Origin of the sequence: Microcoleus sp. K5-D4, assembly GCF_036704575.1 — a bacterium.
Taxonomy (GTDB): Bacteria; Cyanobacteriota; Cyanobacteriia; order Cyanobacteriales; family Microcoleaceae; genus Microcoleus.
Map to the genome: position 1 here is coordinate 1 of NZ_JAUBSD010000064.1, position 42,074 is coordinate 42,074.

Sequence of the window (42,074 nt, forward strand, 5' to 3'; positions counted from 1 at the left end):
AGCACCAGCACCAGCACCGGAACCAGCACCAGCACCAGCACCGGAACCAGCACCAGCACCAGCACCGGAACCAGCACAAACATTAACGCCGACGCCAGCGCAGGTCTCAAATTTGCCACCAGCACCAACAATTACTCAAAATCCAGCGCAGGTCTCAAATTTGCCACCAGCACCAACAATTACTCAAAATCCAGCGCCAGTCCCAAATTTGCCACCAGCACCAACAATTACTCAAAATCCAGCGCCAGTCCCAAATTTGCCACCAGCACCAACAATTACTCAAAATCCAGCGCCAGTCCCAAATTTGCCACCAGCACCAACAATTACTCAAAATCCAGCGCCAGTCCCAAATTTGCCACCAGCACCAACAATTACTCAAAATCCAGCGCCAGTCCCAAATTTGCCACCAGCACCAACAATTACTCAAAATCCAGCGCCGGTCTCAAATTTGCCACCAGCACCAACAATTACTCAAAATCCAGCGCCAGTCCCAAATTTGCCACCAGCACCGACCATTACTCAAAACCCAGCGCCAGTCTCAAATTTGCCACCAGCACCGACCATTACTCAAAATCCAGTGGTTGCGCCTGCTGCTGCGCCCATAAATCTCGCACCGATACCGAGACCGGAGATCGCAGCCAACCAGCCACCCAGCACAAATCGTTTATTTTCTCGCAGCTTGCAAGAGCAAAACCAGATATCTAATTCCTTGCAACAGCGCATTTCACCTCCCGCGTCTGCGAATCTTGACGCTTCCAATTTGCCAACTAACGTCGATGCCGTTATTTTTCCCGTGGAGGAGAGATTTACCAGGGAGTTTGCCGATTACCTAAATTTGCCATCAACAAATGCGATCGCCACCCTAGAAGATGCCCAAAATACCCTTCGCAGTGTCCAACAAGCCACAGGCATCAAACCAGCTCTCATTTATATCAGCTTTGTACCCAGGGGTTCTACAGTCGATCGGCCCTACAGCAGTTCGTCCATCTTGCGTGTAGAACAGCAAATTCAAGCCTCTGACGAACTGGAAATGATGGTGATTACCCCGGAAGGTGTGCCCGTTCGCCAGCGCATCCCTGGAACCTCTCGCGCCCAGGTAATGGAAGCTGTTCGGAAATTTCGCGATGAACTGACTAATCCGGTAAAGCGCAACACTAAAAGTTATTTGCCCTTGGCTCAGCAACTCTACCAGTGGATGGTAGCGCCGCTCGAAGCAGAACTGCAAGCCAAAGGCATTGAGAATTTATCTTTTATCTCAGATATAGGGTTGCGATCGATACCTATGGGCGCCCTGCACGACGGCAAAGGCTTTCTGGTAGAGCGTTACAGTCTTGGAGCGATGCCGAGTCTGAGTTTGACAGATACCAGCGCGGCCAATTTCAAAAATACCCAAGTTCTGGCAATGGGGGCGTCGCAATTTCCAGAGATGAGTCCTTTGCCTGCGGTCGAAATAGAAGTATCGACAATCACGCCGCAGCAGTGGCCGGGTAAGTCTTTCTTGAATGAAGCTTTCACCCTGGCCAATTTGAAATCGCAGCGCCAGCAGCAGCCTTTTGGGATGATTCACTTGGCTACTCACGCGGAATTTCGATCGGGAGACCCTAGCCAATCCTTTATTCAGTTGTGGGATACTAAATTGCGTTTGGATCAGTTACGACAAATGGGATGGCACAGCCCGCAAGTTGAAATGTTAGTTTTGAGTGCTTGCAGGACTGCTGTGGGCGATCGAGAAGCCGAGTTGGGCTTTGGCGGGTTAGCCGTGCAAGCCGGGGTTAAATCGGCTATGGCGACTCTCTGGTATGTCAGCGACGAGGGCAGTTTGGGATTGATGTCGGAGTTTTACGCGCAGTTAAAAACTGCTCCGATTAAAGCAGAAGCACTGCGGCAAGCGCAATTAGCGATGTTGCGCCAAGAGGTGCGAATTGAAGGGGGGATGCTGCACACTTCTGGTGGCAATCTGCAGCTACCTCCGGAATTGGCAAACGTGGGGAGTCAGAATTTCTCTCATCCTTATTATTGGTCTGCTTTTAGAATGATTGGCAATCCTTGGTAACTCGATCGCCCGCCCGCATCTCAACAACCGCCAATCACTCATAATTGCCACAAAAATTCAAAATCCCAAACCCAAAACTGCCCAACCCCAGTACGATCGATCTAGTTAGCAAAAATAAGTAAAAACACTACCGGAGTAATTTTTATGGATCTGGTCGTACTCCAGAACTGGCTGGACAACATCTCCTTTGCCATTTTGTTCTCAACAATGCTCATTTACTGGGTTGGCGCAGCATTCCCCGGCATTCCCTACCTGTCAGCGCTAGGAACCGCAGGAATGGCCGTCGCCAACCTATCCATCGCCGCTTTACTCGGTTCTCGATGGATAGAAGCCGGCTACTTCCCCTTAAGCAACCTCTACGAATCCCTATTTTTCCTAGTTTGGGGAATCACCGCCATCCACCTAGTCGCGGAAAAAATGAGTCGTTCCCGCTTAGTAGGAGTAGCCACATCCCCCGTAGCAATGGCAATATCCGCCTTTGCAGCCCTGACTCTGCCCGCCACCATGCAATCTGCAGAGCCCCTAGTACCCGCCCTCAAATCCAACTGGCTGATGATGCACGTTAGCGTCATGATGCTCAGTTACTCAACTTTAATGGTAGGAGCGCTACTGGCGATCGCCTTTTTAATCGTCACCCGCGGCCAAAAAATCGAACTCACCGGTAGTTCCTTCGGCACCAACAGCAATCGCAACAGCAACTACCGCCTCCAACGCCCTCAAAACCCCGAACCTCAAAATGCAGAAACCAGCGCCGACAGCGCATTAGCTTTCAGCGAACCCTCTTTCAACTCCAACAATAACGGTTTGGGAACCACCGCAGTGCTCGAATTAGCCACCGTTCAAACCGCATCAACCTCCCCAACTCAAACCGCAGAACTTCTCTCGCCCCAGCGATTGAATCTAGCAGAAACTCTTGATAACATTAGCTATCGAATCATCGGTTTAGGATTCCCCTTACTGACAGTTGGCATTATTGCCGGTGCGGTTTGGGCTAACGAAGCTTGGGGATCTTACTGGAGTTGGGACCCGAAAGAAACTTGGGCGCTAATTACTTGGTTGGTATTTGCTGCCTACCTGCACGCCCGCATTACTCGTGGCTGGCAGGGAAGACGCCCAGCAATTTTAGCAGCCACAGGTTTTGTGGTAGTTTGGATTTGCTATCTAGGCGTTAATCTGTTAGGCAAAGGTTTACATTCCTACGGTTGGTTTTTCTAATTCCTGATCCACCAATGGGCCAAAGAAGAACAGGATAAGTCAAAAAATCGGGATTAATATCATCTCCGGTTGTAGGGTGGGCAATTCCCACCTTACTCAACCAGCGAGATTCTAATAATTAACTCCCTCTTCCTTCTTCCCTTTTTTTTACCCGCTCAGCTTCGCCGAAGACCTTTCTTTCTTCCTTCTTATAGCTTCGGTCTTCCTCACATCCGTTACATCCGTTACATCCGTTACAAAATCCGTTGCCGAACTTCCTTCATTAAAATAAGGACAATTAATATGGACGAATCGCCAATATTTCCCCAAGAAGACGATGTTGTGTCTGCCCCTACCAGCGCTTTGATGTATCAATGTACATTCAAAGTCAGCGAATTTATGGCAATTATGCAGGCGAAATTGGTAGACGAAAAATTATTTTCAGACGGCCTGGATTGCGAGCTATTAAGTGCTGGCAAAGACTGGACAAAAGGAAAACTTAGAATGCGTCTGGAGTTCATTCCGCTCGAACCTGCAATCAAAGAACAAAAAGCCCTTCCTGCCGCTGCTGAAAGATCAGACACCGTGCAAAACTACGCCGTAGATAGCTCAAATCAAACCGATATAGATGAGCCATTAAATCAATGTGACTCAACAGAAATAAGTAATCATTTTCCTATTTCTAGGTATCCAGACCGCGACCCCCAAAGTATAGGAATGTGGAGCTAGGAAGGCAAAGACTGAGAGATTGGGAGAGGGGGATGCTTCCCCTTCTTTGCTCAAAATCCATCGGTTAAATTCCGTACACTGATCCTTGTCTAACTTCCTTATTTTTGCTTAATTAAAAACTGCTCTCATGGCTGAATCTTCCAATTGGACGCACCTGCACGCTCAAGTTCACAGGACGCTGCTGTACCGACAAATATTGCCATCAAATCAGCGCTTGCTAGTAGCAGTATCCGGCGGACAAGATTCTCTGTGTTTAATTAAATTACTGCTAGATTTGCAGCCAAAATGGGGGTGGGATCTAGCGATTGTTCACTGCGATCATCGTTGGCGTTCTGACTCGCAAGCCTCGGCCAATCATGTAGAACAATTAGCTAGAAACTGGGGAATATCCTATTATTTGGAAACAGCCTCGGACATCCCCAAAACAGAAGCAGCCGCCAGAAAGTGGCGATATCAAGCTTTAACCGAAATTGCGATCGCCCACAACTACCCCTACATTGTTACAGGCCACACAGCCAGCGATCGCGCCGAAACACTTCTCTACAACCTGATTCGCGGCAGTGGCGCCGACGGACTTTCTGCCCTCACCTGGACACGGCCCCTGCTCGATTTTCGATTGCCGATTTTAGATTTTGGATTAAGGGATGCCGGCGAAAATCCCAACTCCCAAATATCTGCCGATTTTAGATTGGAAAATCAGGATGAAAATTCCGAATCGAAAATCCAAAATCTAAAATCTAAAATCTATTTAGTTCGTCCATTGCTCGAAATAACTCGATCGCAAACAGGTCAATTTTGTCAAGAGCAAAAACTACCAATTTGGGAAGATTCCACAAATCAAGACTTGCAATATAGTCGCAACCGCATTCGATCAGAATTATTGCCTTATTTGGAAACTCATTTCAACCCAAAAGCCCAACAAGCGCTAGCTCAAACAGCCGAACTCCTCCGCGCCGACGTAGAATATCTCGAACTTGCAGCCAGCGACTTGCTACAGCGAGCAATGTCTCCAATTTCAGACACCCCGCAGGTGAATTTTCAACTTCCCGTCAAGATAAATCGCCCGGTTTTGCGGGAAGCACCCCTGGCCTTGCAGCGACGGGCAATGCGACAACTACTGCAACAAATATTGCCCTCGGCGCCCAGTTTTGAAAGCGTAGAAAAACTAACCAGCTTAATCGTAGCGCCCAACCGATCGCAAACCGATCCATTTCCTGGAGGAGCGATCGGTCGAGTCGAACACCCTTCGATAATTTTAGATATTAAATTTTAAGCTGTTATCAAACCCGAAAGGACTTGCCGCAACTCGGAAACTACCCGATCTTGCTCGTCTCCCGTCTCCTGCACGCGATCAAGTTCCCCCGCCACCGCTTCCAGCTTTTGGCGTAGCGCATTCAAATTGTCCTGCACCGGCTGCAACATTTCTTGATAAACATTCAGCCTGCCCCAGAGTTGCGCCACTGCACCTTTCTGGTTGAACAAATTCTGCTCTAACTGCTTGAGTTCGTAGCGTTTCGCCTCACTTTCCCCATTTTGGCGGTTGACATTTGCCTCAATTTGGGATATGCCTTCCCGCACCTGCTGAATTTCGTTTTCCAATCTTTGCAATTCTTGGCTTTGCTGCTGGCGCTGAGTATTGAGCTGTGCGACAATCGGTCCCAAATCAATATCTCCTCGCTCTTGTTTTGGAGCATTAGCAGTACCCAGCCGCCGCCACAGCACCGCCTGATGCTGCTTTAAAACATCTTCCCGTTCCTGCAACCGGAGGCGCTGTCCCACCAGAGTTTCGTTTAACATCTGATAACTTTCGAGTTCATCTGCCATTTCATTTTCCAAAGCCATGCGATCGTACTCGCTAGCAGCTTGAATTTTCCCTTGCAGTTCCTCGATTGTCTCCCGCTGCAGAGTCAACTCTTCCTCTTGATCGTTAACAAACCGGAACACCTTTTCCAAATCCTGTTGCAGGTGTTGCACCAGCCCCTGTAACTCATCAACAGGCATCTTCTCCAAAGCTGACACATCTACTTTCTGCTCCGTACCTGCAGCACCCGAAGCAGATGCGAGCCTGGAAACTTGCTGGTAAAGCTCCTCAACAGCCCGCACCTGCAAAGACACGGACTGAGCCTGGTCCTGCTTAGCGCTGAGGGTACTTTGCTGCCCTTTAAGCTCCGCCCGAGCCCCGGCCAAAGCATCTTGAGATTGGTACCACTCTTGCCAGCGGTTTTGGAGGCTCTGATTTTGTTGATCGACCTCTTCTTGTTGCTGTTGAGCTATGCTTTGTTTTTGCTCCAACTGCTGCCAGTGCTGATCCAGAATTGCCTGTTGGGCGCCCACGGCACTAAAAGACTGATTGAGTTGTTCCCGCACCCCTTGGGCAGAAGCAATTGCCCCTCCCAGCTTCTGCATCAACTCCTGAATCCTCTGGGTCTGCTGCTCATCAACTACTGCCCCCTGCGGAACCTCAGACTGCTGCTGGGCCACCCGTTGCTGCTCGCCCCGCAACTGTTCCCAAGCCGTCTCAATTTCCACACGACTGCGATCGACTTCTTCTCGCAGTCGGTTAGCTTCATCTCGAGTATTTTCAATTTCTGAGCGCTGAGCCTCCAGTCGCTCCAACTCCTCTTCCATTTGAGCCAACTGCTCTTCGCGGGCTTGCATTTCCATTTCCCGGCGATTGAGTTCCTGACTCGAAAACGTCAGAGAAGCCTTCCACTGTTCAATTTCCTCTTCCTTATCCTTAAACTTATCCTGCAATCGCGAGAAATTTTGCAGAATGCTCACCAACTGGCGGGCCGCCTCCTGAATCCGCTGCACTTGCTTGCTAGCGCTCAACTCAACCAGCACCAGCGTGCCGTCGTTAAACTTATTAGCTTCCTCAACTGGGATCGCGTCATCGCCTGGTACGGCGCTCCAGTTATGTTCGCCTCGCTGACAAGCTAGCAGTTTCAGCTCAGCCTTACCGCCACCGAGACCAAAGCCGCTTCTCTGTTTTTGTACTTCCGCTAGATACAGCACACTAATAGTCCTCTGCTTCGTAAAACCTATCCCAACTTACTTTAAGTTACTTAAAGGCCTAAAAGATAAGTGGTGTTTACTTCCTACGCTGTTGGGTAGACGGCTAATTCCAACATAAGTAGGCTATCCCCCTTAAGCCAAAGGTTCTTGACTAAAGATAACACTGCGTGTGATTTTTAGTCAACTTACCTAAAGTAAACAAGTATAGGCAAGTAAGGATAACTTTTTGCCACTTAAGTCTTACTTTTTGGTATCGTTTGCCCAATCGGGGGATAGCATTTTTTTCTAACTTTAGCAGCACTCACGCATAGCACGTTCTCACGGGAGAATTTCCATAAAGTACGGCCGCCGCCAGTTGTCTGGAGGAATGAGACAGCAGTACCCATGCCGCTTGATTAAAGACTAGCTCTCACTGCGGAGACTGCCATAGGCCAAACCTGAAAAAGGTCAGTCCTTGAACCTCCCCACATCTAAAGCCGGGGATTCTTGCCCACCTTTAAGACGACAACGGGACATTCAAATATCCCTCTACTGACTCAAAGAACTTTACTTATCCCGGAGCGCATACTTGCTGAGTCCTTCATATTTTTAAGGTTGAACGTGACCTATGCTGCAATTATTTGCCCTTTAACTATTCCGAATTAATCGGATTAGTGCGTTACCGGGGTTGCTCGCCCTCTAGGATATTTCAATGGCTTGAAAATTATTCTTACTCTGGCGAATTGCTCTGTGCCGATTATACCACTCTGGTTTTAGCAACACAATCGTTTCACGAGACTTAAAAGTCCCTACCAACTAAGCCCCAGGCCTAAATCCCCATGTCCTTAGCCCTGGGCTGGCCTCTGGCGTTTCGATAAAAAACTTTCTATTGATTTCACAACTTAGTTAGGGGTCGATCGCCACAAAAGCCCTCGCTGCCCCCAAGCCGGCGCCCTCCTCCGGCGGACTAGGGATTTGAGCCGCGCTGCCTTAGAATAGGGTAATGACGCGAGCCTATGACGCTCGCTGCAGGCGAGCAAAAAGGTCGATCGGCACTGAGGGTTTTCCTGACAATTGCCAACAAAGGTTCATTTTGACTGCACCTGATTTTAGGGCTGTGGCAAACCCAAAAAAAACCTTGATCGCAACTCATCCAACCCAACAGACTAGCCTCAAGTTGCCATCGGGCCTCGCTCGGCACTTGCTGCTGGTAGCAGCGGTAAAACCAGAGAATCCTCGCTATTTTGAAGTTGACCTACGCCAAGATGTGTTGGATAAACTGACGGCATACTCAGCCAAAAACTTCAAAACTTTAGCCATCGAAGACTTGAACCAGTCGGGAATGCCAGCGTTGCACACTCGAAGAACCCGTGCAATCGTGCGGTGTGGATTCTACGAGTTTAGGCAACGCCGTGGGAATACAAGGTGAAACTCTACACTTAGAGAATGCCGCGAGTTTCGCGGTTTCAGCTTGTGGACTGGTAGCCCGGCCGAGGAGCGACAGCAAGTATCGCCCTTTCGTCAATTCCCAATTGTGAGATCGGCATCAGCGCGTAAATTATTGACGGAAACAAAAGTCAATCTTTTCGCCAGCACACAGTCTTTCCGAGCTCAGACGCCAACGGTTTTAAGGAGGATACTTTAGCTGCATGCAGGGAAATTTGAGTGAAATAGACATCCGCAGCATCCTGCAATTGATTGAGTTAGGTCAGCGAACCGGAGAACTGTTCGTAGAGGCCTACACCTCCACCGGCAGCAGCACGGGTACTCAACCTACCCTGCGCTCCCTTGCAGGACAATCCTGGTATGTCTTCTGCTTCAACGGTCAGATTATTTACGCTACCCAGAGTGCGGGCAGTTTGTTTCGCTTGCGCGACTACCTGCGCCGCTACAAAGCAGATACCGCCCTCGACAAAATCCAAGTTCCCTATATGGCATCTACCAATGCCCCAGAATACGGCTACCTATGGGCCCTGCTAGAAAACCACATTCTCACCCCAGCTCAAGGGCGCAACATCATCCAGAGCATGATCCACGAAACCCTATTTGACTTACTCAGTCTCCACCAGGGTTCCTTCACTTTTGAAATGGGCCCAGCTTTGGCTCCTCAATTGACCAGCTTAGAAATTAGCTCGCTACTGGCCAAGATTGTCAAACAGGTGCAGCAGTGGAAGCAGTTTCACCCTCACATTCAGTCGCCCAACCAATGCCCGGTGATTTCCGACCCCTCCGAGCTGCGAGTCGCGCTGCCTGTCAATACCTTTAATACTCTCAGACGCTGGGCCGACGGGCACACTTCGATCCGCCAAATGGCGCGCTACCTCAACCGAGACGTGCTCACTGTCGCTAAGGCGATTTACCCCTTTGTGCAGCAGGGATTGGTGCAAGTATTTTACGAACCCTCTGTTGCCCCTACCAACAACAAAAAAGAATGGTCGTCCCCAGAAACTAAGGTTCCTAGAGTTGTCTGTATTGACGACGACAATACTATTCGCAAAACAGTCGAGTCAATTTTAAATGAACACGGTTACGAAGCTACTACGATCGGCAATCCCCTCCAAGCCCTGAGTTTGGTGTTTCCACTCAAACCCGATTTAATTCTGTGTGACATCGCCATGCCGGAACTCGACGGCTACGAAATTTGCGCTATGCTGCGTAGTTCTAGCGCTTTCCGGCAGACGCCGATCGTGATGCTGACGGGCATCGACGGATTTATCGATCGCGTTAAAGCCCGCATGGCTGGAGCTACAGACTTTTACACGAAACCTTTTGGTGAAAGCGAGTTATTGATGCTGGTAGAAAAATATGTGGGCCCGGGCTACCCTCGGCTCAATCTCTCGGAAAGATTATTAGACCGCTCGCTAGAAGACCAATTAGAAGAAAAATAAATTTTGCACCCATGCCTTGATGGGAGCTTTTTTGTACCTGCGGTTAAATCAAATCTCGGCCGCCACAAAGAGAAAGCTGGGGGTACTATTGGCGATCGCACCATAAACTAGAATGTATGAATCCGCGCGCTGGCATAAGGGCGTCGGTAAAACTCTGTTCAATTTCTAGACCCAAGTGGGTCTAACACGCTCAAAGTGCAAATATAATATACTTGTTCTCCAGTTGCAGCCGCTCCGAAAAACTGATGCACAGAGCTACTTATTGCTAGGTATTTCTGTACAAAGTCAGAGAGTCCAATTCTGAGTCTTAAGTGACTCCGTTCATGATTGTCGCGACACCAGCCATGCCAACAACTCCTCGCTAATCCGAGTATCGGTTTAGCATTCATCGCATAAATTAACCAGAGTTTTACCAATTGAGACGGCGGTGGGAGTACAAATTGAAGGTTTAGGGGTTTCAAATTAATGTTCGTAGTCGATTTGAGCTACTTTGTCAGCAAAGGTCGCGCGAATTTATTGATGGCAGTCAATTATTGACGGAGCAAATTTATTGCCAAGCACCTCCGGCAGTCGCGCCATTCACCCCTTGGCTGTGTCAAGCTTGGCTGTGTCAAGTTTCGACCATCGAAGTTCGATCGGGTTCTGCTTGGCGGGAAACCTCAACAATTTGCTAGAAATGCAGGTGTCAGAATTATGATTAGCGGTAGCCCAGACTTTATATTACCAGGACTAGGCGTAGATCCGGCTCCGGAATTCCAAGAACTAGAAACTCCCGAAGGCGAGCTGCACCTGCGGTTCTACGTTCCTTCGGGGAACGAGTTCGCACTGCCGGCGACAGGGATTAGAGAGGTACTATCCCCTTCCCCAGACCGCATGACACCGATCCCCAACGTTTCCTCTTTGCTTTTAGGTACGCTAAATATGAGAGGACGAGTGATTTGGGTGGCAGACCTCGGTCAATTTCTGGGAGACCAAACACCTCTGAACACGGATAGACCCGAAATCCCGATCGTGGCTGTGGAAGACCAAGACACGATTTTGGGGCTGGCAGTCGATCGAATTGTGGGGATGGACTGGCTCGACGTAGAGCAACTGCACTCTCAGAACAATGCACCAGACGGCATGATTCCATTTCTGAGGGGAGAATGGATGTTAGGTGCACCAGCTCAGAAAGTGCTCCGACTGCTAGATCAAGTGAAAATTCTGCGCTCGGCGCGGTGGGCAGCGTGAAATCGATTTTAGATTTGCGATTTGCGATTTTCGATTGGGGTCTAACCATCAACAGTCACACGACTTGAGGCGCGCATCTAAACATTCAATTCAAGATAAAAATCAAAAATCTCAAATCTAAAATCTAAAATCCAAAGAGGGCGGCAAATGGCAACAAGTACCAACTTTCAGCAGGACTACCAACGGGCAGAAGCGGCCTACATGGATGGCAATTATTCAGAAGCCGCAGCCCTAGTTTATCAATTAGTAGAAGATTTTCCCGAAGACCCCAGCGCTCGCCTGCTGTGCGGACACATTTACTGCTACGGACTGCAACAGTATGAGGTGGCGCGGGAACAGTACACGGTTGTGCTAGGCCTGAGTGACGACCAGAGTTTGGTGGAACACGCTCACAGCGGAATTACCTACACAGACCAATTTTTATCTGGAGAACTACAAACGGAAAATTTCGAGGCTTTGTCTGCTGAAACTGAATTAGAATTCTATCCAGATTTATCTCTCGATGAAGGGTTAGAAGACCCGGATTTGGGACTTTTCCAAGGCAATTCCCCATCCCTTTCCTATAGAAGTCAATCCTCAGACGACCTGGAAAACGAGGACTTGGCAGACTTGGGCATGAGTGGCTTGGGGTGGGAAGCAGAAGACGACGATGGCGCCGGCTCAGTCCCAGATTTAGCCTCACATTCTAACCCGTTTGGTGGCGACAGCGGCGGAATGGCAGCTTATGCTGAGACCTCCGACTCGCTAGACGACATAGACGAGTTTGCCGACTCGGACTTTGGAGACCCTTTTGCCTTAGATGATGGAGGGTTTGATGCTGCTGACGTGTCTAGCAGCAAAGTGTCTGGGAAAAGCGCACCTTACTCAGGAGATTCGTTTTCAGAAGCTCCGACTCAGATGCTCAACGGTCAAAGTTTTGCCTCTTCAGAAACCGGGAATTCCTTCGACTCGAACCAACTAGACTCCCCCATCGGGCCCTCGGACAATTTTGGCGAACCTTTTGCTGGGCTCGATTTGCCAGACGAATTCGACGAGAACTCCGACTACGATTTCCAAGCCCCGCCCCAGAGCGGCCAAAATTACGGTAATAACGCACCTCTGGCCGAAGAGGAAGACCCGTTTGCCGAGGCGATGCCCTCGTCGGGTTTCGGGTCTTCTCGGCCTCAAAACAAGCAGCCGAATAACGGGTCGGACTACTCATCAAACTATTCGCTGGCGGAAGACGAAACGCTGTTGATGGGAGGTGCTGTCCCTAACTCTCAAAGTCAAAGGTCGAGCCGGGGACAATTTAATTCAGTTGATCGATCTTCCGCCAACAGCAACGGTTACAGCGACTCGGAACCCCCAGCATTTAGCTCTAGAGACAACTTCGAGTTAGATGCTTTTGAAGACGACGCTTTTAGCGATTCTTTCTCTTTCGACGAAAACGAACAAGCGACAGCTTTCGGGGCGTCCGACAAGAACGACAGCGCCTGGTCGTCAAAAACTGGGAACGCTCAAGAACACAGCGACTTTTTAGACGAATTTGACGAATTTGACGATTTGGGGAATTTGCCGGACTTTGATATCTCAGAAGATGCCACCAGTTCGATCTTGACTAGAGGTAACACCAATTTCGGCAACTCGACCAGCGGCATGATGGGAACGACCGGCAGCAGCCTGGACTTTGACAACAGCGATGGCTCAGCAATTCGGGATGACGAAATATTTAGCATAAGCGGCCCGGCTGATGCGTCTGTGTCGAATTTTTCTCCCACCGAAACAGAAGCGGTCGATACTTCGGTAACAGTAGAACAGGGGGGACTGGCTTTCTTGGAAAATGCCCCTTTGTTTACAAAACAGTTGTACACGGCTATCGGGGCGGGACTGGTTTCTCTGGTAGCTGTGGCTTTCGTCACCAACATTGCCTCCTATCAAGCTCTGCGGCAAGACAAACCCGAGGCGATCGTTTACCTGCGCCAAACAGGCTGGGTAATGACCGCAGCCGCAGGCTTTACCAGCTTTTTAACTTCTTGGGGCATCGGCCAGTTGATCGCCAAGCAGGTACGCAAGTCGTCGGACAATTTGCAAGCTCAGTTCGATGCGGTATCTCAAGGAACTTTGGACGCTCGCGCTACGGTTTACTCGGAAGATGAATTTGGCAAAATGGCTGCTAAATTCAACCACATGGCGAAGGTTATCCAAACCACGATTAGCGATACCAGGCGCAAGTCTGACGAGCAGGAACAGGCAAAAGAAGACTTGCAGCGCCAAGTGATTCGCTTGCTAGACGACGTGGAAGGAGCGGCCCGGGGTGACTTGACGGTGACTGCGGAAGTGACCGCAGACGTTTTGGGTGCTGTTGCTGACTCGTTTAACTTGACTATTCAAAATCTGCGCGAAATTGTCCATCAGGTGAAACAGGCGGCTCGGGAGGTCAGCAAAGGCGCTACGGATAGTGCTAAGTTTGCGGGCGATTTGTCTTCCGACGCGCTGCGGCAAGCCGAGGAACTGGCGGCAACGCTGAATTCGGTGCAAGTCCTCACCGATGCGATTCAGCGGGTCGCAGAGAGCGCTAGAGAGGCGGAAGAAGTGGCCCGGGGCGCGGCGGCAACGGCTCTGAAAGGAGGCGAGGCTGTGGAGCGGACGGTGGCCGGGATTTTGGAAATTCGAGAAACGGTAGCAGAAACCACGAGAAAAGTCAAGAGGTTGGCGGAAGCTTCTCAAGAAATTTCTAAGATTGTGGCTTTAATTGCGACGATCGCCTCCCGGACGAATTTGTTGGCCCTCAACGCCAGTATTGAGGCGGCGAGAGCTGGAGAAGCGGGCAGGGGTTTCGCGATCGTGGCAGACGAGGTGCGACAATTGGCAGACCGATCGGCTAAGTCTTTGAAAGAAATCGAACAGATCGTGATGCAAATTCAAAGCGAAACCGGCGCGGTAATGACGGCCATGGAAGAAGGGACGCAGCAGGTTATTGAGGGGACAAGATTGGCAGAACAGGCGAAGCGATCGCTTGAAGATATCATTCAAGTAACTAACCGAATTGACGTGTTAGTGCGATCGATTACTGCCGACACTGTAGAGCAAAACGAAACAGCTCGCGCGGTAGCTTCTGTTATGCAAGCAGTAGAGCTAACTGCTCAGGAAACCTCCCAAGAAGCGCAGCGAGTTTCGGGTGCTTTGCAAAACTTGGTGGGCGTTGCTCGCGACCTTTTGACATCGGTGGAAAGATTCCGAGTAGAAACAGCAGAAAGACAATAATTAAGTGTCTAATGCTTGTTTTGCTGGCTGATTTACAAGCAAGTTGGTCGGGCAAGGATGGCAGACAAAAAGCAACCTCGCAGTCTTGAAACCGCTGCGGGGATGCTAATTCAACACCTAAACAAAGTAGGAGTTGCACAGATGGAGGATAACATAGTAGAGGTAATTTACGGCATATTTGGCGAGATTCAGCCGATGAGCTGTATTATCTCTAGTCTAGCAAAAAATAGCTGGGGCTATGCCAATAAAAGGCTTCGCATTAACGGTGGATGGAAAACGTTTACTGTCCATCGTTTAGTATTAGAACATTCATTAGATCTGCAAATCAGACCCGAAGACTTTGCTTGCCATACTTGCGATATCCGCACCTGCATTAATCCTAACCATTTGTGGGAAGTTTATCGGCGGGAAAATTCTCAATATCGGTTTAAAAAAGAACATATTAAAGATGTCCGAAGTACATCTGCGCCGAAACATCAAAAACAACTGCCAGACCAAGAAATAATTCCCGGTACTCGAACCCAAATACAGCCGAACCGCAGCATGATTTGTACCTTGGCTAAAAGAAGTGATGGTGACGCCATTAAAGGTACTAAAATTAATGGCAAAACAAAAAGTTTCTACGGTCACAGACTTGTACGGGAACACAAACTGGGAAGGCCTGTCAAACCAGGTTATTTTGCGGGTCATAGTTGCTACGATCGCGGTTGTGTCAATCCCGACCATTTGTGGGAAGGAACCCCCGCCGATAACTCCCGCGATGCTATAGAAAAAAACCGCTTTCCTTTCCTTCCACCTGTCAAGCGCAAACTTAAACCCGAACAAGTGCGGGAGATTCGCTATCTTTTAAGTGAGGGCATATCGAAAACAAAAATAGCCAGGACATTTGCGATATCTCGCAGTCAGATTATTCTCTTGGCAAGGGGCGAGATCTACAAAGAGCTTCTCTAGAACTACTAACATAGACCCAATACAATAACGCTTAAAATCAGGAATAAAACTATGCTGCCGGAGCAACAACAGAGGATAATGGGCTACTTTATTGAGGAGGCAAAAGACCACCTCAATACGATCGAACAAGGCTTGCTGAATCTGCAAACCACGATCGAAGACCCAGAACTGGTCAACGAAGTATTTAGGGCCGCTCACTCTGTCAAAGGAGGAGCAGCAATGCTGGGGCTGACGAGCATTCAGCAAACAGCTCACCGACTAGAAGATAGTTTTAAAGTTTTAAAAGAGTGCAGCGTTAAAGTAGACCAACAGCTAGAGTCCCTTTTTCTGCGAATTTTTGACACATTGCAAGGGCTGTTAGAGCAACTGTCGGGGCCTTTTGGACTGACAGAAGAATTGGGAGAACAGATGGTTCGAGAATTAGAACCAGTATTTGAAGAGCTCAACGGGCACTTGGGGGGACTCGTCGGACACGGAGAATACCATGCAGACGATAGCTACGCGATGCCAGTACCCGAACAAGTTATGGCGGGGGTGGGAGTCGGGGCGTTTGCCTCATCAAGGAGTATTCCGGATTCGCGGTCAGTTTACGTACCTGATGCCAGAGCAACAGAAGACAGCGCGCTGCAGCTAGTATTTGACTCGGACGTGCCGGCGAGGATGCGGGAACTCCTGCAAGAGTTCAAACAACCCGAGGGGCCAGAAAGCAGGCGGCAACTCAAGAACATTTGTCGGAACTTGCTCAGGGCAGGGGAAGAATTTGAACTGCCCTGCTGGATAGAATTGATCCAAGCTGTATCCAAGGCGATCGCCAATCCAGAAAATAGCTACCGCACCTTAGCGCCAACGGTGATCAAAGACATCAAACAAGCGCAAGAACTGGTAATTTCTGGTCTAGAATCGTCGATCGCACCAAGCGCAAAACTTCTGTCGCTGCAGCCGACTGTTCAGGTTCCAGAAACGGATTTTGAAGATTTGCTGGCCTTCGCTCAACCGAGTAAATCCGGGACAAATGTGGTTTCTGTTGAGGATGAGGCCTGGGATCTGGTGGGATCGGGCGATGCCACGGATGGATTGAACAAGTTGCTGCCGACTATTTCTGGGCTGAGTATAGACGAGCTGTTCGACCAACTCGACAGCGGCGACAGCAACGATGACAGTGGTATTCGATCGTCCCAGTTCGACGAGGATTCCGCCTTCGCAGAATCGGATATGGAGACGGGTGCTTTTAGAGGCTCGACCCGCACCGGCCCGGAAGTGGGCGCGGCAGAACTCAACACTTTAGCTGACTTGTTTGACGGCGAGTCCCCGGAGCTCGACGGCGCTTGGGAAGAAGAAGAAGACCTCGACTATGCACAGTCTTCTGGGATATCGGCGGCGGGAATGCTGGGGTCAGACGATGACAATTCCGGCGATTTTACTGATTTGTTGTTTGACGAATACGATGCCGAAAGTTCCGAAACGAACACGAAGCCTCCGATTGATGACCTGACGAGTTTGTTTGGGGAGGATTTGCTGTTTGGAGAAGAGGCAGAGGGATCGGCATTAGCTGCCGGTCAGAAAAATGGGGGTTCGAGCCAGCGGTTAACTCGCAAACAGGTTAAAACGGGTAACGGTAGGGGCGGTTTGGAGCGGCGAGAGGACACGGTGGCCCCAGCCAGGGGACAAGGGGACGAAGATGCTCTCGGTACGCTTTTGGACGAAGTGGCTGCCCAAACTTCTGCTGGTAGTACGGACAATGCTGATTTCGAGAACTTGTTCGGTGATTTAGGCTTATCTGAGGCAACAGGTGGGCCGGCAGTCTCTTCGGAGTATTCCCTGAAGTCTGAGGCTTTAGACGGAGAATCGAAGGAGCCTGCAGCAGGGGGGGGCAATAATGATTCAGCGGATGCCGAAGCGCTTGCTCTGCCTGAAATGGATGATTTTGATTTGTTCTCTGAGCTTGGCGAGGATTCGGATTTGAGCGAGCTGATGGGGATTACTTCTAATTTCCTTTCTTCAGAAGACGAAGGTGGGGAGAACGGGGGCGATCGAGATCAAGCTGCAGGCACCGCACAAAATGAGGAAATGGGCAACGTTCTTAACATGACATCAAATTCTGATTTAGATATCTCTGCAGATGAAAACTGGCTAGAAGATGCTTTCGGCATGGAAGACGAGTCTGTGCAATCGCTCAACTTGGAGCTGGACGATACGGATTTAGATGCGCTGTTTGGGGATATGACCTCAGACGCGATTTCTGAGGATGAACAGACTGTGCGGGATCGGCAAGGAGTGGCTACCTCCCGAGAAGCTGCCGATTTGGCTGAGCTTTTCGGTTCTGTACCTACGGGTACTGAGTATGACGGAGAAGCTTCGGGGCAAGCCCGTGGGGCTTGGCTGAAGGATGGGGATTCAGAATTGCTGAGTGCGGATGTGGGAGTTGAGGAGGGCGATTTGGGGAGTTTGTTCGAGAACAATGGTGCCGCTGTTTCCGACCAAGACTTGACAAATTCGGCAGAGGTTGAACTTGGGGCTTTGTCCGACGATCGTCCTGAGTCGGAAATTTCCAATGTCGAATCTGATGAGGGCGCAGCTTTCGATTTCTTGGAGGATATGTTTGGGGAAGGCATGGTGCACCCAGGCGATGCTGGATCGGCGCCAGATGACGGCGCTGCGGATGTGAAGGAGTTGTCTGCCCAACCTGCCGATGGTTTGTTCGACGAGGCGAGTGCGGATTTGTTTGATCGAGCCGCAACAGATGCCGCCGGGGAGTCTGAGGGCGAAGATGATTTGTTTAATGCCCTGGAAACGGATTTTTTAAGTGCGGATTTAGAGCCACTGCCAGCAGAATCTCTCGATGGTATGTTTGAGGGCGATGCTGACTTGCTCTCGGCGATGGAAACCGGGGCTACTCTCAACAACGAAGAGTTGGAGGGTTTTGATGATTTGTTGGATTCGATCGATGCTGAGGTTCTGGTGACTTCGGAACTGACGACGGGCTTTTGGGACGCTGAGGACGAGTCGGGCGAGGCCGATTCCTCGGAGTTGGAAGAGGGGTCGCTGGCAGACTTTTTTGCCGAGGGCGAATCAGGCGATGAGGATGCCGAAGGCAATTTTGACGATTTAGAAGCACTGTTAATTGCAGGGGGTGCTGGAGCTGTCATAGCAGCTTCTGGAAGCACAAATCAGAGTCCGGTAAATACAGAAGTTTTCTCGGATCTCGAAGAACTCCTTAGCGAGAGCGCAACTATGCCGGAAATTCACGGGCTACCGGCGACAACTGCTAGTAAAGCTCCGCGCACTGCTGCCGATGAGAGCGACGACGAATTTGGCGATTTAGAAAAACTGCTGGAAGATCCAAAGGACAGCGGCCGCCAAGGAGAAGGCAATATGGGGCAGTCGGCGCTCAACAGACCCAGGCGGAATGCCCGCGCGGGCGGGTTCGGCGACCAGACGATGCGGGTGCCGGTCAAGCAACTGGACAACCTCAGCAATTTGATGGGCGAACTGGTGGTAAACCGCAACAGTTTGGAGCAAGACCAAGAACGGATGCGGCAGTTTTTGGACAATTTGCTGCACCAGGTTGCGCTGCTGAGCGATGTGAGCCAGCGGACTCAGGATTTCTACGAGCGGAGTCTTTTGGAGATTGCTTTGCTGGCAAACCGGCAGGGACACCGATCGGCCTGGCGCTCTGAGGATTCGGCCCACACCCGGGAAAGTGCCTGGAGACCGGAGGAAATGGACAGGTTTACTCCTTTCCACAGTTTGGCTCAAGAGATTATTGAGCTGATCGTGCGGGTGCGGGAGTCTGCTGCGGACATTGAGTTTTTGGTGGATGAGGCGGATCAGGTGACTCGCCAACTGCGACAAGTCACTACTCAACTGCAAGAAGGTTTGACTCGCGCCCGGATGAAGCCGTTTGCGGAGACGACGGACAGGCTGTTCCGGGCAGTGCGGGAAATCGCGATTAAGTGCGGCAAGCAGGCTCAGTTGCAGGTTGAGGGTAAGGATATTTTGATCGACAAGATGATTGTGGATCAGCTATATGACCCGATGACTCATTTGGTGAACAATGCGATTACTCACGGGATCGAACCGCCGGAGGTGCGTCTGGCGGCTGGGAAGCCTGCTGTCGGCAGGATTACGATTCGCGCTTTCCACCAAGGGAACCAAACCGTGGTTTCGGTTTCTGATGACGGGGCGGGGATTGACCCGCAACGGGTGAAGGCGAAGGCGATTAAGCAGGGTATGCTGACGGCAGCTCAGGCTCAGAGGATGTCTCGCTCGGAAGTTTACGATTTGCTGTTTATGCCGGGTTTCAGCACTCAGGAACAGGCGACGGAGTACGCCGGCCGGGGGGTCGGTATGAATGTGGTGCAGACTTCGTTGCAGGAAATTCGGGGCACTGTGTCGATCGATTCAACCATCGGCAAGGGGACTGTGTTTACGATCCGTTTGCCTCTGGTGTTGAGCATTTCTAAGGCTCTGACTTGCATTAGTGATCGAGCTCGCATTGCTTTCCCGATGGATGGGGTCGAGGATATGATCGATGTGCCTCGCGATCAGGTGACGACGGGGGCGGATGGTTTGCCTTGCATTGAGTGGCGGGGTCAAAGCTTGCCGTTCCGGCCGCTGCGGGATCTGCTGGCTTACAGCCGCCATTTGGGTCGGGGCAGTGTTTACGGTTTTAATACTGACGATGACATGATTTCGGTGATCGTGCTGCGCTCTGCTGGCAATTTCTTGGCGGTGCAGGTGGATCAGGTTTCGACGGAACAGGAAATTGTGATCAAGCCGTTGGAAGGGCCGGTGCCGAAGCCGATCGGGATTGCTGGGGCCACCGTGCTCGGGGACGGTCGGATCGTGGCGATTGCGGACGTTCTGGAGCTGATCGATTTGGCTACGGGAAGGCTGCGGAAGGACACTGGCGGTACGCTTTGGGATGAGGGCGATCGGGCTGCTGCGGAGGCGGAAATCGAGAAGACTGAGCCGACTGTGCTGATTGTCGATGACTCGATTACCGTGCGATCGCTATTGTCGATTACTTTCGAGAAGTCTGGCTATCGTGTGGAAGAAGCTCGCGACGGTAAGGAAGCTTGGGAAAAGATGAAATCTGGTCTGCCTTGCGATATCGTTTTCTGCGATATTGAAATGCCGAGAATGGATGGTTTGGAACTACTTTCTCGGATGCAGAAAGATGCCGTTTTGTGTGAATTGCCGATCGCGATGCTAACTTCTCGCGGTGCTGACAGACACCGCCAAATGGCTTACAGTTTGGGCGCCAAAGGTTATTTCACTAAGCCTTATTTGGAGGAGCAATTGCTTGATGCTGCTTCTCGGATGTTGAAAGGTGAGGTTGTTGGTGCTCCGGTTGGTGTGTAATGTGTAAATCTGTGTTTATCTGCGGTTAAAAAAGGTAATTTGTTAACCGCAGATGAAAATGGATTGACGCGGATTGACGCAGATAATGTCGAATTCATCTGCGTTTATCTGTGTTTATCTGCCTCTATCTGCGGTTAAAAAAAGGGAATTTGTAACCGCAGATGAAGATGGATTGACGCAGATTAACGCAGATTTAGATCGCGCTTTCGGTTTTGGTGGTAGGCTGGGAATGTGGGTGTAGCGGAAGGGCGATCGAGGTTAATGTATGAAAGCTGAAGAACTTTTAGAAAGATACGCCAAAGGCGAACGAAAATTTCATTCAGCAGACCTTAGAGAAGAAAACCTCAAAGGTGCGGACTTGAGTGGAATAGACTTATCGCATTCAAATCTCTCCGGTGCAGACTTGAGTGAGGCAACTCTAACTCGGGCAAATTTTAATAGTGCCAATTTCATTAAAGCATCTCTGACCAATGCTAATTTGAGCAGTTTAGTTGGGGCTTCTTCAGCAAATTTGGGTTGGGCAGACCTGAATGGTGCAGATTTGAGTCGGGCAAACTTTAGTAGTGCTACTTTAAATTTTGCTGACTTACAGCGGGCAAATCTGACAGGAGCAAACTTTAATAACGCTAAATTAGTTAGTACCACTTTAGACGAAGCAAATTTGAGTGGTACAAGTTTAGATAGTGCTGACCTACGTGTAGCTTCTTTGTATAAAGCGAACCTAAGTAAAGCTAATCTGAATAAGGCTGATTTGACTGAGGCATACTTGCTGGAAGCTGACTTGACTATGGCAAATTTAAGTGAGGCAATATTGACTGAGGCAAAACTTCAAAAAGCTAAATTCCACAAAGCTAATTTCCGCCAAGTTAATCTGTCAGGAATGAATTTAACTAATGCTAATTTAGAACAGGCAAAACTTGACAGTGCCGAGCTAAAATATGCTTGTCTTCGAGGTGCCAATTTAGAAAGAGCAAATCTGCGATATTCTAATTTGATTGGAGCTAATCTGATAGAGGCAAACTTAAGAAGGGCAGACTTTACTCGGTGTAACTGTTATGGCTGGAATATCAAAAATGCAGATTTAACTGGTGCTATAATGCCAGATGGAAAACTCTACCAGCCAGAAACCTCTGACGGAGAAATCTACCAGCCAGAAACTTCGGAAAAATTATCCCAAAAAGTGATATCTATGACGCGCAAAATTATTCGTACTGACAAAGCACCGGCACCCGTTGGCCCATACAATCAAGCGATCGCCGCTACGGGAACTATGCTGTTTGTAGCTGGTCAAATTGCGATCGACATTAGACTAAACGATATTGTTTACACCGACGATGTAGCCAAACAAACCGAACAAGTTATGGCAAATCTCGAAGCCATTCTTACAGAAGCCGGCGCTACTTGGTTGGATGTCGTAAAAACTACGGTTTTCCTCAAAGATATGAATGATTTTGCCGCTGTGAATGCGGTTTATGCGAAATATTTTGATGCGGAAACAGCACCGGCGCGCGCTTGTGTGGAGGTTTCGCGTTTGCCGAAAGATGTGTTAGTTGAAATTGACTGCATTGCTGTGATTTGATTTGAGCTTCTTTGAGAAACCAGGCTTTTTAAATAAGTCTGGTTTCTGGATAGTTTGTTTTTTTTAATATTTATGAGTGATTTAACCGCCGAGGGCGCAGAGGGCGCTGAGAAAGAGGGGAGAGAGATGAATAATTTGAAAGTTTATTTATAGCAACCGCCGAGGGTAAAGTGCGCGACTTTATTAACTTCTACAGCCGATCGCACTTTTGTCGATCTGTCGCTGTCGCGCACCTACTCCCAAATCAATCTGAAACAATCAGATTTAATCTCAATTAGCAATTAGCAATTACTAATCACCAGTTAGCAATTAGCAATTAGCAATTACTCTACAAGTAATTACCAATTACCAACCGTAAACTATTTATTCAGCGCTTCGCGGGCGGCTACCGCTTCGTCGGGATGAATATTCAAGCGGGTCAAATTAATTCGACCTTTATTGTCAATTTCTCGCACTTTGACAATTACTTCATCGTTCACAGCTAACTCGTCTTCCACTTTTCCAACGCGGTAGTCCGCTAACTGGGAAATGTGAATCATTCCTTCTTTTCCGGGCAAAATTTCCACAAAAGCGCCGATCGGAATAATTCGAGTTACGCGGCCGACATACACGTCTCCTGCATTCAACTTGCGCGTCATGCCTTGGACAATGTTGTAAGCCCGCTGAGCTTTTTCGCTGTCGTTGCCAGCAATTGTCACGGTTCCGTCGTCTTCGATGTCAATTTTGACACCGGTTTCTTCGGTGATGGCTTTGATCGTTTTGCCACCAGGCCCAATTACCAAACCGATAAATTCTGGATCGATTTTCAGGGTTAGCAAACGCGGTGCAAACGGCGACATTTCCTTGCGGGGAGTGTCGATGGTTGCCAGCATTCTTTCTAAAATGTGCAGTCTGGCCGGTTTGGCTTGGCGGATGGCGGTGGCAATCACATCTAAGGGCAAACCTTTGATTTTCATGTCCATCTGCAAAGCAGTAATCCCGGTGTCGGTACCGGCTACTTTGAAGTCCATGTCGCCTAAAAAGTCTTCAATTGCCTGAATGTCAGTCAAAATTCGGACTTCATCGCCTTCTTTAATTAAGCCCATTGCCGCGCCGCTGACGGGTTGGGAAAGGGGAACGCCTGCATCCATTAATGCTAGCGTTGAGGCGCAAACTGAACCCATTGAGGTGGAACCGTCGGAAGAAAGGATTTCTGAAACTACGCGAATCACGTAGGGGAAATCTTCTTTGGATGGCAAAACCGGCAGTAAAGCGCGTTCTGCGAGGGCTCCGTGACCGATTTCTCGGCGTCCGGGCGATCGCATCGGCTTGGTTTCTCCTACCGAAAACGGCGGGAAATTGTAGTGATGCAAGTAGCGTTTGTCTTGCTGCGGGTGCAAGTCGTCTCCTAAGTCTTGGGCATCGCCCGGGGTTCCCAGGGTAGCTGCGGACAAGACTTGGGTTAACCCCCGATTAAACAACGCACAGCCGTGTACTCGCGACGGCAGCACGCCTACGCGACAAGAAACGGGTCGCACCTCGTCTAGCTTGCGGCCGTCTACGCGGATGCCATCTTCGAGGATCTGCTTCCGCATCATTTTTTTGGTAACGTCTTTGAAAACGTTGCCGATCGCCTTGCTGTTGGCGGTGGCCGCTACTTTTACCGGGTCCTCTTCCGGGAGTTCGGCGATCGCAGCTTCGACTTCATTTGCCTTAACTTCGTCCAATGCTGCATTCCGTATTGTTTTGTCTTTTTCAAATCTTGACAAAATGATGCGGATGGGTTCTTGGGCGCGATCGCGAATGAAGGTTTCCAGGGCCGAATCTTGCGATGGCCGTTCCTCTACCACCAAATCGATGCCCAATTCCGCCATAATTTCGCGCTGGGCTTGAATCAAGTCACAGGCTGCTTCATAGCCGAAGTCGATCGCCTCGATGATATCCTGTTCCGGCAATTGGTTGGCGCCGGCTTCTACCATGATTACTCCGTCAGGAGAACCAGCTACCACCAGATCCAACTCGCCTTCTTTGATTTCGCTGTAGGTGGGGTTGATGATGAAATCGTCCCCTACCAAGCCGACTCGCACCGCGGCCATCGGCCCGTAAAACGGCATTTTCGCCAGCAGTATCGCTACGGAAGCCCCCGTCACCGCCAAAACGTCCGGTGGCACTTGTTCGTCCATCGAAACCGTTGTGGCTACAACTTGGATGTCATCTCGCAGCCAGCTTGGAAATAGCGGACGCAGCGGTCGATCGATCAAACGGCCAGTCAAAGTTACTTTTTCGGGGGGACGCCCTTCCCTTCGCAAAAATCCACCGGGAATTTTACCGCCAGCGTAGAGTCTCTCTTCGTAATCCACCAACAGGGGCAGGAAATCAATTCCTTCTCTCCCCTGCGATCGAGTCGCTGTCACCAAAACCGCCGTGTCACCCGACTGAATCAAAACTGCACCGCCTGCTTGAGGCGCTAGTAAACCAATCTTCAGTCTAATATCCCGTCCATCGAAGGATATTGACTTGTCTATCTCTACCATGTAGCACTGCTTCCTTATCTACCACATTCTTTCTCTGTCGGGATCGTAACATTACCACAGGATGTTTGAGAGTCCGACGCCAAAAGACAGGGATAATCGCCTCGCGATCGACTGTCTGTGTCTCGATTGTAAGCATTTATACTCGATAATTATTTTTTGCAGTCTGGGCTCGATTCTCCGGTCGATCGTCCGCTAAACGCCTGAAATAGATGGTACTATGAATTTTCGTTTGGGAATTGGGACGTTGAAGGAAGAAGGAACAGGGATTTAGTTATCTAAGTCAGGGAATAAGCCGTAAGGTGTGCCATAAGTACCTAAATATACAGGTTCTACCTAATTCCTATCTGGCTTAAAATTTCCTCGGTTTGTTTTAAATAAATTTTTCATAAATCCCATATAAATGCTCTAGTCAACCTCGCACTTAAATATAAAATCAGGCTAAAAAAATATGGCTATTTTACACGGCAGTTGGCTCCTAGAGAATGAAAAAAGTTGCTTATTTATTTGGGGAGAAACTTGGCGAAAAATAGGGGCAATTGAAACCATAGAATCGGGGATAAATTTACCGCATCCATTAGCAATGACCGAAGCTGAATTTAAGAGTTTCCTAAATTCCTTGCAGCAGTCGGGAAAACTGGATTGGCAATTGCCGGAAACCGCAGAAACTCTACCGGAAAAAAGCAAAAAAACTAGGCGATCTCCCAAAACTCCCAACGCAGAAATTACCGCCCCAAACTCCTCAATTCAAAGGGAAATTCGGGCGATCGCACTTCCTACCCAAATCTCCGAATCGAACGCAAATCTGATGCCGCAGCACTCAGCAGCAGCACTTGAGGAACCAGCCAAAATTGAGGAAATTTACCTTTATCCCTGGCAAGTCGAGGGTTTTTGTCTCAACCCTCAAGCAGCTTTTGTGTTCTTGCAATCACTACCGCTTAACAGCACGGAACCCGACTCTTTTGTCGGCTCAGATTTGCGTTTTTGGTCTCATATTGCTAGGTGGAGTTTGGATTTGTTGGCAAGATGCAAATTTTTGCCTGGATTGGAGAAACAGTCGGACGGTTCTGCTATTGCCAAATGGCAACCGTTGTTAGATAGTTCTACAGATACACTCCGCCTTGCCACTTTTGTTAAGCAAATGCCGACGGCTTGCAGAACATATCAATCGAAGGAAGAAGGAAGTTCGGCAACGGATTCTGTAACGGATGTAACGGATGTCAGAAAGAAGGAAGAAGGAAGTTCGGCAACGGATTCTGTAACGGATGTAACGGATGTCAGAAAGAAGGAAGAAGGAAGAAGGAAGAAGGAAGAAGGAAGAGGGGAAAAGGAAGAAGAATCCAGTCAATTGCCTTTAGCGGTGGATTTGCCGATGGGGGCGGAGGAATTGGTGTTAGGCTTTTTGAGTAGTATTGTAGATAGTCAAGTGCGATCGGCTGGTAGCTCTACTTTAGAGATCAAAACAGTTTCTCCTGTGCGCGAATGGCTGCAAGCTTTGCAGCAGGAATCTGGGATTGTGCAAGTAGAAACAGCAGCATTGGAAAACTTGGCAACCAAGCTGAGTGCTTGGACTGCACCGCTGCAAAACCAATTATCTCAACAAAGTCAATTTCGCACTTGCTTTCAACTCATACCGCCAGCGCCCGGTAAAGCCAACTGGAATTTAAATTATTGCTTGCAAGCAGCAGATGAAACCGACTTTTTGGTGGACGCGACAACTGTTTGGAACAACTCTGTCGAGCGTTTGGCTTATGCGGGGCGGACAATAGAATTGCCTCAAGAAACTTTGCTTAGCGGCTTGGGTTTAGCCTCGAAACTTTATCCGTTAATTGAACCGAGTTTGCAAGCACAGCGGCCTCAATCTTGCCAATTAAATCCGCTGCAAGCTTACGAGTTTATTAAGTCTGTAGCTTGGCGGTTTGCTGATAGCGGGTTGGGCGTAGTTTTGCCGCCGAGTTTGACAAAGACGGATGGTTGGGCGAGTCGTTTGGGCTTGAGCATTCAAGCGGAAACTCCGAAAGTGACTCCGGCGAAAGGTGGGGTGGGATTGCAAAGTCTGCTAAATTTTAAGTGGGAATTGACGATCGGCGGACAGCGCATTTCTAAGGCCGAATTTGACAGATTGACCGCGTTGAATTCGCCTTTGGTGGAAATTAACGGCGAGTGGGTGGAGTTGCGCGCGCCGGATGTGAAAGCGGCTCAAACTTTTTTTGCCAGCCGCAAAGAACAAATGACTCTTTCTTTGGAGGATGCTTTGCGTTTGGCGTCGGGCGATACTCAGATGATCGAAAAATTGCCTGTAGTGAATTTTGAGGCCACGGGTCAGCTTCAGGAATTGTTGAATACTTTGAGCGATAATCAAGCGGTAAGTGCGATCGCAACTCCGGCTAGTTTCCGAGGACAATTGCGGCCTTATCAAGCCCTAGGAGCAGGCTGGTTAGCATTCTTAGAACGCTGGGGTTTGGGTGCTTGTCTCGCGGACGATATGGGGCTCGGTAAGACCATCGAGCTAATTGCTTTCCTCGTGCACTTACAGGAACAAGATTCTCTAGAAGCGCCAACATTACTGGTTTGTCCGACATCAGTATTGGGCAATTGGGAGCGGGAAGTCAAAAAATTTGGCCCGACGCTGAAAGTGTTAGTTCACCACGGAGACAAACGCGCTAAAGGCAAAGCATTTGCGACGGCAATTAAAGGAAAGGATTTAATCATTACCAGTTACGCCCTGGTGTTTCGAGATGCGAAGGAATTTCAAGGCATTAAATGGCAAGGATTGGTTTTAGATGAAGCGCAAAATATTAAAAATTCTGAGGCGAAGCAGTCGCAAGCGGTGCGGCAAATCGAGGCATCTTTTAAAATTGCGCTGACGGGAACTCCGGTGGAAAATAGACTGCAAGAATTGTGGTCTATTTTGGAGTTTCTCAATCCTGGCTATTTGGGGCCGCGCAATTTCTTTCAGCGCCGATTTGCAATTCCGATCGAGAAATACGGCGATCGAGAATCATTGCAGACTTTGCGATCGCTCGTTCGGCCTTTCATCCTCCGCCGCCTGAAAACTGACAAAGAAATCATCCAAGATTTGCCCGAAAAACAGGAGATGACTGTATTTTGCGGGCTGGCTGCTCAACAGGCGGTATTATATCAGAAAATAGTCGAAGAGTCAATAGCGGAATTAGAGTCAGCAGAAGGCATTCAGCGCCGGGGAATGATTCTGGCTTTGCTGGTAAAACTCAAGCAGCTTTGCAACCATCCGGCTCTTGTGAAAGCAGAAGCTAAGCCGAAAGAATTGGAGATTAAGAGTCAGGAATCGGGGAAATTGCAGCGGTTGGTGGAAATGTTAGAAGAGGTACTCGCTGAGGGCGATCGGGCTTTAATTTTTACTCAATTTGCCGAATGGGGAAAACTCCTGAAACCGCATCTAGAACAGCATTTAGGGCGAGAAGTTTTGTTCTTGTACGGAGGAATTCGGCAACAGCAGCGGGAAGAAATGATCGATCGCTTCCAGCACGACCCCCAAGGCCCGCCGATTATGATTTTATCTTTAAAAGCAGGCGGCACAGGTTTGAACTTAACCAGAGCAACCCACGTTTTCCACTATGACAGATGGTGGAATCCCGCAGTAGAAAATCAGGCAACTGACCGCGTATTTCGCATCGGTCAAACTCGCAACGTGCAAGTGCATAAATTTGTCTGCACTGGCACCTTAGAGGAGAAAATACACGATATGATCGAAAGCAAAAAAGCTCTAGCCGAACAAGTAGTCAGCGCCGGCGAAAACTGGCTCACCGAACTCGATACAGACCAACTTCGCAATTTACTAATTCTCGATCGCAATGCTATTATAGAAAACGAAGAAGAATAATGTGTTGAATTTTCTTCGGTTTCTAGTGAGGACTTTAGTTGTCAAAAATCAGAGTAATTACACACTCTGACCAAAGAAACCGGGTTTTCTACCAGGATTAAAGGTTATAGTCCAGTTTTTTACTAAAAGACTCGGTTTCTGACTCTCCTAGATAACTAAAGCTTTTTTCCTTCTTCCTTCTTCCTGACATCCGTTACATCCGTTACAGAATCCGTTGCCGAACTTCCTTCTTCCTTGGGCTTATGATTGACAGAGAATGGTGGACCCAACAGTGGTTAGATTTAATCAATACCTACCGCTTTAAAAAGCGCTTAGAACGTGGCTGGCAGTATGCGCGCGAAGGTAAAGTTCTCAGCATTAAATTTCCAAATCAAGAAGTAATTGCCATAGTTCAAGGAACCGATCCCAAACCCTATCAAGTTTCTTTAGGACTTGATACCTTAAGCGATGAAGATTGGGATTATGTGATTGAAAATATGTCGCAAAGAGCAGTTTTTTCAGCTAAACTCTTAGCAGGAGAAATGCCACACAATATTGAAGATGTATTTGCAGCAGCAGGCAAAACGCTATTTCCGTTAAGCTTATCTGATATTCGATCGCGCTGTAGCTGTCCTGACCCCAAAAACCCTTGCAAACACATCAGTGCAGTATACTACTTATTGGGCGATCGCTTCAGTGAAGACCCCTTCGTACTCTTCCAACTGCGGGGCCGAACCAAAGAGCAAATCTTGACAGCACTTCGTCAGAGACGAGGTACGCAAGGAGAGGAAAATTCCCAACTCAACTCCGGCGAAAATTCCCCCACAGCCAATTCTAAAGTGCCAAAGGTCGATCGCTTTTGGGAATATAACCAACAGCTAGAATCATCTTTAGTAGTTATTGTACCGCCGCCCAGCAGCGAAACAGTATTAGATATCTTAGGCCCAATTCCCATCGCAACCGACGGAAAAGGAACCGCTAGCAAATCCTCCCCTGCATCTGACGCACTCAAGCAGCATTTTAGCAAAATCTACCAAGCAGTTAGCCAGCAAGCAGTTTTAGCAGCACTGAAACGGAGCGAAGGAGATTAACATAATTTATTCGCAGAGATGATACGAGCGACTCTGGCTGATAACAAATCAGGCTTTCATACCTCTTTTATTCTTTAGTCTCTCTCTGCTGGAGCGAGAGTTTGTCTAGAATAGATTTCAACCGACGAGTCTTACTTTTTGCAATTTCAGTTTACACTTCCCGCAAATTACTCATAATCTCTATCAATTCCTGGGGGCGTTTAATCAAAAAATCGGGATTGTGTGCAGCCAAAACCTCCTGAGAATTAAAACCCCAAGCTACAGCCATTACCTTAATTCCTGTTTTTCGAGCAGCGTCTATATCTCTAATCTCATCTCCCACATAAACGACTTGTTTAGGATTTATATGTTCTCTTTTTAGCCAGCTATTAATAACTTTATGTTTGCCAAAAGTTGAACCCGAGTAAATAAATGTGAAAGTGTCTTGCAAACCATTTGTTTCCAGCGACGCCAAGACATTTTCTCGGGAATTAGATGTGATAATGCCCAGTTGAAATCCCAGTTTTTTTAACTCCAGTAAAACTTCTTTAATTCCCGGAAATAATTGAATATTGGGAATTTCGCTGCGTAACTCTGCTTTCAACATTCTAATCAACAGCGGGAATTTGAAGATAGAAATTCCCGAATACTGAAGGAGTTGCCAAGAAGTTAAATTGCTCAGTTGAGCTATTTGCTCTTTGGTCGCAGACTTAAAGCCCAATTCTGCTGACAAACGGTTGGTGATGCTCAGAAGAATATCGATTGTATCTGCTAAAGTACCGTCAAAATCAAAAATAATTACTTTGGTCATTGGACAATAGCAAATAAGGAACGGGAGAGCATACAATTTTAGATTTTAGATTTTAGATCTTAGATGGAAATGACTTACTGCATAATGTATTCACTCTTGGCGATTCAGTACATAGCCTAGGGTTTATCTATAGGGTAATGCGCCCCCTAAGCACCTTGACGAACCTCTCAACTTTTAAGGGTTAATTTGATTTGCTTTCGCATTTCGGCGCAGCATTTCGGGTTTAATGCGCCGCAGGGCCGAAGCTGTAAATCTGCGGTTCCATTCCTCGTCGGAAATGTCGGCTAATTCTGCAAGTGTCGGCGCTATATTTTCCGGATAAGGCTCAAACTCTACAACATCAGTTGGTTTCGCAAATCGCTGATTCCAAGGACAAACATCCTGACAAATATCGCAGCCTGCTACCCAACCTTGTAAATTAGATGCAATTTCGTCGGGCAATTTTTCGGCTCGATTCTCGATCGTGTGATAGGCTATACATCGATCGGCATTCACCACAAAAGGCTCAGTAATTGCCCCCGTCGGACACGCCTCAATGCAGCGAGTGCAAGTACCGCAATGTTCCGTATGGGGTGCATCGGGCGCTAACTCCAAATTAGTCAAGATTTCTCCCAAAAACACCCAAGAACCGTATTCGCGCGAAATTACATTACCATTTTTGGCAATCCAGCCAATCCCGGCACGTTGCGCCCACATTTTATCCTGAATCGGCCCGGTATCAGCATAATACCGCGCTTCAATTCCCTCGCCTTGCGATTGCACCCAATTTGCCAAAACCTTCAGTTTTTTGTGCAAAATTCTATGGTAATCCCGCCCCCAACCGTAGCGAGAGATTTTAGCATATTCGATCCCTGCCTCGACCCCCCCCTCACAAGGGGGATTTGAGGGGCGTTGGTGAGGTGTGTAGTAGTTGATGGCGACACATATTAACGACTGCACCTCTGGCATTATTAATCGAATATCCTGCCGTTTCGGGTTTGCCATCCATGCCATATCCGCCTGATAACCCTTGTCCAGCCAAGCTTGCAATCTTTGTTTTTCTAGATCGAAATCCGTGTCTTTTGAGGCGATACCGACTTTGTGAAAGCCCAACTCAATGGCTTTTTGCTTAATGCGATCGCTATTAATTGATGTTTTCATTGGATCAAATGCCATATCACGAAATGCGCTATTAATCTATTAACCTTGAGAGATACTTTGTTAACAAATTCATAATACTTTCACAATCTTTATATTTATAAATTTGAACTTTAATTTGTCAAAAACGTTACATAATTTTAATTAAGGGAGAATTCGATTCGCCAATTCAAGTACGCAAGTAAAACCGACAGCGAATCCCACAGTATACACATGGCAGTTAGTATTCAATCAGCTCAATCTATTTTCTCAAACACCGAGATTGCGAGCGTTGTTCCGGCTACCACGGAAGCGTTCTACAAACTCAGCGTTGAAGACCAACTCGCACTGCTCTGGTATGCCTACACCGAAATGGGTATTTCCATCACCGCAGCAGCTCCCGGAGTAGCCAGCATGGCGCTTGTCGAAGGCATTCTGAGCGAAATCAAGCAAATGTCGCCGGCTGCTCAAAGCAAAACCATGTTTGACCTAGCCAGCAACGCCGACACAACAATTGGCCGGATTTACACTTCTTTGCGCGTCAATACCAAACTCGGTTTCTGGTACGAGTTGGGACAGTTGATGAAACAGGGCCTTGTCGCTCCGATCCCGGCTGGCTATCAAATGTCTCCCGAAGCCACCACAGTTCTCGAAACTATCAAAAAACTCGATCCCGGTCAACAAATTACCGTACTTCGTAACACCGTAGTTCACATGGGCTACGACCCCGATTTCAGCCAAGAGTACGGCAAACGCTCGGCCCCCCGCAGCACTCCCACCGCTCCAGAAGAGCGGGTGAAAACCCAAATTGAGGGTATCAGTGAGCAGACTGTCCTCAACTACATCGACTACATGAACGCCTTCGACTTCACCCCCGCCGTCGGTTTATTTGCTGAAGAAGGTGCCCTGCAACCACCTTTCCAAAAGCCGATCGTCGGTCGCGACGCTATCCTCAACTATATGCGGGAAGAGTGCATCGGACTGAAAATGATGCCCCAGCAAGGCGTATCGGAACCCGCAGAAGATGGCTACCGCCAAGTGAAAGTCACTGGCAAAGTCGAAACTCCCTGGTTCGGATCGAATGTGGGTATGAACATCGCGTGGCGGTTTTTGCTCGATCCCCAAGGTCAAATTTTCTTTGTGGCGATCGACTTGTTGGCATCTCCTAAAGAATTGCTCAATTTGATGCGTAAATAGAATATTCTGGTTCGGTCAGTCAAACAGACTTAGCCAGAAACCCAGATGCCTTTAGGTGTCTGGGTTTCTATCATTTTAGATTTTAGATTTTAAATTTTAGATTCAAGAATTGAAGGATGGGAAATGACTGATGGTATCAGGGTTTGCAGGTTGGCTACACTTACATTTTTTGAAAGTAATATTGATGTTGGTCGATCGCTCTGAAAGCGGCGATCGACGCTCTGCGGTTCCCGATTCCTCCTTTTTTCGGAGAATTATTTTCCTACCCCTACTTATATCTTTTGAGGGATTTGCTGCGACAAAGAGAATGATTACAGTATACTCATTCATTTGAAATCACTTGTTTTATGACCGCAACAACTCGACCTATTTTAACTACCTCTATAAAGATTGCAGGCATCACAATGCCAGGGATAGTGCAATATTTTGAAACTTTAAACGCGGGCGATTTTGAAGCGACGGCTAATTTATTTGCCGATGACGGGGTTCTGCACGCGCCGTTTGAAGATCCAATTATCGGCAGCATCTCGATCGCCACTTATCTAAAAAAAGAAGCACGAGGAATGCAGCTAGAACCCCAGAAAGGTGTCAGCCAAATTTTAGAAGATGGCAAAGTAGAAGTTCAGGTCAGCGGTCGAGTGCAAACTTCCGCATTTGGTGTTAATGTCGGATGGCTATTCTTGCTCAATTCTGACCAAAAAATCCTTTCTGTCACCGTCAAACTGTTAGCTTCTCCCCAAGAATTGCTAAGTCTGCGGTCACAGAAAAAATTTGATGCTTAATAAGCTGTTTCAGATTTAAATTCTCTATTTTGGTTTAACCTGTCGATCGCACGTAATAGCTAAAATCCTGCGATCGACAGGTTAATCGGCTTTTTATCGCCAGAATAAGGCAGAAACCGGGTTTTGATCCAAATCTTTGGTGAAGTGCCACTCACGGTATAAAAAATCGGTTTCGTGGCTATTTGTGCGATCGGAACTTTACCCCTACAATCTTACAGTCTCGCCTTGGGCTGACGCTACTGCACGGAAAATTGGCTGTCACCGCAGCGCGTGCGACAGACAGCCAAAGCGAGTCTAAAAGTGCATTGCCAATCATTAATGACTAATGACTAATGACTAACGACTAATTAAGATTTTTCCGGCAAACTCGCTTCCAACTTTAGACAGTTGCGACCGTCTATTTGCAAAGTGTAGTCCACCCGATCCATAAGTCTACTCATAATCAGCCAGCCGTAGCCGCTTTCCTGTTTAGCTTCCGGCCTCGGGGGATTGTAAGTATCCATTTCGTAACCTTTACCGTAATCCCAAATTTCTAAACCAATATCCCTATTTTTTAAATTCAAGCGAATTAACACGGGCAAATTGGGTTGATCTTTGTGAGCATGGCGGATCACGTTAGAATAGGCTTCTGCTAACACCAAGCGCAAACGATTCGACTGACGCGGCCAATCGACGTGCTCTCCTAGCTCTACTTCCAAACTGCTCAGCAACCAATTTTCAACAATTGTTAAAAACCGCAAGTCGCTTGGCACATGAAGCTCAGTATTCATAAAAAAATCCCGTAAGTTTGAAAACCCTGTGTATTCACACCAGGTATGAAACACGACGCGCCGAATGGATTCGGCCTCAATACTTGTCGCTACTTGGGGGATACTAGCCTTTTCTGTTGAAAAATCAGGCATTCATGATTCGGTAGAAGGCAGAAGTTAAGAGTATAGTTGAAAACTTTAGTTATGGGTCTAAAGCCCATTAACAATTGATAATTATACCGAGACTGCAAGCAGCGAGGTATAAAAAATCTTTGTTTCAATCCCTGGCTTTTAAGCTTTGGTTTTTTCTGACCAATGCCTTCTACCTTAACCTTTTACAGGTGTTTAATCCCCCAGGAAAGCGATTCAGGAAACTAGCTGCGCCATCGCCGGCTAGGTTTTTTACTGTTGACGATAACGCCGTCCTTTGCAGGACTACTCTGTGAACCGTCAACCAGCAGGGCTTAAGTTTTTTCGGCTCTCACCCCCGACTATGGGTCGGGAGTCGCTGACAGATTCAAAGAACCTCCAGAGAGAGTATGGTTTGGTCGTCTTCCTGAACGGGATTATCGGCTCGGATGTGAGCCAACAAATTGTCCAAGTTGAAAGAACCAGGTTCCTGAATCAATAGTTGCCAAAGCCCTTCTTGTTGTAGCATAGAACGGGTTGGTACACCCCCTGCGACCGCTTCAGTGGTCACGCTAGCTTCAGTAATTCCGTCACTCGTCAGCAGAAATACATCTCCTGACTTTAATTCGATCGTACCTGCTTTGCCTCTCCAAACTGGTAGTATCCCCAAGGGAATGCCACGAGCTTTCAGGAAATTCGGCTCGGCTGGCGTTTTACCGCTAGCGGCTTGAGCTTTCACCTCCGAGTGAGACCAAACAATCGGGTAAATGTGACCGGCATTAGCAAAGGCGAGGTGTCCCGTTGACGGAGTGTAACGAGCTACAACCATTGTAATAAAATGGTTGTTCCCGATCAGGTCGTCAGACATACTGCTATTCATGTTCTGCATAACTTGAGCGGGTTCTGGAGAAACTTCTTGGGAAAGTTCCCGCCTCATCACCGAAATCGCGCTCGCCATAAATAGAGCAGCCGGAACTCCCTTACCCGAAACATCTCCCACCGCTATCCAAATATCTCCTTGGGAGTGGACGTAGACTTCAAAAAAGTCGCCACCAACTTCCCGCGCGGGATAGCAGCAAGCTTGCACTCTGACAGTTTCAAAATCCGGCCAACTTTGGCGCAACAAGTTTGTTTGGATTTGGCGAGCCACTTCCAACTCGTTTTGCATCTGCTTGGCTAAATCCAGAGTGCGCTGGTAGAGCTTAGCTTGAGACAGGGCGAGAGCAGCTTGAGCTGCTACACCTTCTATTAACTCTATATCTTCTGCCGACCAAGGGTTAGTGCCGCCAATCTGGGACAAAGCCAGTACCGCCAGCAATTCTTGCTGGTAAGTCAGGGGCACGGCAATCTCAACCGAGTTACCATTCCCCCCACTGTTTGAGTTCACTTGAGTTTGGCGGGTGGCTACAGCTTGAACCAGCAAATTTTCATCAAAAGAAAAGCTACTGGCATCGTCGGTTTGGGCTTGGTAGGGGAAGGTACTCGGCAATAGTCGATCGCTCTCTACCGGCCGCAGCATACAATAGTTGGCCTCAAAAGTTTGACCTACGGTTTGAACAATAGTTTGTACCATACTAGAGTAATCTAGCGACCCGCGAATGACGCTCATTACCTCATTGAACAGAGATTCCTTGCGTAAAGCGCGGCGCAATGCAACGCTGCGCTGCTTGTAGTATTTGTAAGTATCTGAGGCTTGATTGATCACCAATTTGAGTTCTTCTGGATTCCACGGTTTGGTGATGTATTTGAAAACTTGACCTGAGTTGATGGCCTCAACCAAATCTTCAACATCGGTGTATCCCGTTAGCAGAATCCGAATCGTATCGGGAAATCGCTCGACAGTTTTCCCCAAAAACTCGGTGCCATTCATTTCTGGCATCCGCTGGTCAGATATAATCACCGCCATCTCACCCTGTTCGTCTAGAACTTCCAGGGCGCTGAGGGCGCTATCTGCTTTGTAAACCTGAAAGTCGCGTCGAAACGTCCGGTACAATAAATCCAAGTTGTCGGGTTCGTCATCGACTACCATCAGTTTCAGCTTGCTTCCATCTCCCCGACTCATCTTTCTTCCCCCTTGAAAACCCCCACCATAGCTGTAATCAGCAAGGTGGCGGGAGGAAAAGGGGGGCTGGATATATGCAACATATCAGTTACGTCAAGTTGAGTTAAAGAAACCCGTTTTACCTCAAGGTGAGCATTCCTTTCGCACCATCTGTTCGCACAGATGAGAGGCTTTCGATACTGTAACCCGCCTCGGTAGGCCGCTTCAATAGGGAAAATTCCCGAGTCAGCTTTCACGCTGTGATACGAGCAATGACCTTGTTAGCAGTCGGTACTTTTCTAAACACACCAGCATTCAAAACTGCTAATTAATGCTCTGATTGCAGAGTTCTTAACTAGCTCGGCACTGTCCTCGGTGTGAATTTTAACACTTACTACTAACGCAGGTATTGCTACCTAAGTCTGGTCAACACCGGCTGTATTTCAAGCCCCACTGTACCCGGAGGGTTAGTGGTGGGTTGTTGGCGCTATTCCCTACATCTTTGCCGCATCGTACTTGATTGCTGCATGCAAGTCTCCCCAATCTCTGAACTTTTTGCAGCAAGCATATTACTACTGCCGAATCAAGTTATTCTTTCTGCCAGTCTGAGCTTAGCAGAACGAGAGCGGGGATTTCTAGCGACTTCTTCGGATTGTGGCCCGATCGGCTTTTTTGTCAGTACCTGCAAATTGGGTGTTCCTCTGAGTTGGTGCTTGACTGGTCGGTCTTCGAGACTGTGAAATGTAATGATTCCGATTCTCCCACCGGGTTTTAACCACCTTGGGGCTTGGTTGAGGAAAGTTTCTAAAGAAGCGAGTTCGGAGTTGACAGCTATCCTTAAAGCTTGGAAAGTACGGGTGGCCGGATGGATTCTGCCGTTGCGCTGCTTGGGGGGGAAGCTGGAGGCGATCGCGCCTGCAAGTTCTGTTGTAGTTTGAAAAGGACGCCCTTGCACAATCCGCCTTGCGATGCGCCGCGACAGTCGCTCCTCGCCGTACTTGTAAATAATATCTGCTAGTTTAACTTCTTCCCAGTGGTTGATAATCTCTTCTGCCGTCAAAGATTGCTGCTGGTTCATACGCATATCTAGTTGAGCTGGGTGGCGAAAACTAAATCCTCGTTCCGGTGTATCGAACTGAGCAGAGCTGACGCCCAAGTCTGCTATGATACCATCAAATTCGGCCTCTGGGGACTGATATTCAGCAAAGTTGCCGTGCCAAAACTCAACGGGCGAGTTGGCAAATCGGGCTTGGCAAAAACGGATGGCTTGTTCATCGCGGTCGATCGCCACCACTGTAACATCAGCCGCCGCCGCTAAAATCAAACTCGTGTGTCCGCCGCCCCCAAGCGTCACGTCCAAATAGTGTCCGCCTGGACGCACAGCCAAACCCGCAATTAATTCTTGACCCAAAACTGGAACGTGATAGGTGTCAATACTGACATCCGATCCAAGGGTCTCCTTCTCAGAGAGCTCGATATCCTTCATAATCATAAAAGCCAAACAAAAATCAACAATAGCTAGTAATCATTAATTCATTTAATTATGTCAAGAATTGAGACTAGAACCGAACCGATGGTGCTCAACATGGGGCCGCACCACCCATCCATGCACGGGGTACTCCGGTTAATTGTCACCCTGGACGGGGAAGATGTGGTGGACTGCGAGCCAGTTTTGGGCTATCTGCACCGGGGGATGGAAAAAATTGCCGAAAACCGCACCAACGTGATGTACGTGCCCTACGTGAGCCGCTGGGACTACGCTGCGGGGATGTTTAACGAAGCGGTGACAGTGAATGCACCGGAAAAGTTGGCAAATATTGCTGTCCCCAGACGGGCTAGTTATATTCGGGTAATTATGCTGGAGTTGAACCGGATTGCTAACCACTTGATGTGGGTAGGGCCGTTTTTGGCGGACGTGGGCGCGCAAACTCCTTTTTTCTATACTATGCGCGATCGCGAACCAATTCTCGACTTGTGGGAAGCAGCCACAGGTTATCGCATGGTGAATAATAACTATTTCCGCATTGGCGGAGTTGCCGCCGATTTGCCCTACGGTTGGGTAGATAAATGCCAAGATTTCTGCGATTATTTCGTTCCCAAAATTGACGAGTACGAACGTTTAATTACCAACAATCCAATCTTCCGCCGCCGGATTGAAGGCCTGGGTACTATTTCTCGCAACGAAGCGATTAACTGGGGACTATCCGGCCCTATGTTGCGCGGTTCCGGCGTAAATTGGGATTTGCGGAAAGTTGACCATTACGAATGTTATGACGACTTCGACTGGGAAGTTTGTACCGAAGCTGCTGGCGATTGTTTAGCCCGGTATTTAGTACGGATTCGGGAGATGCGCGAGTCTGTTAAGATTATCTATCAAGCTTTGAAAGGACTCCCCGGCGGCCCTTACGAGAATTTGGAAGCGAAGCGCTTAGAAAGCGGGCCAAAATCCGAGTGGAATGGTTTTGACTATCAGTTTATTGGCAAAAAAGTTGCCCCGACTTTTAAGATTCCCAAGGGCGAACATTATGTCCGCGTTGAAAGCGGCAAGGGTGAGTTGGGGATTTATATTATCGGGGATGATAGTGTGTTTCCTTGGCGCTGGAAGATTCGGGCTGCGGATTTTAATAATTTGCAGATTTTGCCTCACATTGTGCGCGGCGTGAAGATTGCTGATTTGGTGGCAATTTTGGGGAGTATCGACATTATTATGGGCTCGGTTGACAGGTAGGTTTTGTCGGTTTTTATCTGATAACTTAACCCGGTTTTTTTATGGAACCGGGTTGATTTTTTTTTAAACCCTAGATAAACGCGGATAGATATCGATTAATTTTGCTGTTAAGGTAGCTAAAATATACCTGATTTCTCTCTTCTCTCTTCCTCTGTACCCTCTGCGCCCTCTGCGGTTAATAAAAAAATCTCTCCTTCACAAATGAAATAACATCAACTTTGATTCGATAAATTATGAAAGTCCAGCAACCAGATATCAATGACAGCAATCCGGATCTCTGTGCTTTAATCTGCGAAAGAATTGCCGCCAGCCCGCAGCGACGTATTACTTTTGCTGAATATATGGATTTGGCATTATATCATCCGCAGCACGGTTATTACAATAGCGATCGCCCGTCGATCGGCAAACAAGGCGATTTTATCACGTCGTCTCATTGGGGAGCTGATTTTGCCGAGGTTTTGGCAGAGCAGTTTGTGGAAATGTGGCAAATTCTCGATCGCCCTTTCAATTTCGCGATCGTAGAAATGGGCGCTGGGCGGGGAACTTTTGCAGCTAATGTGCTGCAATATCTGCAACGGCAACATCCCGACTTATTTAAAACTTTAACATACATAATTGTTGAAATTTCGCCAATACTTCAAGCGGAACAACGCCAAAGCTTAAGTAATCTCAAATGCGTTAAGTGGTGCAATTGGCAGGAAATAGTTAATAATTCAATAGTCGGATGTTTCTTTTCTAACGAGTTAGTGGATGCTTTTCCAGTGCATCAATTCATTCTGGAAGACGGGCAGGTTAGGGAAATTTACGTTGCTGCAGAAACCCCAAAATATCAACAAAAAGAGATAAACTTTGTTGAAGTTATTGGCGAAGTTTCCACGCCTAAAATTGCCGAATATTTTGATTTTGTAAGCATCGATTTGTCGGCGAGTGTGTACGGGGATGGTTATCGCAGTGAGGTGAATTTGGCGGCTTTGGACTGGATGAGTACAGTTGCTCAAAAGTTGCAGCGGGGATATTTGTTAACTATTGATTACGGTTATCCGGCGCACCGCTATTACAATCCGAGGCGCAGGGAGGGGACGCTACAGTGTTATTATCTGCACCGATATCACAATAATCCTTATATTAATGTGGGGCGGCAGGATTTAACGGCTCATGTTAATTTTACGGCGCTGGAAAGGCAGGGGGAATTGTGCGGTTTGGATGTGGTAGGGTTTACTCAGCAGGCTTTGTTTTTGATGGCGTTGGGTTTGGGCGATCGTATTGCTTCTCTGTCTACAAATGATGCGGAAGTATTGGATGTGGCAACGTTTTTGCGCCGACGGGAGGCTTTGCATCAATTGATCGATCCGATGGGTTTGGGGGGTTTTGGGGTTTTGGTGCAGTGTAAGGGGTTGAGGGAGGAGGAAAAGGGGAGAATATTGAAGGGCTTGATGGTGCCTGATTGATAATTCCAGATTGATGATTAACTAATTTAATAGTTGAGATTTTTTGAACCGCAGATGAACGCTGATTAACGCTGATGTAATTTTGATTGATTCTGTATCTACCCAAATTATTGTCATACAACCAATACCGGATGATTGAGTTTGCGCTAAGCATACAAAAGAGATGCTTTCAGATCGTCAGCTTCAAGATCGGGCATTTCTTCTAGTATTTGTTCCTCACTGAAACCAGCCACAAATAAGTCCAGTACGTCTGATACCCGAATTCTCATGCCGCGAATGCAAGGGCGACTGTCGCACTGTCTAGGATTAACAGTGATTCTTGCGAATAGATCCGACATTAAAGTTAGCTCCTACAACGCTTAGTTATAGTATGAATGAGAGCGCTCGTAATTGTCAATAACTGGATTCCCATGATTATTAACTAATTAAGCTGTACTAATTGCTTTGGTCATTACTTAAGCGCACTGACTCAGTGGCGGAAATTCCCATTTTCCTGAATATAAAGTAGATGGCAGCTTTAAACAATAGGCAGCCGGAATCACCTCAATCAACCACCAATTAAACATATCTCGTTTGGCCACAGCAAAACCAGAAATAGCATCGCCGGTAATGGCATCATACAGAATATCTAAGATGGCATTATAGGCTGTTTTTGTATTGAGTGTTTGCAGCAAGCCATAGAAGATATTATAAGCTTCGTCAGTAGCTTGATATTTTCCAATTTTGTTGATATTAGGAAACAAGGTATCTGCACAAGTTTCGGGAATTTCACAACCATCCTTCAGCCAACAAGATACAATTTTTTGAACTCTATCAGCCTTGTCTTCTTCAGGAAAGTAATGTTTAATCGTCGGTTTAGCTGCTAATGCTATTCCATAAGCCATATAGACGTATCGCTGATGGGATATTTGATTATTAGGCATCCCAAAGGATGTCATTACTTCTACAAAGGCTTCTTCTACATCGCTGTTTCCGCCTCTTTCGTATAAATCGCGATACTTTCTGTCCCAAACTGTGTGAAGTGTTAGTTGTAATTGCTCTGGAATATCTGAATTGTTGGGCAACTTGAAATCGGTGTAATGACCTATGTCAAACTGTATCATTGACTTTCCCTCCTTATGTATTTTTCTTAATCGTAAACTAGGAGCCAGGTAATATTAAGCTTCATATCACCTCCATTCTACCTTACCCAGAAAAGCCAGTAAAGCCCTGGTAAGCTCTACTGACTTTCTATCCTGTACTTCTACGGATATGGCTGGTTGTAGAAGATAATCACTTGAATATTCGGAAATCTCATTTTAAAGTCCTCATCACAAGTAATGTTACAGCCAGAACACATATCTTTCTCAGCAATAGTCCGGACAGTTTTTAAGCAGCCAAAGTACCATAAGACAAGACTGAAGGAAGGTTAGGGTGATTTAAAATCA

At 47.9% G+C, this 42,074-nt stretch carries 29 protein-coding genes; 19 read left to right on the forward strand and 10 right to left on the reverse strand.

Going from position 1 to position 42,074, the window contains the following annotated elements; genetic code table 11:
- The 4 genes from QUA77_RS19180 to tilS all read left to right on the forward strand — a co-directional run.
- Positions 1 to 2,053: CHAT domain-containing protein (locus QUA77_RS19180; RefSeq protein WP_333451850.1), on the forward strand; the 2,053-nt coding region annotated here is incomplete at its 5' end.
- A gap of 144 nt (positions 2,054 to 2,197) precedes the next feature.
- Positions 2,198 to 3,268, forward strand: coding sequence for a c-type cytochrome biogenesis protein CcsB (gene ccsB / locus QUA77_RS19185; protein WP_333451852.1), 1,071 nt, complete (start codon positions 2,198 to 2,200; stop codon positions 3,266 to 3,268).
- 282 nt (positions 3,269 to 3,550) lie between these two features.
- Positions 3,551 to 3,976 carry a KGK domain-containing protein gene (locus tag QUA77_RS19190; protein ID WP_333451854.1) on the forward strand — a complete coding sequence of 142 codons (426 nt, stop codon included), beginning with the start codon at positions 3,551 to 3,553 and terminating at the stop codon, positions 3,974 to 3,976.
- A gap of 127 nt (positions 3,977 to 4,103) precedes the next feature.
- Positions 4,104 to 5,249, forward strand: coding sequence for a tRNA lysidine(34) synthetase TilS (tilS, locus tag QUA77_RS19195; RefSeq protein WP_333451856.1), 1,146 nt, complete (start codon positions 4,104 to 4,106; stop codon positions 5,247 to 5,249).
- Here the strand turns inward: tilS and hmpF are convergent.
- Entirely contained in the window at positions 5,246 to 6,991 is a 1,746-nt protein-coding gene (gene hmpF / locus QUA77_RS19200; RefSeq protein ID WP_333451858.1) for a pilus motility taxis protein HmpF, read from the reverse strand. The two genes, tilS and hmpF, sit on opposite strands and share 4 nt — an antisense overlap.
- 982 nt (positions 6,992 to 7,973) lie before the next feature.
- On the opposite strand from hmpF, the gene QUA77_RS19205 reads away from it, so the two are divergent.
- The 9 genes from QUA77_RS19205 (at position 7,974) to QUA77_RS19245 (ending at position 22,225) form a co-directional block, all read left to right on the forward strand.
- Positions 7,974 to 8,399: a hypothetical protein gene (locus QUA77_RS19205; protein ID WP_333451860.1), complete on the forward strand. Its 426-nt coding sequence runs from the start codon at positions 7,974 to 7,976 to the stop codon at positions 8,397 to 8,399.
- A gap of 220 nt (positions 8,400 to 8,619) precedes the next feature.
- Positions 8,620 to 9,858 carry a response regulator gene (locus QUA77_RS19210; protein WP_333037496.1) on the forward strand — a complete coding sequence of 413 codons (1,239 nt, stop codon included), beginning with the start codon at positions 8,620 to 8,622 and terminating at the stop codon, positions 9,856 to 9,858.
- 550 nt (positions 9,859 to 10,408) lie between these two features.
- The gene (locus QUA77_RS19215; protein WP_333451862.1) at positions 10,409 to 10,555 is read left to right on the forward strand and encodes a hypothetical protein; all 147 of its coding nucleotides are present in this window, start codon (positions 10,409 to 10,411) and stop codon (positions 10,553 to 10,555) included.
- Positions 10,555 to 11,088: a chemotaxis protein CheW gene (locus tag QUA77_RS19220; RefSeq protein ID WP_039887356.1), complete on the forward strand. Its 534-nt coding sequence runs from the start codon at positions 10,555 to 10,557 to the stop codon at positions 11,086 to 11,088. Before QUA77_RS19215 ends, QUA77_RS19220 begins: the two co-directional genes overlap by 1 nt.
- A gap of 147 nt (positions 11,089 to 11,235) precedes the next feature.
- Positions 11,236 to 14,331 (forward strand): methyl-accepting chemotaxis protein, encoded by a 3,096-nt coding sequence (locus tag QUA77_RS19225; protein WP_333451864.1) that lies wholly within the window; start codon positions 11,236 to 11,238, stop codon positions 14,329 to 14,331.
- Between the two features lie 57 nt (positions 14,332 to 14,388).
- A complete protein-coding gene (locus tag QUA77_RS19230) occupies positions 14,389 to 15,282 on the forward strand; it encodes a helix-turn-helix domain-containing protein (protein ID WP_333451865.1) in 894 nt (297 codons plus the stop codon).
- 51 nt (positions 15,283 to 15,333) lie between these two features.
- Positions 15,334 to 20,646, forward strand: coding sequence for a response regulator (locus QUA77_RS19235; RefSeq protein WP_333451867.1), 5,313 nt, complete (start codon positions 15,334 to 15,336; stop codon positions 20,644 to 20,646).
- A gap of 85 nt (positions 20,647 to 20,731) precedes the next feature.
- Entirely contained in the window at positions 20,732 to 20,887 is a 156-nt protein-coding gene (locus QUA77_RS19240; RefSeq protein WP_333451869.1) for a hypothetical protein, read from the forward strand.
- 24 nt (positions 20,888 to 20,911) lie between these two features.
- Complete coding sequence (locus tag QUA77_RS19245) at positions 20,912 to 22,225, forward strand: Rid family detoxifying hydrolase (protein ID WP_333451871.1); 1,314 nt, start codon at positions 20,912 to 20,914, stop codon at positions 22,223 to 22,225.
- A gap of 359 nt (positions 22,226 to 22,584) precedes the next feature.
- Here the strand turns inward: QUA77_RS19245 and QUA77_RS19250 are convergent, their stop codons facing one another.
- Positions 22,585 to 24,738, reverse strand: coding sequence for a polyribonucleotide nucleotidyltransferase (locus QUA77_RS19250; protein ID WP_333037503.1), 2,154 nt, complete (start codon positions 24,736 to 24,738; stop codon positions 22,585 to 22,587).
- A 448-nt stretch (positions 24,739 to 25,186) separates the two neighbouring features.
- Between QUA77_RS19250 and QUA77_RS19255 the strand changes: the two genes are divergently transcribed.
- Complete coding sequence (locus tag QUA77_RS19255; RefSeq protein ID WP_333451873.1) at positions 25,187 to 28,597, forward strand: DEAD/DEAH box helicase; 3,411 nt, start codon at positions 25,187 to 25,189, stop codon at positions 28,595 to 28,597.
- A 242-nt stretch (positions 28,598 to 28,839) separates the two neighbouring features.
- Positions 28,840 to 29,667 (forward strand): SWIM zinc finger family protein, encoded by an 828-nt coding sequence (locus QUA77_RS19260; RefSeq protein ID WP_333037507.1) that lies wholly within the window; start codon positions 28,840 to 28,842, stop codon positions 29,665 to 29,667.
- 151 nt (positions 29,668 to 29,818) lie between these two features.
- Here the strand turns inward: QUA77_RS19260 and QUA77_RS19265 are convergent, their stop codons facing one another.
- Positions 29,819 to 30,457 (reverse strand): HAD-IA family hydrolase, encoded by a 639-nt coding sequence (locus QUA77_RS19265; RefSeq protein ID WP_333451875.1) that lies wholly within the window; start codon positions 30,455 to 30,457, stop codon positions 29,819 to 29,821.
- A 174-nt stretch (positions 30,458 to 30,631) separates the two neighbouring features.
- The gene (gene queG, locus QUA77_RS19270) at positions 30,632 to 31,597 is read right to left on the reverse strand and encodes a tRNA epoxyqueuosine(34) reductase QueG (protein WP_333451877.1); all 966 of its coding nucleotides are present in this window, start codon (positions 31,595 to 31,597) and stop codon (positions 30,632 to 30,634) included.
- Between the two features lie 210 nt (positions 31,598 to 31,807).
- On the opposite strand from queG, the gene QUA77_RS19275 reads away from it, so the two are divergent.
- Positions 31,808 to 32,770 (forward strand): orange carotenoid protein N-terminal domain-containing protein, encoded by a 963-nt coding sequence (locus QUA77_RS19275; protein ID WP_333451879.1) that lies wholly within the window; start codon positions 31,808 to 31,810, stop codon positions 32,768 to 32,770.
- 102 nt (positions 32,771 to 32,872) lie between these two features.
- On the opposite strand, the gene QUA77_RS19280 is transcribed toward QUA77_RS19275, so the two are convergent.
- Positions 32,873 to 33,100: a hypothetical protein gene (locus tag QUA77_RS19280; protein WP_333037512.1), complete on the reverse strand. Its 228-nt coding sequence runs from the start codon at positions 33,098 to 33,100 to the stop codon at positions 32,873 to 32,875.
- 17 nt (positions 33,101 to 33,117) lie between these two features.
- On the opposite strand from QUA77_RS19280, the gene QUA77_RS19285 reads away from it, so the two are divergent.
- Complete coding sequence (locus tag QUA77_RS19285; RefSeq protein WP_333037513.1) at positions 33,118 to 33,552, forward strand: nuclear transport factor 2 family protein; 435 nt, start codon at positions 33,118 to 33,120, stop codon at positions 33,550 to 33,552.
- 347 nt (positions 33,553 to 33,899) lie between these two features.
- Here the strand turns inward: QUA77_RS19285 and QUA77_RS19290 are convergent, their stop codons facing one another.
- From QUA77_RS19290 to rsmH, 3 genes are all read right to left on the reverse strand, one after another.
- Complete coding sequence (locus QUA77_RS19290; protein WP_006633914.1) at positions 33,900 to 34,322, reverse strand: ATP-binding protein; 423 nt, start codon at positions 34,320 to 34,322, stop codon at positions 33,900 to 33,902.
- 496 nt (positions 34,323 to 34,818) lie between these two features.
- Positions 34,819 to 36,492 (reverse strand): SpoIIE family protein phosphatase, encoded by a 1,674-nt coding sequence (locus QUA77_RS19295; RefSeq protein ID WP_333037515.1) that lies wholly within the window; start codon positions 36,490 to 36,492, stop codon positions 34,819 to 34,821.
- A 562-nt stretch (positions 36,493 to 37,054) separates the two neighbouring features.
- On the reverse strand, positions 37,055 to 37,957 hold the full coding sequence (gene rsmH, locus QUA77_RS19300; protein WP_333451881.1) for a 16S rRNA (cytosine(1402)-N(4))-methyltransferase RsmH: 903 nt from the start codon (positions 37,955 to 37,957) through the stop codon (positions 37,055 to 37,057).
- 57 nt (positions 37,958 to 38,014) lie between these two features.
- Between rsmH and QUA77_RS19305 the strand changes: the two genes are divergently transcribed.
- Both QUA77_RS19305 and QUA77_RS19310 read left to right on the forward strand, forming a co-directional pair.
- On the forward strand, positions 38,015 to 39,199 hold the full coding sequence (locus QUA77_RS19305; protein WP_333324118.1) for an NAD(P)H-quinone oxidoreductase subunit H: 1,185 nt from the start codon (positions 38,015 to 38,017) through the stop codon (positions 39,197 to 39,199).
- A 233-nt stretch (positions 39,200 to 39,432) separates the two neighbouring features.
- A complete protein-coding gene (locus QUA77_RS19310) occupies positions 39,433 to 40,647 on the forward strand; it encodes a class I SAM-dependent methyltransferase (RefSeq protein ID WP_333451883.1) in 1,215 nt (404 codons plus the stop codon).
- A 146-nt stretch (positions 40,648 to 40,793) separates the two neighbouring features.
- Here QUA77_RS19310 and QUA77_RS19315 read toward each other — a convergent pair whose 3' ends face one another.
- Together QUA77_RS19315 and QUA77_RS19320 are read right to left on the reverse strand one after the other, a co-directional pair.
- Positions 40,794 to 40,985 (reverse strand): DUF433 domain-containing protein, encoded by a 192-nt coding sequence (locus tag QUA77_RS19315; protein ID WP_333037520.1) that lies wholly within the window; start codon positions 40,983 to 40,985, stop codon positions 40,794 to 40,796.
- Positions 40,986 to 41,102: 117 nt separating this feature from the next.
- A complete protein-coding gene (locus QUA77_RS19320) occupies positions 41,103 to 41,750 on the reverse strand; it encodes a hypothetical protein (RefSeq protein WP_333037522.1) in 648 nt (215 codons plus the stop codon).
- Positions 41,751 to 42,074: the final 324 nt, after the last annotated feature.

What these genes read in the sequence shown, in the direction of transcription:
- ccsB (WP_333451852.1), top strand. Translation starts at nt 2,198, where the DNA reads ATGGATCTGGTCGTACTCCAGAACTGGCTGGACAACATCTCCTTTGCC.
- QUA77_RS19275 (WP_333451879.1), top strand. Translation starts at nt 31,808, where the DNA reads ATGGCAGTTAGTATTCAATCAGCTCAATCTATTTTCTCAAACACCGAG.
- QUA77_RS19235 (WP_333451867.1), top strand. Translation starts at nt 15,334, where the DNA reads ATGCTGCCGGAGCAACAACAGAGGATAATGGGCTACTTTATTGAGGAG.
- QUA77_RS19250 (WP_333037503.1), bottom strand. Translation starts at nt 24,738, where the DNA reads ATGGTAGAGATAGACAAGTCAATATCCTTCGATGGACGGGATATTAGA.
- QUA77_RS19245 (WP_333451871.1), top strand. Translation starts at nt 20,912, where the DNA reads ATGAAAGCTGAAGAACTTTTAGAAAGATACGCCAAAGGCGAACGAAAA.
- rsmH (WP_333451881.1), bottom strand. Translation starts at nt 37,957, where the DNA reads ATGAAGGATATCGAGCTCTCTGAGAAGGAGACCCTTGGATCGGATGTC.
- QUA77_RS19295 (WP_333037515.1), bottom strand. Translation starts at nt 36,492, where the DNA reads ATGAGTCGGGGAGATGGAAGCAAGCTGAAACTGATGGTAGTCGATGAC.
- QUA77_RS19205 (WP_333451860.1), top strand. Translation starts at nt 7,974, where the DNA reads ATGACGCGAGCCTATGACGCTCGCTGCAGGCGAGCAAAAAGGTCGATC.
- QUA77_RS19315 (WP_333037520.1), bottom strand. Translation starts at nt 40,985, where the DNA reads ATGTCGGATCTATTCGCAAGAATCACTGTTAATCCTAGACAGTGCGAC.
- QUA77_RS19320 (WP_333037522.1), bottom strand. Translation starts at nt 41,750, where the DNA reads ATGATACAGTTTGACATAGGTCATTACACCGATTTCAAGTTGCCCAAC.
- QUA77_RS19240 (WP_333451869.1), top strand. Translation starts at nt 20,732, where the DNA reads ATGTCGAATTCATCTGCGTTTATCTGTGTTTATCTGCCTCTATCTGCG.
- QUA77_RS19265 (WP_333451875.1), bottom strand. Translation starts at nt 30,457, where the DNA reads ATGACCAAAGTAATTATTTTTGATTTTGACGGTACTTTAGCAGATACA.
- QUA77_RS19230 (WP_333451865.1), top strand. Translation starts at nt 14,389, where the DNA reads ATGGCAGACAAAAAGCAACCTCGCAGTCTTGAAACCGCTGCGGGGATG.
- QUA77_RS19255 (WP_333451873.1), top strand. Translation starts at nt 25,187, where the DNA reads ATGGCTATTTTACACGGCAGTTGGCTCCTAGAGAATGAAAAAAGTTGC.
- QUA77_RS19260 (WP_333037507.1), top strand. Translation starts at nt 28,840, where the DNA reads ATGATTGACAGAGAATGGTGGACCCAACAGTGGTTAGATTTAATCAAT.
- QUA77_RS19190 (WP_333451854.1), top strand. Translation starts at nt 3,551, where the DNA reads ATGGACGAATCGCCAATATTTCCCCAAGAAGACGATGTTGTGTCTGCC.
- QUA77_RS19310 (WP_333451883.1), top strand. Translation starts at nt 39,433, where the DNA reads ATGAAAGTCCAGCAACCAGATATCAATGACAGCAATCCGGATCTCTGT.
- QUA77_RS19225 (WP_333451864.1), top strand. Translation starts at nt 11,236, where the DNA reads ATGGCAACAAGTACCAACTTTCAGCAGGACTACCAACGGGCAGAAGCG.
- QUA77_RS19290 (WP_006633914.1), bottom strand. Translation starts at nt 34,322, where the DNA reads ATGAATACTGAGCTTCATGTGCCAAGCGACTTGCGGTTTTTAACAATT.
- QUA77_RS19280 (WP_333037512.1), bottom strand. Translation starts at nt 33,100, where the DNA reads ATGAATGAGTATACTGTAATCATTCTCTTTGTCGCAGCAAATCCCTCA.
- queG (WP_333451877.1), bottom strand. Translation starts at nt 31,597, where the DNA reads ATGAAAACATCAATTAATAGCGATCGCATTAAGCAAAAAGCCATTGAG.
- QUA77_RS19285 (WP_333037513.1), top strand. Translation starts at nt 33,118, where the DNA reads ATGACCGCAACAACTCGACCTATTTTAACTACCTCTATAAAGATTGCA.
- QUA77_RS19210 (WP_333037496.1), top strand. Translation starts at nt 8,620, where the DNA reads ATGCAGGGAAATTTGAGTGAAATAGACATCCGCAGCATCCTGCAATTG.
- QUA77_RS19305 (WP_333324118.1), top strand. Translation starts at nt 38,015, where the DNA reads ATGTCAAGAATTGAGACTAGAACCGAACCGATGGTGCTCAACATGGGG.
- tilS (WP_333451856.1), top strand. Translation starts at nt 4,104, where the DNA reads ATGGCTGAATCTTCCAATTGGACGCACCTGCACGCTCAAGTTCACAGG.